The organism is Streptomyces sp. NPDC101227 (assembly GCF_044767545.1).
Taxonomy (GTDB): Bacteria; Actinomycetota; Actinomycetes; order Streptomycetales; family Streptomycetaceae; genus Streptomyces.
Window position 1 is genome coordinate 444,916 of the sequence record NZ_JBIWOD010000007.1, and the last position, 57,671, is coordinate 502,586.

Sequence of the window (57,671 nt, forward strand, 5' to 3'; positions counted from 1 at the left end):
GGGCCCGTCGGAGTGCACTGGTTGGCTGCTCATGCGGAAGTCGTCTCCTCGCTCTGCCGGGCACACCAGCCTACCCGCGCGCCTTCCGCAAGTGCCGAGAAGCTTGACGGCTCCCGTGGCGCTCTGTGTGTCAGGCGGCACACCGGACCTCCGCCGAGTCGGCCCGGCACTCCCGGCAGCGTCCGGCGCGTCCGGCGCGGAAGGCGCGGTCGCAGCCGTCGCAGTTCTGGAGGGGGACGACGGCCGGGCGGTCGGGGCCCGGGCCCGTACGGTCCGGGACCGGTGGGCGCAGGGCCCGCAGGGGGTAGGCCAGGAGGCGGGCCGGGCGGCGGGCGAGACGGTCGGGGAGGCGGTCGGTCAGTACGGCGGTGATCTCCTGTGGGGAGACGGCGCGGTCGAGCCACTCCGTGACGGCCGGGGCCAGCGCGGCGATCTCCCGCTCGGAGAGGCGCAGGCGGCGGTCGCGGTGGTGGAGGCGGGCGAGGAGGCCGATGGCCTCGGGGACGGGCTCCGGGGCCGGGTGCGAGGCCGGGTTCGGGGCCGGGTTCGGCTCCTGCTCCGGCCGCGAGGGCTCGGCGGGCTCGGTCTCCGTCTCCGTTCCTGTCACCGCTCCCGTCTTCGCCTCGTGGACGTCGGCCTCGGCCCTCGCCTCCGGTTCCGCCCCCGGCAGGTCGTACGCAAAGGTCCGCGTGATGATCCGGCCGCGCGGCCCGCGCTCGACACGGCGCTCCAGCCGGCCCTCGTCCTCCAGCTCCCGTAACGCCGCGGAGATCACGGTCTTGCCCTCGGCGAAGTGCGTACAGAGCGCCTGAACGGTGATCGGTGCGCCATCGGGGAGGGAGAGGATGTACGCGGCGACGCCGACCGTGCCCGCGCTACCGGCGCGCTGCGTAAGGCGGTTGGCGAGGACGGTGAAATGAGAAGTCTGGCGGGTGCGGATGTGTGTGACGCCGCTGGAGACGCGCGAGGGCGCGTTAGACTGCGCTGAAGTCATCGGGAAGCGTTCTCTTCCTTGTGATCAGGCCCTCGGGTTGGGATGCCAGTCCCGCCGGGGGCCGTTTGCGTGTTCGCTTGTGGTGGTGCGCTGTTGGGGCGAGCGTAACCGCATTCCGGACGCATACCTGCCCAAGTCACCCGATGGGGTGAGGAGTTGGGACGGCGGTGGGTGGGTGGGAGTTCTCTGCCCGGTTCCTTTGGGTGGTCGTCCGACGCACCGCCGGTCGGTGGGGCGGAACCTGGTGCCGCGTCACCGGTATCCGCTCGGGCGGCATCCGGTGTGACCTGCGGGGATGTGGATGCGCGGCGCCGGATCTGACAAATGTCACTGATAAATCGGGACGGGTGCGACTGTTGCCGGTCGGGGCCGGTGGACGAAGCTGAAGGCGTCAGAGAGAAGACGCACAGCCGGCAGTCCGTTCACTGCCCAACTCGGGGGAGCCCACGATGAGTCAGAGTCCTGTTCAGAGCCGCGGTCGGAGTCGCAGCAGCAGCCGTGGCGAGCGCCGGGGCGAGGGGCAGGGAGAAGGCAACACGATCCTGAAGAGCTTTGTGCCGCTGATCGTGGACGCCGGAATTCCGGTGGGCTCGTACTACCTCCTCAGCGACGGCTTCGGCCTGAGCACGATGGCCGCACTGGCCTGGAGCAGCGTGGTGCCGGCGCTGCGTACGGTGTGGGGCCTGGTCAGCAGCCGGAGCGTCAACGGCCTCGCACTGCTCATGCTGATCGTGAACGTCGTGGGGCTGGCGATGAGCGCGGTGGCCGGGGATCCGCGGCTGATGCTGGCGAAGGACAGCGCTGTGAGCAGCGTCATCGGGATAGCGATCCTGCTCTCCGTCCGGACGAAGCGGCCGCTGATGACCGCGGGCCTCAAGCCCTGGGTGACGAAGGGGACCGCCGCCGGCGACGCCGCGTGGGAGCGGCTGGTGACGGGCTCCGAACCATTCCGGCGTGCCGAGCGGAGGTTCTCCGCGATATGGGGGAGTGCCCTGCTGACCGAATGCGTGCTCAAGGTCATCGGCGCGTACACGCTGCCGGTGCACACGATGGTCTGGCTGGGGACGGTGCTGACCGTCGTGGCCATCCTGGTGGCGATGCTCGCCGCAGGGGGAAGCTCCGCCGACCCGATGGAGAAGATGGTCAAGGCCGAGATCGAGCGCACCGCTGACACGGGTACGGGTCAGGGCGTTGCGGTGGCGGAGCCCGTTGCCGAGGCGGTCGCGGCCGAAGGCTGAACCGCGGCCGACCCCCTCGCCGCCGACGAGGGCCGGGCCCTCGTCGGCGCGGAGGCGACCGGCCTGTGGGCTACCGGTCCCCGGGTCCTTCGGTGGGGTGGGGGTGGGGGTGGGGGTGATCGGGGGCTGGGGAAGCGGGCTCGACGGGCTCGACTGGCGCCGTACCGCGTCGCCATAGCCCCCGGGCCACGCCCGCGGTGGCGAGTGCGGCCGCCACCAGGAGCGCGCTGACCCAGAGGGGGGAGCGGTAGCCGAGACCGGCGGTGAGGGGGAGGCCGCCCAGCCAGGGGCCGATCGCGCCGCCCACGTTGAAGGCGGCGGTGGCGAATCCCCCGGCCAGGGTCGGCGCCTCGGCGGCCAGGTACAGGACCTGGGAGATCAGCGTGGAGCCCACGGCGAAGGAGAGGGTGCCCTGCGCGAGGACGAGCACGGCGGTCGCCGCCGGCATCGAGGCCGTCAGCGCGAAGGCGACCCAGCCGATGAGCAGGGCCGGCCCGCCCGCGATGAGGAGCGGGAGGGGCCGGGCGTCGGCGAAGCGGCCGCCGACGGTGACGCCGAGGAACGACCCCAGGCCGAAGAGCGCCAGCACGCCGGGCACCCAGGCCACGGTGAGTCCGGTGACGTGGGTGATGAGGGGGGCGAGGTAGGTGTAGGCGCAGAAGGTGGCGCCGTTGACCAGGGCGCCGAGGAGCAGGGTGACGATCAGGCGCGGGTTGCGCAGGGAGCGCAATTCCGCGCGGGCGCCCGCGGCGGCGGAGGAGCCGCGGGACCCTTCGTCCGCCGGTACGGACCGGAGGATGGCGACGACGGCCGGTACGGAAACGAGGGCCACCGCCCAGAACGCCGAGCGCCAGCCCCACAGTTGACCGAGCCAGGCGCCGGCCGGGACGCCCGCGACGCAGGCGATGGTGACGCCGCCGAGCAGCACGGAGGTGGCCCGACCCTTGGCGTCCGGTGCGGCCAGGCCACTCGCCGTCGCCACGGCCACCGCCAGGAAGCCCGCATTGGCCAGCGCCGCGACGACCCGTGTGGCCAGCAGCACGGCGAAGCTGGTGGTGACCGCGCCGAGTACATGGACGAGCAGGAACGCGATCAGGAATGTCAGCAGCGCGCGACGGCGTGACCAGCGCAGGCTCAGGACGGCCATCAGCGGCGCGCCAATGATCATTCCGACGGCGAACGCGGAGGTCAGCGCGCCCGCAGCGGGGAGGGAAACGCCCAGGTCGTGGGCGATGTCCGAGACGAGTCCGGACAGCATGAATTCGGAGGTGCCCTGGGCGAAAACCGCCAGGGCGAGCAGATGGACGGTGAGGGGAACGGCCCGGGCGAGGGGCACAGTACGAGCGAATGGCACAGCGAGACTCCAGGACTCCGCAACGCAACCACGGGAGAGACCGCGCGACCGGTGGACCCCACGGCCGGGCGGCCGGGTGATCGATGACGCGGTCGACGAGGCGATCAGTGAGGCGATCGGTGATCGGATCGGTGATCGGATCAGTGAGGCGATCGGCGATCCGGTGGCAGCGGGCGCGGCCGAGAGCGCTCAGGGCCTCATGAGGGAAGGGCTCAGAGCTCGGGGCTTCGGCACGACGCGCAAGAAGAGCAGGCCACCGCACGACCGGTGGCTAGCGTCTTGATGCCTCGGGGCTGGACATGGGCGCACGGTAACGAGGACCGGGGCGCAGCGTCCACGCATTTATGGGCGACGGATCGAGCGGCGCAGCCGGACGGCCGATCGACCTGGCGTTGCTGTTCCGCACGCAACCGCATGCAACCGCACGCTCCCGTGCGGGGTTCCACCTAACACAGAGTTGCCGGCGAGCGGCGAAAAATTAGCGAAACGACGGAATGACGGGATGGCCAGGGCGGACATCGCTGGGGCGGGGCACGGTGAGGGCGGCAGGCATCCGCCGGACGCGGGCGGAGCGCATCACCTGGGGTGGTGTTGTCGATCGGCAAGAGGTCGGCAAGTAAGGTCGGCGAAGCGACGGGACGTCTGTGGTCGCTGCGCCAAGGATTCCTAGCGATCCGGACCGCAAGCGGCTTTTCGTTCGGCCACGAAGGGAACGCAAGTCATGTCGAGTGTTCAAAATGAGGTCAAGACCGGCGCTCATACGGCCGGGCCGGCCTCTCTGCACGCGGGGCTGGTGCGGCGGAATCCCGGGGAGCCGGAATTCCACCAGGCCGCCCTGGAGGTGCTGGAGACGCTGGCCCCCGTGCTGGCGGCCCGCCCGGAGTTCGTCGAGGCCAGAGTGCTGGAGCGGCTCTGTGAGCCGGAGCGGCAGATCATGTTCCGGGTGCCCTGGCAGGACGATTCCGGGGCGATTCACGTCAACCGGGGCTTCCGGGTGGAATTCAACAGCGCGCTCGGCCCGTACAAGGGCGGCCTGCGATTCCATTCGTCCGTGAATCTGGGGATCGTGAAGTTCCTCGGCTTCGAGCAGATCTTCAAGAATTCCCTCACCGGCCTGAACATCGGCGGCGGCAAGGGCGGCAGCGACTTCGATCCGCACGGCAAGTCGGATGCCGAGGTGATGCGGTTCTGTCAGTCGTTCATGACCGAGCTGCACCGCCACCTCGGTGAGCACACGGACGTCCCGGCGGGTGACATCGGCGTCGGCGGCCGCGAGATCGGCTATCTCTTCGGCCAGTACCGGCGGATCACCAACCGCTGGGAGGCCGGCGTGCTGACCGGCAAGGGCCTGGAGTGGGGCGGTTCCAAGGCCCGTACGGAGGCCACCGGTTACGGCAACGTCCTGTTCACCGAGGAGATGCTCAAGCGGCGCGGCGAGGAGCTCGACGGGCAGCAGGTCGTGGTCTCCGGTTCCGGCAATGTCGCGATCTACACGATCGAGAAGGCGCAGGCGCTCGGCGCGAACGTGCTGACCTGCTCGGACTCGGGCGGCTATGTCGTCGATGAGAAGGGCATCGACCTGGCGCTGCTCCAGCAGATCAAGGAGGTCGAGCGCGGGCGGATCAGCGAGTACGCCGAGCGGCGCGGGGTGTCGGCCACCTACGTGCCCGGCGGACGGGTGTGGGACGTCGCCTGCGATGTGGCGCTGCCGTCGGCCACCCAGAACGAGCTGGACGCGGACGCCGCCCGGATCCTGATCCGTAATGGCGTCAAGGCGGTTTCCGAGGGCGCGAACATGCCGACGACCCCGGAGGCGGTGACGCTCCTGAAGGAGGCCGGCGTGGCCTTCGGCCCGGGGAAGGCCGCCAACGCGGGAGGCGTGGCGACCAGCGCGCTGGAGATGCGGCAGAACTCCACGCGTGAGGCGTGGACGTTCGAGCGGACGGAGGGCGAGCTCGCGGCCATCATGCGCGGGATCCACGACACGTGCTACGAGACGGCCGAGCGGTTCGGGCTGCCGGGCGACTACGTCGCGGGCGCGAACATCGCCGGGTTCGAGCGGGTCGCGGACGCGATGCTGGACCAGGGCCTGATCTAGCCGGCCCGAGCCGGGGCGGGCGCACACCCGCCCCGGCTGCCCTGCCCCGCCCGGTGACCGATGACGTGTACCCCTGCCCGGGGCCCGGTGCCGCCGCCCGGTCCGTATCGTGACCGTATGAACATCTGCGTCTTCTGCTCCGCCGCCGACCTCGACGACCGTTATGTCACCCCCGCCCGCCAGTTCGCCGAGCTGATCGGCAAGGGCGGCCATGCGCTGGTCTGGGGCGGCTCGGACACCGGACTGATGAAGGTCATGGCCGATGGGGTGCGCGGCGCGGGCGGCAAGCTGATAGGGATCTCGGTGGAGTTCCTGGCGCACAAGGCGTACGAGGGCGCGAATGAGATGGTCGTCACCAAGGACCTCGCCGAGCGCAAGGCGCTGCTGCTGGCGCGCGCCGACGCGATCGTCATCATGGTCGGCGGCACGGGCACCCTGGACGAGGCCACCGAGATCCTGGAGCTGCGGAAGCACGGCCTGCACACCAAGCCGGTCGTGCTGCTGAACACCGCCGGTTTCTATGACGGGTTGAAGGAGCAGTTCCTGCGGATGGAGTCGGAGGGCTTCCTGCCGCTTCCGCTCACCGAGCTGGTGTTCTTCGCGGAGGACGGCGTGGGTGCGCTGGCCTACCTGGAGGAGAAGGCCGGCATCCAGGGCTGAACCCGCCGGCCCCGCCCCGTCGCACGGCGCTCGTTAGGATCGGCCCCATGGGTACGCACTTGATCACGGGCGCAGGGTCGGGCATCGGAGCGGCGGTCGCACGGCGGCTCGCGGAGCGCGGGGAGGACCTGTGGCTGCTGGCGCGGGACGCCGTACGTGCCAAGGAGCTGGCCGGGCAGTTCCCCGGAGCCCGCACGCTGGTGGGTGACCTCGCCAACCCCGAGAAGCTCTCCTGGGCCTTCGGCAAGCAGCCGCTGCCGACCCATCTCGACTCCCTCCAGCACATCGCGGGCGTCGTGGAGCTGGGCGCGGTCGGCGATCTGCCGGCCAAGGCCTGGCAGCGCCAGCTCGCCGTCAACCTCGTCGCGCCCGCCGAGATCACCCGGCTGCTGCTGCCGCTGGTACGGGTCGCCCAGGGCCAGGTCGTCTTCGTCAACTCCGGTGCGGGGCTCCATGCGCACGCCCAGTGGGGCGGGTACGCCGCGAGCAAGCACGGCCTCAAGGCGCTGGCCGATTCGCTGCGGGCGGAGGAGCACGGCAACGGCGTACGCGTGACCTCGGTCTATCCGGGGCGCACGGCGACGCCGATGCAGGGGAGCGTCCACCAGCAGGAGGGCAAGGAGTACGACCCGTCCCGGTGGATCGACCCGGAGTCGGTGGCGACGACCATCCTCGCGGCCATCGATCTGCCGCGGGACGCGGAGATCAACGATGTGACGGTGCGGCCGGGGCACTGAGCGCCGGATGACGGGCGCCCCGGACCCGCCGCATTCCGCCGGGGGCGACGTACGCTGCATGGGTGACCAAAGAAGCGAAGGCGACCGCGGCGGCGGGGTGCGGGTTCCGTGAGATCCGGGGGTTGGTCGCCGAACTGAGCCGCACGCTGGACGCCCATCAGCGCAGCCGGGTCGCCGAGCTCGAGCTGACGCCGACGCAGGCGAAGGCGCTGGAGGAGCTCGGCGAGCCGAAGACCGCGCGGGAGCTGGCAGGCGTGTTGTGCTGCGAGCCGCCGAACGTCACCTATGTCATCTCCAAGCTGGAGAAGCAGGGCATGGTGGAGCGCCGGCCGCACCCTCTGGACGGGCGGGCCAAGCAGCTCGTACTGACCGAGGCGGGGCGGGAGTTGCGGCTGGATCTGCTGCGGCGGATGGGCACGGAGTCGCCGCTCGACCATCTCTCGCACGAGGAGCGGGCCGCGTTGCGCGATGACCTGCTGAAGGCGCTGGGGCGGGGCGTCTAACCGTTCGCCGCTAACCGTTCGCCGAGCCGGCCGAGGCCCTGGGGTGTCCCAGGGCCTCGTTCGTATGCGTTCAGTAAAGTTATAGCTGTAATCATTGCCTCGCTAGATGGCTATAGCTTTAACTAAATCCATGATCACTCAGACAGCGGCGCCGCGCCGGACGGCACGCGCGGCGAGCCCCTCCGCGCGGCCCGGCAGCGGAACCCGTGGCGGACTCCAACTCCTCGTACTGGCCCTCGGGTTCGTGATGGCGAGCCTGGACACCGGCATCATGAATGTCGCCGCCAACGACCTGCGGGCCCACCTCGGGCTGACCATGTCGGGCCTGACCTGGGTCGTCGACGGCTATGTCCTGGCCTTCGCGTCGCTGCTGCTGCTCGCCGGGTCACTGGCCAAACGGTTCGGGGCCCGCCGGATCTATCTCATCGGCCTCGCCGCGTTCACCGCCGCGTCCCTCTTGGGTGCCGCGGCCCCCAACGGCGCCGCCCTGGTGGCGGCCCGCTTCGCCCAAGGGGTGGGTGCGGCGCTCTTCATGCCCAGCTCGCTCTCGCTGCTGATGAACGCCTTCCCCGAGCCGGCCCGCCGGGCGAAGATCCTCGGTATCTGGTCGGCGATCGTCTCGACGTCCATCGGGCTCGCCCCGTCCATCGGCGGCCTCCTGGTCGGCACCCTGGGCTGGCGCAGCATCTTCCTCGTCAATCTCCCCATCGGCATCGTCGCGCTGGTGCTCACCCCCCGGGTCATCGCGGCCGTACCGGCGCGCGGCTCCGCGCTCGGCGGAAGCGGGCACGTCCTGGGGCTGCTCGCGCTCGGCTCGCTCAGCTACGGGCTCATCGAGGGGCCCGACAAGGGCTGGTCCTCGCCGTGGGTGCTCGGGGCGTTCGCGGTGACGGCGCTGGCCGGGGCCGGGTTCGCGGTACGCGAACGCGTCGCGCGCACCCCGATCCTGCCGGTCTCGCTCTTCGCGGACGGCCGTTTCGCCGCCGCCAACGTCATCGGCTTCCTCTTCAACTTCGCCTTCTACGGGGCGCTGTTCGTCCTCGGCCTGTTCCTCCAGACCGCGCGCGGCGCCGGCCCCGTCACCGCCGGTCTCCAGATGCTGCCCGCCGTCCTGATCATCCCGCTGGGCAACATGCTCTACGCGCGGTTCGGGCTGCGGATCGGCAACCGGACGGCCCTCACCGCCTCTCTGGCGGTCTCCGCCGCGGGCTATGCCGTCCTCTTCCTGATCCTGACGCCCGGACTGCCGTACTGGGTGATCGCGGTGCTGCTCGCCGTCAGCAACGTCGGCAGCGGGATCGCCTCCCCGGCGATGACCGGCGTCCTGATGGCGGCCGCGGGCAGCGAGCACGCCGACATCGGCAGCGCCACCATGAACGCCAACCGCCAGATCGGCTCGCTGGTCGGCATCGCCGGGATGGGTGCGGTGCTCACCGCGGCGGGCGGCGGCTACCCGGGCGCGACCCTCGCCTTCGCCCTGACGGCGGGCGCGCTGGCGGCCGCCGCGGTCGTGGGGTGGCTGGGCGTACGGGCCAGGGCCTGATCGGGCTCGGGCCCGAGCAGCCGGCGGCGGACGAGGCCGTCGGCGGACGAGGCCCGGCGGGGGAGCGCCCTCCTCACCCACCGCACCCCGCCGCATACCCTCTCTGGGTGAGCACGAACAGCACGCACAAGTGGGCCGCGGGCGCGGCGACCGGCGTCGGATCGATGCCGGGCGGTGATGCGCGGGAAGCGGCGAAGACCGTCACCGGGTCGCTGGAGGCCTTCCCGTATCTGCCGGAGCTGCCGGCCCGGGGGCCCGGCGCCGACATGATCGGCCGGACCATCGGGATGCTCGTCGAGGTCTATGCCCATGTGGAGCCCAGCGGCTGGCGGATCAGCGACCGCCCGGGGCGTGACACCCGCCGCGCCCGCGCCTGGCTCGGCGAAGACCTCGACGCCCTGGAGGAGTTCACCCAGGGGTACCAGGGCCCGCTGAAGGTCTCCGTGGTCGGCCCGTGGACGCTGGCCACCGCCCTGGAACTGCGGGGCGGCGAGGCCGCCCTGAGCGATGCCGGGGCCTGCCGGGACCTCGCGGCGTCGCTGGCGGAGGGACTGCGCGGGCATCTCGCGGACGTACGGCGGCGGGTGCCCGGCGCCGAGGTCGTGCTGCAGCTGGACGAGCCGTCGCTGACGGCGGTGCTCCAGGGGCGGGTGAAGACCGCCAGCGGCTACCGCACCCACCGGGCCGTGGACCGGGCGGTGGTCGAGGGCGCGCTGCGTGATCTTGTCGCGGTGGCCGGGGACGGGCCCGTCGTCGTCCACTCGTGTGCGCCCGGCGTGCCGTTCGGCCTGCTGCGGAGGGCCGGGGCGGCGGGCATCTCGTTCGATTTCTCGCTGCTCACCGAGCGTGAGGAGGAGGCGATCGGGGAGGCCGTCGAAGGCGGTACGGCCCTGTTCGCGGGCGTGGTGCCGGGCGTGGACGGCCGATTGTCAGACCCTGCCGGTAGCGTCATGGGTGTCAGGACGCTGTGGCGCAGGCTGGGGCTGACACCGGGGACTCTCGCCGAGTCCGTGGTCGTCACTCCCTCGTGCGGGCTGGCGGGCGCTTCGCCCGCATATGCCCGTTCGGTGCTCGCTCACTGCGTCCGGGCGGCGAGATCGCTCGCAGACAACCCTGAGTGACGGCACTCAAGGACCACGGGAGGACAAGACGGTGGCTGGCGAACAGCACGCAGCGGTATCCGATGTGCCCGCAGCGGCGCGGGAGAAGCACGCGCAGCTCGCTGAGCAGATCGAGGAGCACCGCTTCCGGTACTACGTGAAGGACGCCCCGGTCGTCAGCGACGCGGAGTTCGACAAGCTGCTGCGCTCCCTGGAGGCGCTGGAGGACGACTACCCGGCGCTGCGTACCCCGGATTCGCCGACGCAGAAGGTGGCCGGGGCGTATGCCACGGAATTCACCGAGGTCGAGCACCGCGAGCGGATGCTCTCCCTCGACAACGCCTTCGACGACGAGGAGTTGGCGGCCTGGGCCGAGCGGCTCGCGGGCGAGCTGGGCGGCGATCCCAAGAGCGCCGGCTACCACTTCCTGTGCGAGCTGAAGGTGGACGGCCTCGCGGTCAACCTCACCTACGAGCACGGCCGGCTCACCCGCGCCGCGACCCGCGGCGACGGCCGCACGGGCGAGGACATCACCCCCAACGTCCGCACGATCGCCGAGATCCCGCACCGCCTCAAGGGCGAGCGGATCCCGGAGCTGGTCGAGGTCCGCGGGGAGGTCTACTTCCCGATGGAGAAGTTCCTCGAGCTCAACGAGCGCCTGGTGGCCGACGGCAAGCCGCCGTTCGCCAACCCCCGTAACGCCGCGGCCGGTTCGCTGCGCCAGAAGGACCCCAAGGTCACCGCGAGCCGCCCGCTGCACATGGTCGTGCACGGCGTCGGCGCCCGGCAGGGCTTCGCCATCGACCGTCAGTCGCAGGCCTACGACCTGTTGCGGGAATGGGGCCTGCCGACGGCCGCGCACAACACCGTCGTCGACTCCCTGGAGGCGGTGCGCGCGTTCATCGCCCACTACGGCAACCCCGTCACCCGCCGTACGGCCGTCGAGCACGAGATCGACGGCGTGGTCGTCAAGCTGGACGAGATCCCGCTCCAGGGCCGGCTGGGCTCCACCTCGCGGGCGCCGCGCTGGGCGATCGCCTGGAAGTACCCGCCGGAGGAGGTCAACACCAAGCTGGTGGACATCCGCGTCAGCGTCGGCCGCACGGGACGGGTCACGCCGTTCGCCGTCGTCGAGCCGGTCACGGTCGCCGGCTCCGAGGTGGAGTTCGCCACCCTGCACAACCAGGACGTGGTCAAGGCCAAGGGCGTCCTCATCGGGGACACCGTCGTGCTGCGCAAGGCGGGCGATGTCATCCCCGAGATCCTGGGCCCGGTCGTCGACCTGCGGGACGGCAGCGAGCGGGAGTTCGTGATGCCGGCCGAATGCCCCGAGTGCGGGACGGCGCTGCAGCCCGCCAAGGAAGGCGATATCGACCTGCGGTGTCCCAACGCCCGCGCCTGCCGCGGCCAGATCCGCGAGCGGCTGTTCTATCTGGCCGGCCGCAAATGCCTGGACATCGAGAATTTCGGCTATGTCGCGGCCACCGCGCTCAGCCAGCCCCTGGAGCCCGCCGAACCACCGCTGAGGGACGAGGGCGGTCTGTTCGACCTCTCCATCGAGCAGCTGCTGCCCATCAGGTCGTATGTCCTCGACCCCGACTCCGGTCTGCCCAAGCGCGACCCGAAGACCGGAGAGGAAAAGATCGTCACCTTCTTCGCCAACCAGAAGGGCGAGCCGAAGAAGAACGCCCTGGCCATGCTGGAGAACATCCAGGCCGCCAAGCAGCGTCCGCTGGCCCGGATCCTGACCGGCCTGTCGATCCGGCATGTCGGCCCGGTGGCGGCCGTGGCGCTGGCGCGGGAGTTCCGCTCCCTCGACCGCATCCGGGACGCCGGCGAGGAGGAGCTGGCCGCCGTCGACGGCGTCGGCGCGACGATCGCCGCCTCGGTCAAGCAGTGGTTCGCGGAGGACTGGCACCAGCAGATCATCGAGAGATGGCGGGCGGCCGGCGTCCGTATGGAGGAGGAACAAACCGGCGAGGAAGGCCCACGTCCGCTGGAAAGCGTCACCGTCGTGGTAACGGGCACACTCCAGTCACACACCAGAGATGGCGCGAAAGAGGCCCTCCAAGCTCTCGGAGCGAAGGTGACCGGTTCCGTTTCGAAGAAGACCGGTTTCGTAGTGGTAGGCGATAACCCGGGTTCGAAGTACGACAAGGCCATGCAGCTGAAGGTGCCTGTACTGGACGATGAAGGCTTCGCGGTGCTGCTGGAACAGGGTCCGGAGGCGGCACGGGCGGTAGCGGTCACTCCGCCTGAGGAGGGGTGAGAATTCACCCCACTGGCGCATACCAGATCGGCCAATGACGCCAGGTCGCATTCGGGCAACCGTTGCGGATCGCTGCCCGTAGTGGCCCTGGGCGGCCTACTGTTGGGGTGTGCGCCTGCCGTGGCGCGGGCACAGCCGGCTGTGAGAGGGATCGGAATGAAACCGACCGACAGCGCCGCTCCGGCGTCGCGGCTCCAGCGCCTCGTCGTGCCCGCGCTGCCCGCGACCATCCTCATCGTGGCGTGCCTCGCGCTCGCCACGGGCGTCATCTACACCCTCGGCAACGGCGATGCGCTGTTCCCGGGAGGGCCCGTCGGCTGGTCGCTGGCGATCCTCACCGGCATCATCGTCGGCCACCTGGTTGCCCTGGGACGGGACCGCTGGTGGGGCGGCACGGGCTCCGGTGCCGCCCTCGCCCTCGCCGTACTGCTCCTGTACGGCTGGGTGCCCGCCACCCTCGTCAGCCTCGCGGTCGTCGCCCTGGTCGGCGCCGCCCGCAGGCACCGCTGGCGACAGGCCGCCCTGCACGGCGCCGTGGACATCCTCGGCATCGGCGCCGCCGCGCTCGGCCTGGCCGCGTTCGGCGTCGATGCCACCGTCCGCCGCCCCTGGAGCCCGGAGGCCTGGGACCTGACCGTCCTGCCCGAAGTCCTCACGGCGGCCGGCGGCTATCTCCTCGTCAGCCGCGCCCTGCTCTGGTTCACCCTGGCACCGCGCACCGGCGGTCTGCCCACCATCGCCCGAACGGCCGTAGTGCGGCAGATTCTCGTCGGCATCGCGCTGCTCGGCATCTCCCCGCTGATCGCCGTCTGCGCCGTCCACGCGCCGCTGCTGCTGCCGCTGTTCGCCGTACCGCTCATCGCCCTGGACTCCACCCTGTGGATCGCCCGCGCCCGCGCCGAGGAGCAGCTGCGCGACCCGCTCACCGGACTGCCCAACCGCCAGTGGCTGCTCGAGCGCACCTGGACCGCGCTGGACGACGCGGAACGGGTCGGTGCCCGCTCCGCCCTCGTCCTGATCGACCTCGACCGCTTCCGTTCCGTCAACGACACCCTCGGCCACCTCGCCGGTGACCGCCTGCTCCTCCAGATCGCCGACCGGCTGCGGCACGCCCTGCCGCGCGGCGCCGAGGCGGCCCGGCTCGGCGGCGACGAGTTCGCCGTCCTGCTGCCCACCACCGACTCCCTCACCAGCTCCCAGCGGGTGGCGCGCAACCTCGTCGCCGCACTGGGATCCCCGTTGGACCTCGACGGTCTGACCCTCGTACTGGAAGCCAGTGCGGGGGTCGCCGTCTTCCCCGACCACGCCCTCGACGCCGAAGGGCTGCTGCGCCGCGCGGATGTGGCGATGTACCAGGCCAAGCGGGACCGCAGCGGCGTGGAGCTCTACGAGGCCAAGCGGGACGGCAACACCCCCGACCGCCTCGGCCTGCTCGGCGACCTGCGCCGCGCCCTGGACGCCGGCGACGTCGAGCTGCACTACCAGCCCAAGGTCGGTTTCGACGGGCATGTCGCCGGGCTGGAGGCACTGGTCCGCTGGGTACACCCGGACCGCGGCAGAGTGCCACCGGACGAATTCATCGCCATCGCCGAGTCCTCCGGACTGATGCCACGGCTGACGGAGTACGTCCTGGAGACCGCCCTCGCCCAGGTGGCGCGCTGGCGCGCGATGGGACTGGAGGTGCCCGTCGCGGTGAACGTCTCCCCGCGCGATGTGCACTCCCCGGGCTTCGCCGGGGCCGTCGCCGCCCGGCTGGCCCGACATCGGGTCCCACCGGGCGCCCTCCAGCTGGAGATAACCGAACACGTCCTCCTGGAGGATCCACAGCGCGCCGCGGACACCCTCGCCGGGCTCACCGCCCACGGCGTGAAGATGTCCCTCGACGATTTCGGCACCGGCTACTCCTCGCTGGTCCATCTGCGGCGCCTCCCGGTCAGCGAGCTCAAGATCGACCGGTCCTTCGTGGCCCGGCTGGCCGTCGACAACGAAGACGCCGAGATCGTCCGCTGCACCCTCGACCTCGCCCACTCCCTAGGCCTGCTGGTCGTCGCCGAGGGCGTCGAGGACGACGAGACCTGGGAGCGGCTGCGGGACCTGGGCTGTGACGCCGTACAGGGCTGGCTGGTGGCCGCCGCGATGCCGCCGGACGAGACCACGGCCTGGCTGAGGGCCCGCGGCGAGCACGGCTGGCACCGCGAATCGGAGACGGCCGCCCTGGCGGCGGAGAAGGCAGCCAAGAGCCCTTCGGGACAGGTCCTGAACTGACCCGGCCACCGGCCGTCCCGTGTCCCCGCTCCGAAGAACCCTCGCAGGACCAGCCACCACACGACCAGCCACCACACGACCGGCCTTCGCAGGTCCCGCCACCGCAGGACCCGCCCGACGATTCCACCGGGGCCGACGCGTCCCTGGCTCCTGGCGGCTCCGACGGCTCCGACGCCTCCGCCGGACCCACAGAGCCCCCCGAGCCCGCCGCCACGGCCCCGCAGCCCGAGGAGCCAGGGCCCGACGCCCACCCCGGCCCCCCGGCGCCCGACGGTCCCTAGCGGGTGCCGTCGAAGTCCCTACCGCCGCGAGGTGCCCCGGGCACGGCACTCGCGGCGGCCTGGTCGGCACCCCGCAGTCGCGGGCGTACCTCCGCGAGGCAAGGCACCGGGACGCCGTGCACCCACCCGCCACCAGGCAAACGACGGGACTTTGCGGACACCCCCCGGCGGGCCCGCGAAGGCCCCGCACCGGCCCGGCCCCGCACATTCCGCGCCGTTCCGTGGAATGCATTTCGGACCGCTCTCCCGTACGCCATAGGATTGGGCCGGAAAAACGTTCCCAGGAGTACCGGAGCACGGGAGCAATCGCCCGGCCGCTCCACCTGGAACACTCCGCCCAGAAGACTCCGCCCAGAACACCAGAGGATCGCTGCATGCCTGGCATCACGCGCGAGGAGGTCGCTCACCTCGCCCGGCTGGCACGTCTGGAGCTGAAGGACGAAGAGCTCGACCACTTCGCCGGACAGCTCGACGACATCATCGGCGCGGTCGCCCGCGTCTCCGAGGTCGCCGACCAAGACGTACCGCCGACCTCCCACCCGCTGCCCCTGACCAACGTCATGCGGTCGGACGAGGTCCGTCCGTCGCTGAATCCCGAGCAGGCGCTCTCCGGCGCCCCGGCCCAGGAGCAGCAGCGTTTCAAGGTGCCGCAGATCCTGGGGGAGGAGTGACCGACATGGCAGACCTGATCAAGCTCACCGCCGCCGAGATCGCGGCGAAGATCGCCTCCGGCGAGCTCACCGCCGTCGAGGTGACCGAGGCCCACCTGGCCCGCATCGAAGCCGTCGACGAGAAGGTGCACGCCTTCCTGCACATCGACCGCGAGGGCGCGCTCGCCCAGGCCCGCGCCGTGGACGAGAAGAAGGCCCGCGGCGAGAAGCTCGGCCCGCTGGCCGGCGTCCCGCTCGCCCTGAAGGACATCTTCACCACCGAGGGCGTCCCCACCACCGTCGGCTCCAAGATCCTCGAGGGCTGGCTGCCGCCGTACGACGCGACCCTGACCAAGAAGCTCAAGGCCGCCGACGTCGTCATCCTCGGCAAGACCAACATGGACGAGTTCGCCATGGGGTCCTCCACCGAGAACAGCGCCTACGGGCCGACCGGCAACCCGTGGGACCTGACCAAGATCCCCGGTGGTTCGGGTGGCGGTTCGAGCGCCGCCCTGGCCTCCTTCCAGGCCCCGCTCGCCATCGGCACGGACACCGGCGGCTCCATCCGCCAGCCGGCCGCCGTCACCGGCACGGTCGGCGTCAAGCCCACCTACGGCGGCGTCTCCCGCTACGGCATGGTCGCCTTCTCGTCCTCCCTGGACCAGGGCGGGCCCTGCGCCCGTACGGTCCTGGACGCGGCGCTGCTCCACGAGGTGATCGCCGGCCACGACCCGCTGGACTCCACCTCCATCGACGCCCCCGTGCCGCCCGTCGTCGAGGCGGCCCGGAACGGCAGCGTCGCGGGGATGCGCGTCGGCGTCGTCAAGCAGTTCCGCGGCGAGGGCTACCAGGCCGGTGTCCTCCAGCGGTTCGACGAGTCCGTCGAGCTGCTCAAGGAGCTGGGCGCCGAGATCGTCGAGCTGGACTGCCCGTCCTTCGACCTGGCGCTGGCGGCGTACTACCTGATCGCGCCGTCCGAGTGCTCCTCGAACCTCGCCCGCTTCGACGCCATGCGCTACGGCCTGCGGGTCGGCGACGACGGTACGAAGTCCGCCGAGGAGGTCACCGCCCTCACCCGTGAGGCCGGCTTCGGCCCCGAGGTCAAGCGCCGCATCATGCTCGGCACGTACGCGCTCAGCTCCGGCTACTACGACGCGTACTACGGCAGCGCCCAGAAGGTCCGCACCCTGATCACCCGCGACTTCGAGAAGGCCTTCGAGCGGGCGGATGTGATCATCTCGCCGACCACGCCGACCACCGCCTTCCCGATCGGCGAGCGCTCCGACGACCCGATGGCGATGTACCTCGCCGACGTGTGCACGATCCCCGCCAACCTGGCAGGCAACGCAGCCATGTCGCTGCCCTGTGGACTGGCCCCCGAGGACGGGCTGCCGGTGGGTCTGCAGATCATCGCCCCTGCCATGGCCGACGACCGGCTCTACAAGGTCGGTGCCGCGGTCGAGGCCGCGTTCACCGCCAAGTGGGGGCATCCGCTGATCGAGGAGGCACCAGCACTGTGAGTGGAAAGCTTGCGAAGGCCAAGGGCTTCAAGAAGTCCAAGCCCGGTACGTATCTGTCCATCGGCACCACGCTGTTCGGCGCGGTGAGCGTCGTCAAGCAGGCGAAGAAGGCCAAGGCGGAGCAGGACACGCTCCAGCTGGTCGACGCCGTTGTCTCCGCCGCCGCCATCGTCACCGGCGTCGCCCTGCTCATCCGCGAACTGCGCCGTCTGGGCGACGACGACGTCCTCGCGGGCTGACCGGCGCCGGACCTGAGAGGTTAGTTTCACCGTGACTGTCACCGACCTGGTGTCGTACGAGGACGCGCTGGCCACCTACGACCCCGTCATGGGGCTCGAGGTGCATGTCGAACTCGGCACCAAGACCAAGATGTTCTGCGGCTGCTCCACCGAGCTCAAGCAGGACGCCAACTCGCAGACCTGCCCCACCTGCCTGGGCCTGCCCGGCTCGCTGCCGGTCGTCAACGCGACCGGCGTCGAGTCCGCCATCAAGATCGGCCTGGCCCTGAACTGCTCCATCGCCGAGTGGTGCCGCTTCGCCCGGAAGAACTACTTCTATCCGGACATGCCGAAGAACTTCCAGACCTCCCAGTACGACGAGCCGATCGCCTTCGACGGCTACCTCGACGTACAGCTGGAGGACGGCGAGGTCTTCCGCGTGGAGATCGAGCGCGCCCACATGGAGGAGGACACCGGCAAATCGACGCACGTCGGCGGCGCGACGGGCCGTATCCAGGGTGCCTCGCACTCCCTCCTGGACTACAACCGCGCCGGCATCCCGCTCATCGAGATCGTCACCAAGCCCATCGAGGGCGCGGGCGAGCGGGCCCCCGAGGTCGCCAAGGCGTACGTCGCCGAGCTGCGCGAGCTCATCAAGGCGCTGGGCGTCTCCGAGGCCCGGATGGAGCAGGGCCAGATGCGCTGCGACGTGAACCTCTCGCTGCGCCCCAACGGCACCGAGAAGTTCGGCACGCGCTCGGAGACCAAGAACGTCAACTCCCTGCGCTCCGTGGAGCGCGCGGCCCGGTTCGAGATCCAGCGCCACGCCGCGGTGCTGTCCTCGGGTGGCACGGTCATCCAGGAGACCCGGCACTTCCACGAGGAGGACGGCTCCACCACCTCCGGCCGCATCAAGGACAACGCCGAGGACTACCGCTACTTCCCCGAGCCGGACCTGGTGCCGGTGGCCCCCGCGCGCGAGTGGGTCGAGGAACTGCGGGCCGCGCTGCCCGAGCTGCCGCGGGTACGCCGCAACCGGCTGCGCGAGGAGTGGGGCATCTCCGCGCACGACATGCAGTCGATCCTCAACGCCGGCGCGGTCGACCTGATCACCGCCACCGTCGACGCCGGCGCGGACTCCGCCTCGGCCCGCAAGTGGTGGATGGGCGAGCTGGCCCGCCGCGCCAACGAGGACGGCGTGGAGCTGGCCGCCCTGCCGATCACTCCCGAGCAGGTCGCCCGGGTCGCGGCCCTGGTGGCCGACGGCTCCCTCAACGACAAGCTGGCCCGCCAGACCATCGAGGGCGTGCTCGCCGGCGAGGGCGACCCGGACACCGTCGTGGAGAAGCGCGGCCTGAAGGTCGTCTCCGACGAGGGCGCCCTGGGCACCGCCGTCGACGAGGCCATCGCCGCCAACGCCGCCATCGCCGACAAGATCCGCGGCGGCAAGGTGGCCGCGGCCGGCGCCCTGGTCGGCGCGGTCATGAAGGCCACGCGCGGGCAGGCGGATGCGGCCCGGGTGCGCGAGCTGATCCTGGAGAAGCTGGGCGTCGAGGGCTGACGAAGGCTCTGACACGCCGCACAGCAGGGAGCGGCCGCCTCCCCAGGGATGTGAAGTCCCGGGGAGGCGGCCGCTTTCGGCTACGGACGATGAGTGACGCGCCCGCGCCGGACCTCAGCGAAGAAGAAGGGTGACGCAGCCGCAAAAAACCACGTATCCGATGCCTGCCACGTACGTCATTCCGGCTTTGTCCTTACGCCATCCCAGGACTGCGGCAACGGTGAAGCCCACGAGGACTGGTGTGATCAGCACGAAGCGAACGGCACCGGGGGAGCCTTTGACGATGCCGCTGACAGTCCCGATAAGAGCCATAGCCGTGACATAAATCAGCAGTACGGCGACACCCCGCACAGTGCGTTTACGGTAGAAGTCCCAGTTCATTGCTTCGCCTATGCTTCTCTCTTTGGTGCGCGTCGACCGTGCCGTGTGTCATACGGCCTGGTTGTCATAGCCCTTGCCCGGACGCGGGAAAGCCTTGACCTCGTCGAAGAGGCGGGCTGAGAGCCCGAACACCGCGCCCATCAGCGCATTGGCTCCTTCGTCAACTTTTGCAAGAGCCTCAAGTATTTCGGCAGAGGTCTTGAGAGCAGCGATTACCCTTTGCATGGGGAAGTGCTTCCAGGGCGGGCGCCAGAGCGGATTCATAGACCGATGCCAGCGCCGCGATTGCCGCAAGGTTGAAGAAAATGGCTTCCACCGCTTGATCGCAAAGACCCGCGAGGTAGCCTTTTACGGCCTCGGCGGCCGCGAAAACCATACGACCGATCTGGACGTACTGGTCTTTCAGTGATTTGAAGGACTCCGCTGCTTTTCTGAGCTTCTGAGCCAGCTCATGAAAATACCTCCACGCGACCTCGGCGGAAACTCCGTGCCATGATCCTTCCAGAGTGCGATTGCCATTCTGAATGTTCTCGGCAACGCCCGCGCAGAAGCTTCCCAGATTACCGAAGGCCTCGGCTGCCTGCGGCGCTGTGCCGTGCCGATGAGCCTTTCCGTGAGCCGTCTCGGAGCGCGGCCGCACGCTCCTCGTCGATTTCTTTCTGCTGCTCTTCGAGGTACTTGTCCCCCGCGATGGCCATTGCTTCGCGTTCTCGCTCCGACAGGCCGTCGCTCCGACAGGCCGTCCCATCGTTCGCGCGTCGCGTGTGCCCCCTCGACCATCGGGTCCGTGTACGCGGAGACATTCAACGCTTCGCGCAATCCGGTACGTCCGGTGAGCACCTCTTGCGCCATCTCTTTGGCCGCGTCGCCGGCGCCGCCGCCGGCGAGTACTTCCAAGGTCTTTCGCATGGCGCGGGCCCTGGCCGGGCTTCCGGTCATTTCCTCGAACTCGGTTCGTCGACGTGCTTTTCCGGTTGTTAATTTTGCATGGAAAGCCCCCCGTATATGTCATGTACGCGCAGTCTCCTTCATCCTGCACTCTTGATCGATTGGCGGTCCAAGGAGGAGCGTTGATTGGCCGTGGATATGGCGAAATCTTGTTCGGGCGTCGATTCTCGGCCCCAGACGAAGCCGCGTCCGCGGCCGAGGCGGGGAACGGCAAGCGGGTGGCGGGTGCGCATGCGTACTTCGTGACGCCCGAACTGCACCGCGCGCACCCGGGAGACCCTTGGGGCCGACCCGCTGGTCGCCCCCGAACAGGCCGCACTCCCGGTGAGCATCCGGCGGAGCGATCGTGGTGTGAGCGGATGTGGAGGCGATCCGCAGACGGGTGCGGGAGCCCCACGAGGCGGGCGCCGACCACGTGGCGATCCAGCCGCCGGCGGCGAACCAGGGACTGGGGTTCGATCAACTCCGGGAACTGTCACCGGCGTTGACGGCGGCCTGTACCGGCAGGGCGGGACCGGCCGGCCGGTCCGGGCGGGGTGCGGGCCGGCGGCCGACGGCGGTGCGGCCCCAGGTCGTACCGATCAGGACGAGCGCCCCGCCCAACAGGCCGAGCGGACCGGGCCGGTCGCCGCCCGCGGCGATGCCGATGACGGCCGCCCAGAGCGGCTCGGTGCCCAGCAGCAGGCTGACCCGGGAGGGCGAGGTGCGGCGCACCGCCCACAGCTGAACGAAGAACGCGAAGAGGGTGCAGGCCAGGGCCAGGTACAGGAGGCCGGCCCACTGGGCGGAGGTATAGCCCGCCGCGACGGACAGCGGAGACGTGCGGGTGACCGCCGACACGGCCGCGAAGACGGCCGTGGCACCGGCGAACTGCACGGCGGTCAGGGCCCCGGAGGGGGCGGAGCGGATCGCCTTCAACCGGCTCGTCGCCATCACGTACGCCGTGCGGACGAGGGCCGCGAGCAGCATCAGCAGGTCCCCGGCAGAGGGGGCGGTGAATCCGGCGCCCTGGGTCAGCAGGGCCACCCCCGCCACCGACAGGGCCGCGGCGCCCACGAAGGCGCCGGTGGGGCGGGTGCGGGTGACCGCGCTCTCGGCCAGCGGGGTGAAGATCATGGTCAGGCTGATGATGAGGCCCGCATTGGTCGCGGAGGTGTGCACCACCCCGTAGGTCTCCAGGAGGAGGACGAGGGCCAGGATCCCGCCGAGCCCCGCACCCGCCCGCAGCTCCCGTCCGCCGAGGCGGGCGATGTCGCGGCCGGCGAAGGTGGCCGTGCCCACCCCCGCCACCGCGAACCGGAGGACGAGCAGGGCGGCCACGGTGGCTCCGGTAGCCAGCTCCTTGGCCGCCAGATAGCTCGACCCCCAGACGACGGCCACCAGGACGACGGGCACATCGATGAGCCAAAGGGGTGTGCGGGCGGGCGGCGGTGGCATCGTGGGGGTCTCCGTCGGGCGCGATGTCGGGCAGGTGATCATCCGTTGCCGACGGTGTCATTCCGGTGTCCCCGGCCGCCACGCCTGGCCGCGGGTCCTTGATCACATTTCCCCCGGCCGCTCGTCTGCGACCCTGTGTGGGGAAGTCCACAAACGGGCCTATGGATCTTTTCGGGCTGTCAGGCTGCTCGCTCGAGAGCGTCCGCCGGAACGTGCGTGGGCGCCCGTACCCGTACATTCGCGCTCGGCACCACCCGTCACCCGGGAGTTATCGACGCTCAACCCGGGAAGCAGACGACGAAGTCCGTGACCTCTCTGGCTCGGTGGTGCTTCAGGCGCCGCATCGTGGTGATCGTTCTCTGGCTCGCCGCCTTCGCGGGAGTTGCCGTCGCCGCCGGGGCGACGGGATCCGCGTACTCGACCGACTACGAGGTCCCCGGGACCGAGTCCGGGCAGGCCGGCGCCCTGCTGGCGAAGGCGTTTCCCGGGCAGTCCGGGGACAGCGACACCATCGTCTGGCATACGGACACGGGATCGGTGCGGGCCGGCGCGGTCAAGAAGCGGATGACGCAAACCCTTCGGGACGTCGCCGGGCTGCCCGGGGTGTCCCAGGTGCACGGCCCCTACGGCCGGGCGGGCGACGGCCCCCACCCGCAGCGGCAGATCAGCAGGGACCGGCACACCGCCTACGCCACCGTCCTCTTCGACCGGCCGACCGATGAACTGCGCGCGGGCCAGGTCAAGAAGGTCGTCGACACCGCACGCGCCGCCGCCGGCCATGGCCTCCAGGTGGAGCTGGGCGGCGCCGGGATCGCGCTGACCGAGGCGCCGCGCGCCCAGCTGCCCGAAGTCATCGGGCTGTGCGTGGCGGCCGTGGTGCTGTTTCTCGCCTTCGGTTCACTCGCCGCGACCTTCCTGCCGATCATCACCGCGCTGGCCGCCGTCGGCACCGCCTCGGCCGCCATCACCCTGCTCGGCCACGCCATGACCGTCGCCGACTTCGCGCCCATGCTGGGCATGCTGATCGGTCTCGGCGTCGGCATCGACTATGCGCTGTTCATCGTCACCCGGCACCGCAAGGGGCTGCGGGCGGGGCTGTCCGTCCAAGAGGCCGCCGAACGGGCCGTATCGGTGTCCGGCCGCGCGGTCGTCTTCGCGGGCGCCACCGTCTGCATCGCGCTGCTGGGCATGCTGATCCTGCGGCTGAGCTTCCTCAACGGCGTCGCCCTCGCCGCCTCGCTCACCGTCGTCCTGACCGTCGCCGCCTCCGTCACCCTGCTGCCCGCGCTGCTCGGGCTGATCGGCATGCGGGCGCTCGGCCGCCGCGAGCGCCGGCGGCTGGCCGACCGCGGCCCGCGGCCCGAACAGCCCACCGGGATCGCCGCCCGCTGGGCCTCCTTCGTCGAGCGGCACCCCAAACTGCTGGGCGTGACCGCCGCCGTCGTCATGATCGTCCTCGCGCTCCCCACCTTCGGGCTCCATCTGGGCACCTCCGACCAGGGCAACAATCCGGCCACCTCGACGACCCGTAAGGCGTACGACCTGCTGGCGGGCGGCGCCAACGGGGGCGAGACCGGGGGCGATTCGCGGAGCGGCTTCGGGCCCGGGTTCAACGGCCCGCTGACGCTGGTCGGCAGCCTGGACGGCCCCAAGGACCGGCTCGCCTTCAACAAGCTGCCGCAGCGGCTGCGGGAGGTGCCCGGGGTCGCCCAGGTCGGCGGGCCGGAATTCGACGGCAGCCGCGGCACCGGCGTGATCACCGTCGTCCCGACCAGTTCCCCCCAGTCCCAGCAGACCTCCGCCCTGGTGCAACGACTGCGCACCGACGTCCTCCCCGGCGCCGCGGAGGGGACGACGATGCGGGTGCACGTCGGGGGAATCACCGCGAGCTACGACGACTTCGCCTCCGTCATCGTCGGCAAGCTGCCGCTCTTCGTCGGCGTCGTCATCGCGCTGGGATCGGTCCTGCTGCTGCTCGCCTTCCGGAGCATCGGCATCCCGGTGAAGGCCGCGCTGATGAACGTCGCCGCGGTCGCCTCGTCCTTCGGGATCGTCGTCGCGATCTTCCAGTGGGGGTGGGGGAGCGAGTCGCTGGGGCTGGGCACCGCCGGGCCGGTCGAGCCGTTCCTGCCGGTCATCATGGTGTCCGTGCTCTTCGGGCTGTCCATGGATTACCAGGTGTTCCTGGTGTCCCGGATGTACGAGGAGTGGCAGCTGACGCACGACAACCGCCGGGCGGTACGGGTCGGCCTCGCCGAGACCAGCCGGGTGATCAACTCCGCGGCGGTCATCATGATCGCGGTGTTCGGGGCGTTCGTCCTCAGCGGCGACCGGATCATCGCGATGTTCGGGATCGGGCTGGCCGCGGCCGTCGCCCTGGACGCCTTCGTGCTCCGTACGCTGCTGGTCCCCGCCCTGATGCACATGCTCGGCGGCGCCAACTGGTGGCTGCCCGCCTGGCTGGACCGCCGGCTCCCCCGGATCAGCATCGAACCGCCACCGCAGACCGACGAGCAGACCCCCTCGCCCGGTCCGCGGGACGGGGAGAATCCGCTGGTGGGGGTCTAGAACACGGACCCGCCCCGAGGCGTTCCGCGGTGCCCCGCCGGCCCCGTGCCGCGGCTCTCATCAGACTCTCATCCGACTCTCATACGCGGCACCTACGGTCGCGCCCATGGGAACGACGACTACGGAAAAGCGCACCGACGACGAGATCGCCTCCGAGGCGGACGCGGCCGGGAAGACCGCCACCGATAACGCCACCGAGGACGCCCGCGAGAACGCCACCGAGACCGTCGAAGAGACCGCCGCCGACAAGAGCGGCGAGCCGGGGGACGCGGTCGCCGCCGAGGCCGACGCCCAGAGCGAGGACGCCGCCCGGACCGCCCCCGGGATCGCCGCCGGCGCCGGTGCCGTGGTGGCCGCGGGGCTCGGCCTCGCCTCCGTCACCGGCACCTGGCTCGGCACCCTGATGGCCGAGCGGCAGACCGTGGTGGGCCAGATCAACCTTCAGGCGCACCGGACCACCGACCAGATCGCCGCCGTCTACGGAACCCCCTGGCACACCACCGCCCTGGTCAACGGCGTCTTCGCACTGCTCGCCGTGATCGTCGCCGCGGTGGTGCTGACCCGGCCGCGCGCCACCTGGGTACGCGCCGTCGCCTGGGGCGGCCTGGCGCTCGGCGTGCTCGGCCTCTTCATCGCGGCGGGCATGTACCTCGACCTCTTCGCGAGCATGCCCAGCATTCCCACGGGCGCCGCACCGGGTGCCTGAGTCCCCCCGCCCGGAGGACGCCGGACTTCCTAAGTCCCCTCCGGGCCAACCCGCCGGTATCTAAGTTCCGTACGCAGGCGCCCCATCGGTTTCTAAGGACCGTACGGGGCGCCCCGCGGCTTTCCCACTCCCGTACGGGCACGAAGATCGGGCACTCTCCCGATGTGGTGGACCCCCCTTGGCGACGAAGCTTGAGCACATCGACAAGCAGGCGGCGCCGCAACGGCACCGCCGGTCACCACCACCTCGGGAGAGACACCGTGTATACCTCCGAACTGGCCCAGCGCGTCCGTTACGAAGAGCTGCGCCGCGAGGCCGACCAGCAGCGTCTGGTGCGGGAAGCGACCGAGGGACGGCGCGCCGCGGCCCGTTCCGGACAGAACGAACCGGAAGGGCGGGTGAGTCGGGGGCGGGGCCGGTGGGCGCGGCTGCGCCGCGCCACCGTCTGACCGCGGACATGCCGGGCGGGGCGGGCCGAGCGAGGAAACACACTGCCGGATTGTCAGACCTCTGTGCGATGCTCAGCAGCGTGCAGACCAGGTCCGTCAGTCCCGTGTTCGTCGGCCGCGCGGCCGAACTCGCCGCGCTGCGCGAGGCGCTCGCCCGTATCGCGGCCTCCGGCGCGCCGCAGGCGATACTCATCGGCGGTGAGGCCGGGGTCGGCAAGACCCGGCTGATCGAGGAGTTCACCGAATCCGCCCGCGGCCAGGGCGCGCTGGTCGCGCTCGGCGGCTGCATCGAAATCGGCTCCGAGGGCCTGCCCTACGCACCGTTCTCCGCGATCCTGCACACCCTCAACTGGCATCTGCGCGACGAGCTCGCCGCCGCCGTCGCCGGCCAGGAGGGCGAGCTCTCCCGCATCCTGCCCGAATTGGGCGAGACGCCGGGAGAGGCGCACGACGAGGAGATCGGCCGGGCCCGCCTCTTCGAGCTGACCGCCCGCCTCCTGGAGCGGCTCGCCGCCCACCGCACTCTCGTCATCGTCATCGAGGACCTCCACTGGGCCGACCGCTCCACCCGCGAACTCCTCGCCTACCTCCTGCGCGCCCTGCACGACGCCAACGTCCTCCTGGTCGCGACCTACCGCTCCGACGACATCCACCGCCGTCACCCGCTGCGCCCCTTCCTCGCCGAGATCGACCGGATGCGCACGGTCCGGCGCGTCGAGCTGGCCCGCTTCAACCGCGAGGAGGTCCGCTCCCAGATCGCCGGGATCCATGGCAGCGAGCCCGAAGAGGACACCGTCGACCGGGTCTTCAAGCGCTCCGAGGGCAACGCCTTCTTCGTCGAGGAGCTGGCCCGCAGCCTCGCCGACGGCTGTCTGCACGGCCTCAGCGACCCGCTGCGCGACCTGCTGCTGGTGCGCGTCGAGGCGCTCCCCGAGAACGCCCAGCGCGTGGTGCGGATCGCCTCCGAGGGCGGCTCCACGGTCGAGTACGAACTCCTCGCCGCCGTCAGCGAGATGTCCGAGGACGGCCTCATCGAGGCGCTGCGGTCCGCCGTCGGCAGCAACACCCTGGTGCCCACCCAGGACGGCACGGGCTACCGCTTCCGGCACGCCCTGGTGCGCGAGGCCGTCGTCGACGACCTGCTGCCCGGCGAGCGCACCCGCCTCAACCGCCGCTACGCCCAGGCCCTGGAAGCCAATCGCTCCCTGGTCCGCGCCGACGCCTGCGCCACCCGCCTGGCCAGCTACTGGTACAAGGCCCATGACGCCGCCAAGGCGCTGCCCGCCGTCCTCGCCGCCTCCGTCCAGGCCCGTCGCCGCCATGCCTACGCCGAGCAGCTGCGGCTGCTGGACCGCGCCCTGGAGCTGTGGGACGACGCGCCCCTGGAGGTCCGCCAGAGCGTGCGCCCGGTCGACTCCTCCGAGGCGTATCCGGCCTGCGGCTGCGGCGACGACGCCCTGCACTTCCTCGATCTGCTCGCCGAGATCGCGGTGGCCGCCCGGCTGTGCGGCGACGTCGAGCGGGCCTTCACCATCACCAAGCGCGCCCTGCGCCTGCTGCGCGGGCAGCGGGACGCCTCCCCGGGCTCTCAGGACGGTTCGAGCGGGGGAGACCCCCATCGCGAGGCATGGTTCCTGCTGCAGCGCTCCCGGCTGGTCCAGAGCACCGGCCGCGGCGACGGCTGGGAGGACCTGGGCAAGGCGCAGGAGCTGATGCGCGGCCTGCCGCCGTCCTCGGTGCACGCCGCGGTGATGGCGAGCGTCGCCGGCTGGCAGATGCTGCACGAGCCGGGGCCGGGCACGTTCGCGTTCGCCGAACAGGCCGTGGAGCTGGCCCGGTCGGTAGGCGACGAAGAGGCCGAGCTCAACTCCCGGGTGACGCTGGCCACCCTGCGGATCGACGCGGGCGAGGTCGAGGACGGCCTCGTCGAATTCCGTACCGTCCTCGGTCTGGCCATGGACCGCAGCTACTTCGCCGTCATCGGCCGCGGCCACATCAACCTCCCCTCCGCGCTGGAGAGCGTCGGCCGCTCCCGTGAGGCGGTCGAGGTGGCCGCCCGGGGCGTCGAACTGACCATCCGCTACGGCCTCAAGGAGACCGCCAGCTGGGTGGCGGGAAATCTCGCCGAATCGCTGCACTCGCTGGGCCGCTGGGAGGAGGCGAGCCGGACCGCCGCCGACGCCGGCCGCTTCTCGCAGAACTCCCGTTCCATGGTGCTGGCCGTCAACCGCCGCATCGAACTCGCCCTGGACACCGGCGATCTCGCCGCCGCCGAACGCGAACTTGCCCTCGCCCAGGAGAGCTACGGCATCCACTACCGCCAGCCCCAGCAGATCATCCCGATGAACCGCCAGGCCCTGCGCATCGCCGCGGCCCAGGGGCGGCTCCTCGATGCCCGCGGCATCCTTCAGCAGGCCCTGGACGACGGTTTCCCGACCGGCACCGCGCGCTATGCCTGGCCGCTGCTGTGGTCGGCCACGGCAGCCGAGTCCGACGCCCGCGGGCTGCCCGCCGCCGAGGCCGGCCGGGCGGCCGTCCTCGCCCGCATCCGGGAGGCCGCCGAGCGGCTGCCCCGCCTCTCCCCGATATGGGAGGCGTACAGCCTGGCGGTCGACGCCGAGCTCCGCCGCGCCGAGGGCCGTGAGGCGCCCGACGCCTGGGCCGCGGCGGTCGGCGCCTTCGAGCCGCTGGAACACCCGCACCCGCTAGCCCGGGCCCGCTACCGCTGGGCCGAATCGCTGCTCAACGGCACCGAGCGGGCGAGCGCCGGCCTGGACGGCCGCACCCCGCGCGAGGTCGCCGTAGGCCTCCTCGCCAAGGCCCACGCCGCGGCCGCCACGATGGGCGCCCGCCCCCTGACCGACGAGGTCGAACTGCTCGCCCAGCGCGCCCGCATACCCCTCCCCGGCCAGACGATGGCCGCCGCGCCGTCCCCGGCAGCCGCCGAGCCCGGGGCGCCTGCCGCCGCCCCCGAATCTCTGGGCCTGACGCCCCGCGAAAGCGACGTCCTGCGCCTGGTCGCCGAAGGCCGCAGCAACCGCCAGATAGCCGACGCCCTGTTCATCTCGCCCAAGACCGCCAGCGTCCATGTCTCCAACATCCTCGCCAAACTGGGCGTCTCCGGCCGCGGCGAGGCGGGCGCGGTGGCCCATCGCCTCCGCCTGTTCGGGGAGCCGACGGCCCGGTGAGGCGGCCGGGTGAGGTCGTCCGATGCGGTCGGCCCGGTGAGACGGTCCGGGGCCGGCGGCGCCGCGCCGAAGCGGCGTAGAGGCTCTCGATGATCGTCAGGCCCGCACGGCAAGCGGACGTCCCGGGCATCCTCGCGCTGGCCGCCCAAGTGGAGCACTGGTTCGGCCCGTTGACCGAAGACCCCGGCTTCCGCGCCGCCATCGACCGGCACCTTTGCCGGTCCACCGCGCTCCTCGCCACGGCGCCGGGACGGCCGCACCCCCTCGGCGGGCTGCTGTTCAGCGCGAAGGAGGACGCGACATACCACGTCCGCTGGCTCGTCGTCGCGGAAGACGCACGCGGCCGGGGCGTCGGCCGCGCCCTGATGGCGGATGCCGTGCGCAGGTTCGTACGGGGCCCGGGGACGATCGAGGTGGTCACCTTCGGGGCCGACCATCCCGGCGCCGTCGTCGGCGGCGCCCGCGCCTTCTACGAGCGTCTCGGCTTCACCCCCGCCGAGCCCGCGGACCCCGGCCCGGAGGGCGGCTCCCGCCAGGTGTTCCGCAGGGCCGTCGCCTGACGCCGCGTATCCGCCGCCCGCCGGGCTGCGACCGCCGGGCCTACGGTGGCGGCCGGTTCAGCCCGCGTCGTCCGCGGGCACGGGCGCGGGCCGCGGACGGGGGACCCTGACGACGACGGCCCCGGACGCGAGGTCTATCGGGCCCTCCCAGGGATCGGCGTCCCCCACGTCATCGACGACGAGCGACATCTTCTGCCGCTCCTCATCGGTGTGCTTACGGCCGGGCGCGAACAGCTCCTCCACGACGTTGAACAACGTGCCCCCTTGTAGGTGTGACCTTCCCCCGCAAGCGGGAGGTGCCCCCGTCCCTGCCCGAGTGTAGGCAGGCGGCGGCAAAAGGGGACCAGTTCGCCCGGAAAAGGGATCAGCTCACCTTCAGGCGGAGAATCCGGTCATCGCCCTTGCGCGGCTTGCCCCGCCCGTCGGTGTTGCTGGTGACCAGCCACAACGAGCCGTCGCCGGCCGAGACGACGGTCCGCAGCCGCCCGTACGTGCCCTTGAGGAAGGCCTGCGGGGCGGCCACCGGCTTCGTACCGTTCAGCGCGATCCGCCACAGCCGCTCGCCGCGCAGCGAGGCCATCCAGATCGAGCCCTTGGCGTACGCGATGCCGCTGGGCGAGGCGTCCTTGGTCTTCCACTCCTCGACCGGGTCGACGAACCCGGAGCCCGCCTTACCGCCCTTGGCCTTGCCCTCCTCCTGAGGCCAGCCGTAGTTCTTGCCCGGCTCGATGAGATTGAGCTCGTCCCAGGTGTCCTGCCCGAACTCCGATGCCCACAGCCGCTTGTCGTCGTCCCAGGCCAGGCCCTGCACATTGCGGTGGCCGTAGTCGTAGACCACCGAATCGGCGCTCGGATTGCCGTGCGCCGGCTGGCCGTCCGGCGTCATCCGCAGGACCTTGCCGCCCAGCGAGGTCTTGTCCTGCGCGAGCCCGGTGTCGCCGGTCTCGCCCGTCCCGGCGTACAGCATCTTGTCCGGCCCGAACGCGATCCGCCCGCCGTTGTGGATCTGGCCCTTGGGGATGCCCCGCAGGATCGTGTCGGGGGCGCCCAGCTGGTCGCCGGGGCGGCGCTTCTCGTCGTAGATCATGCGCGCGATGCGGTTGTCGGACGCGGTGGTGAAGTACGCGTACACCTGGCGATCCACCCCGAACGACGGGGACACCGCGATCCCCAGCAGCCCGCCCTCGCCCCCCGGATCCACACCCGGCACCGAACCCAGCTCCGTGGTCTTCCCGTCGTCCGCCGACACCCGGACGATCTTCCCGGTGTCCCGGGAGGCGACCAGCAGATCCCCGCCCGGCAGCACCGCGACCCCCCAGGGCGACTTCAGCCCGGTGGTCAGCGTGCCGGTCACCTTGACCGAGCCCTTGGCGGGCGGCGCGGTGCTCGACGGAGCGGCGCTCGGAGTGGCCGGCGCGCCGGAGCTCTTGCCCTTGGGGGCGGCGGACTTGCCCCCGGTGGCGGTCGGCGCGCCGCCGCCGGAAGAACACCCCGCCGCCAGAAGCAGCGAAGCGGCGGCCAACACGGCGGTCTGGGAACGGCGTTGCACGGCGGGGATCCTCTCGTCTGCGGGCGGGACAAGGAGACCACATCGTGGCGGGCGGGGCGGGAGGTGGCACGCCCCTCGGCACGCCCTCAGTACCAGGACCCCCGGGCGGGCGGCAGCCGCGCGATCTCCGCCAGATCGTCCCCGCTCAGCACCAGTTCCGCCGCCTTGGCGTTCTGCGCCGCCCAGCGTTCCTTCTTCGTGCCCGGTACGGGAACCACATGGCGGCCCTGAGCCAGCACCCACGCCAGAGCCACCTGGCCGGGCGTCGCGCCGTAGCGGGCGCCGACCCTTCGCAGCCCCGCGACCACCGGCTGGTTCGCCGCCATCATCTCGGCGGTGAAACGGGGGTGGCGGGCCCGGATGTCCTCCGGCTCGAAGCCCTGGCCCGGGGTGAGCGTGCCGGTCAGATAGCCGTTGCCCAGCGGCATCGCCGCCAGGAAGCCGACGCCCCGGGACTCACACCACGGCAGCAGCGCCTCCAGTGCCTCCGGCGACCACACCGACAGTTCGGCCTGGACGCTGCTGACCGGGAACACCTGCTGGATGCGCTCCAGTTGGCGCAGCGTGCCGTCGTGCATCCGCGACGGCGGCCGGCGCCCGGCGCCCGCCCGGCGGTCGCCGCGGGGTGCGCGGGGCGTCCGTACCGCCCGCGCGCCCACCGCGCACAGCCCCAGGGACCGCACCTTCCCCGCCGCCACCAGCTCCGCCATCGCACCCCAGGTCTCCTCGATGGGTACCTCGGGGTCGGCGCGGTGCAGCTGGTAGAGGTCGATGCGGTCGGTCCCCAGGCGGCGCAGCGAGGCGTCACAGGCGCGTTTGACATAGCCGGGGCGCCCGTTGGCGACGATGTGCTGTTCGCCTACCAGCAGCCCGCACTTGGTCGAGACGAAGGCGTCCTCGCGCCGCTCCTTGAGCGCCCGCCCGACGACCAGTTCGTTGGTGAAGGGGCCGTACATATCGGCGGTGTCCAGCAGGCTGCAGCCCCGGTCGAGCGCCGTGTGCACGGCCCGCAGTGAGCCCTCCCCGCTGCGCTGCGAAGCGGTGTACCCCCAGCTCATCGGCATACAGCCCAGTCCGACAGCGCCCACCTCGAGGGCCGCCGCACCGATTGTCCTGCGCTCCACCTGGCCGTGCCTCCGTCCCCTCGCCCCCGATCAAGGGCCGTCACCAAACTAACGTCTGAACCAAACGCCTTTTCGCATAGCCTGCGGGCATGGCAACAGGACACCGCCCCACCGGCGCCCGGGACGTCTGGCTCCCCATCCCGCCCGACGAGATCGACGGCCTTCCCGAGGGGTTCCGCTACCTCCACTGGGACGCCGGCCCCGAGTACCCGGCCGACCCCGCCGAGTGCGTCTTCTACACCGTCCCCTACATGAAGGGCGCGGAGATCTGCCTGCGGCCGCTGCCGCTGATGGGCCGGCTCCGGGCGGTACAGACGCTGACCGCGGGGATCGAGCACATGCTGCCGGGCCTGCCCTCCATGCCGTCCGGCACCGAGCTGTGCAACGCCCGCGGGCTCCACGACGCCAGTACGGCCGAGCTCGCGCTCACGCTGACGCTGGCGGCGCTGCGCGGAATTCCCGGATACGTACGGGCCCAGGACGCGGAGGAATGGGGGGCGGGCTTCACGCCGGCGCTCGCCGACAAGTCCGTCCTCATTGTGGGGTACGGTTCGATCGGCAGTGCCATCGAAGACCGGCTCACGCCTTTTGAGTGCGCGCGGGTCTCGCGCATCGCGCGCACCGCCCGTGAAACTGTGCGCGGTCCCGTGCATCCACTCTCCGCCCTGTCCGCCCTCTTGCCCGACGCGGACGTCGTCATCCTGGCCACTCCGCTCACCGACGAGACCCGTGGCCTGGTCGGACGCGATTTTCTGGCCCGGATGAAGGGCGGCGCACTTTTGGTGAACGTCGCCCGCGGGGCGATCGTCCAGACCGCCGCGCTGCTCCCCGAATTGGCGTCCGGACGGCTGCGCGCCGCACTCGATGTGACCGATCCGGAACCCCTGCCCGCCGGACATCCGCTGTGGCACGCTCCCGGCGTGCTCATCACTCCACACATCGGTGGCCCCAGTTCTGCCTTTCTGCCTCGCGCGAAGCGGCTTCTGCGGGACCAGCTGACGCTTTTCGCCGCCGGGAAGCCGCTGCGGAACGTGGTAGCTACAGCCGGCAGAAACGCTTGCGGGTAGCTCTACGAGGCCGTACGACTGCAAGGGGTGCTCGCCGCCCCGTTGTCAGTCACGCTCCGTAGAGTGACTATGTCCCTGAGTGACGGAACTGGTGTATCGTCCGGATTGGGGACGGCGCCGGGATCTGTGCGGCGCGGTGCGAAGGATCCGGAACTCGAGGGGGGCGACGGGCGATGTACGGCCAATGGGCGAATCGCGAGACGCGCGATCCACGAGCGCCCGAGGGGATAGCGCTGGACCTCAAGGTGCGCCGATCGCGACGTCGTCGCGCACGGGCGAGCGGGAGAGCGCGGTGAGCGCCCCGGGGGCGGTGCTCTCCCGGCCGCCGGCCCCCGCCGGCAGCCCGCCGAGCGTGGTACCGCAAGTCACCCTGGCCGTGGTCTGCGGCGGCTATGCCATCGGTGCGGCCCTGGGCTGGGGTTCGCATGAAGTCGCGCTGTTCATGGGGGACTTCGGGCTCAGTGTCGCCGCCCTGCTGGCGGCCGTCTCCTGCGGACTGTACGCCCACCGGCACCGCGGCAGCCGCTTCCGGCCGGCCTGGATGCTGTTCGCCGCCTCCTCCGGGATGGCCGGCGTCGGCAACGGCGTATGGGGCTGGTACGAAGTCGTCCTGCGGGCCCCGGTGCCCAGCCCCTCCCTCGCCGACTTCTGCTTCCTGCTGTTCGCGCCGCCGGCCATCGTCGGCCTGCTGGTGCTCGCCAAGCGGCCGGTCACCAGGGCCGGTTGGGTCTGCCTCGGCCTGGACGCCTGGCTGATCGCCGGCTCCCTGCTCACCCTCTCCTGGAGCCTCGCGCTCGCCCACACCGCGCATTTCCAGGGCACCAGCGTCGCGCAGAGCGCCCTCTCGCTCGCCTATCCGCTGCTGGACATCGTGCTGGTGAGCATGGTGCTCGCGCTGCACTTCCGGCGCTCCTCGGTGCACCGCTCCGCGGTCAACACCGCCATCGCGGCGCTGGCGCTGACGGTGCTGTGCGACGCCCTGTTCAGCTCGCCGCTGCTGCGCGACCACTACCGGTCCGGCCAGATCCTGGACGCCGGCTGGTTCGCCGGTTCGATACTGCTCGCCTATGCGCCATGGGTCGCGCGCCGTACGGCCGGGGCCGCCGCCGACGACCCCCAGTGCGCCGCCGACGACTTCCAGCGCGCCGCGCGCCGCGCCCAGCCGCCCGGCAGCCGGCCCATCGCCGGCTCCCTCGCCGCCCTGACCCCGTACCTCGCCGCCGCCGTGTGCACCCTGGGCATCCTCACCAACGTCCTGGACGGGCGGCGGATCGACCGTGTGGTGCTCTTCACCGGCTGCACGGTCGTCCTGGCGCTGGTCGTCCGCCAGGGCATCATGCTGCTCGACAACATCACCCTCACCCAGGAGCTGGCCCAGAAGGAGAACCACTTCCGCTCCCTGGTCCAGGGCTCCAGTGACGTCATCATGATCGCCGCCCCGACCGGCGTGCTGCGCTATGTGAGCCCCGCCGCGGCGGGCGTGTACGGCCGCGACGCGGAGGAGCTGGTCGGCTCCGAGCTGGCCTCGCTGATCCACCCCGAGGATCTGGGGCGGGTGGTGCACGAGGTGCGCAGGTTCCTCGCCGCCGCCCCGGAGAAGGAGCCGACCACCCGCATCGAATGCCGCTTCCGGGCCGGCGCGCAGCGCTCCGGCGGCGACGGCTGGCTGAACGTGGAATCCACGGTCAACCGCCATCACGGCGGCCTGATCTTCAACTCCCGCGATGTCACCGAACGCGTCCGGCTGCAGGCCCAGCTCCAGCACAACGCCTCGCACGACGCGCTCACGGACCTGCCCAACCGCGCGCTGTTCACCGAACGCGTCAGCAAGGCCGTCACCGGCCGCCGCGCCAGCGACCACGACACCGCCGTGCTCTACATCGACCTGGACGGCTTCAAACAGGTCAACGACACCATCGGCCATCAGGCGGGCGACGAACTGCTGGTACAGGCCGCCCGCAGGCTCGGCGAATCGGTGCGCTCGGGCGACATAGCGGCGCGGCTGGGCGGCGACGAGTTCGCCGCGCTGATCACGGGCGAGGGCACCCGCGACCGCGCGAAGCGCGAATTCCGCGTCCATGAAATCGCCGACCGGCTGCGCATCAAGCTCTCCGAGCCGTACCGCATCGACGGCCGCGACGTCCGCGTCGCGGCCAGCATCGGCGTCGCCTTCGCCGACCCGGGCATCACCCCGGCCGCCCTGCTGCGCAACGCCGACATGGCGATGTACCGCGCCAAGCAGGCGGGCAAGGGCCGCGTCGAGATGTACGCCCCGCAGATGCAGGCCGAGGTCGTGCAGCGGGCCGAGCTCGCCGGCAAGCTCCGTACGGCGCTGCACGACGGCGAGTTCACGCTGCTGCACCAGCCCGTGGTGGAACTGACCAGCGGCAAGGTCACCGCGATCGCCGCGCACGCCCGCTGGCGCTCCGCCGAGGGCATCTTGTTCACCCCCGCCGAGTTCCTCCGGGTCGGCGACCGCGGCCGGCGCACGGAGGACGGCGAGCGCGCCGCGGAGCTGAGCCGCTGGCAGCTGGCCGCGGCCCTGGAGCAGGCCGCGGCGCGGCACCGCGCGGGCCACACCGCCCCCGTCGCCATCCGGCTCTCGGCCCGCCGACTGCTCGGCGGTGAACGCAACGGGACGCCCCCCAAGACCATCGAGGCGCTGCTCGACCGGCACGGCCTGCCCCCGGGCTCGATCGTCCTGGAATTGGCCGAAAACGACCCCCGTATCCCCTTGGACGAGCTGGAGCGCCGCCTGGTGGCGCTGCGCCGGCTGGGCGTGCGGATCGCGCTGGACGGCTTCGGCAGCGGTTACGCCGCCATGAGCGCGCTGCGCCGGCTGCCCATCGACGTCGTGCGGCTGGACCGCGGACTGGTCGACGGCGTGGTGGAGTCCCCTCGGCTGCACAAGATCACCTCCGGGCTGCTGCGGATCGCCGCCGATCTCGGGATGCAGTCCGTCGCGGACGGCGTCGATCTGCCCGAGCAGGTCCTGGCGCTGCGCTCCATGGGCTGCACCCACGGCATGGGGCTGGCCTTCGCCGGGCCGGTGGACGAACTGCGGCTGCGGCGCGCCCTGAGTCGCGGCAGTTACCCGGTGCCCGAACCCGCGGGAGAGGGCCGCGCGGTGGTGCTCACCGGCAGCGGAGTGCCCGCCCGGCGGGGCGCCGCGACGGGTCCGGATTCGCTCGGGCATCCGCCATTGCGCTCAAATAGTGAGACCTCTGTCCCACCCACTTGACACTCGGTGCACGGCGGGGGGAGGGTCAGTGTCATGCGCACCCGAATTCTCGTACTTGGAAAGCGCGTCGGCTGAAGCCAGGGCCCGATGATGCCCAGCGAACCGCTCCGACGCGCTCCCCTCGCTTGCCACTAGGCACGGGGGGTTTTTTGTTGCACAGCTACCTCACAAATCCCGTCAAAACCCTCAGCTTCGAGAAGAGACGCAGATGACCGAGCAGGCCTCCGGGGCCCACCATCCGCAGCCGCGGGCCCGTAACGCCGGCGGACCGCAGAAGCCCGCCACCGTCGAGCACGTCACGGGCGCGCAGTCCCTCATCCGTTCGCTCGAGGAGGTCGGGGCCGACACCGTGTTCGGCATTCCCGGCGGTGCGATCCTGCCTGCGTACGACCCGATGATGGACTCCTCGAAGGTCCGGCACATCCTGGTGCGCCACGAGCAGGGCGCCGGACACGCTGCCACGGGATACGCCCAGGCCACCGGCAAGGTCGGCGTGTGCATGGCGACCTCGGGGCCGGGTGCCACCAACCTCGTCACCCCGATCGCCGACGCCCACATGGACTCCGTCCCGCTGGTCGCGATCACCGGTCAGGTCGCGTCCAAGGCGATCGGTACGGACGCCTTCCAGGAAGCGGACATCTGCGGCATCACGATGCCGATCACCAAGCACAACTTCCTGGTCACCGACCCGGCCGAGATCCCCCGGACGATCGCCGAGGCGTTCCACATCGCCTCCACCGGCCGCCCCGGCCCGGTCCTCGTCGACATCGCCAAGGACGCCCTCCAGGCGCGGACCACCTTCGTCTGGCCGCCGCACACCGAGCTGCCCGGCTACCGCCCGGTGACCAAGCCGCACGCCAAGCAGATCCGCGAGGCCGCCCGGCTGATCGCCGAGTCCAAGCGCCCGGTGCTCTACGTCGGCGGCGGCGTGCTCAAGGCCGGCGCCACCGCCGAGCTGAAGGTCCTCGCCGAGCTGACCGGCGCGCCCGTCACCACCACCCTGATGGCGCTGGGCGCCTTCCCCGACAGCCACCCCCAGCACGTCGGCATGCCCGGCATGCACGGCGCGGTCACCGCCGTCACCGCGCTGCAGAAGTCGGACCTGCTGATCACCCTCGGCGCCCGCTTCGACGACCGCGTCACCGGCAAGCTCGACTCCTTCGCGCCGTACGCCAAGGTCGTGCACGCGGACATCGACCCGGCCGAGATCGGCAAGAACCGCGCCGCGGACGTGCCGATCGTCGGCGACGCCCGCGAGGTCATCGCCGATCTGATCGTCGCCGTCCAGGCCGAGTACGAGGCCGGCCACAAGGGCGACTACACCGCCTGGTGGAAGGACCTCAACCGCTGGCGCGACACCTACCCGCTGGGCTACGACCAGCCGGAGGACGGCAGCCTCTCCCCGCAGCAGGTCATCGAGCGGATCGGGCAGCTCGCCCCGGCCGACACCATCTACGCCGCGGGCGTCGGCCAGCACCAGATGTGGGCCGCCCACTTCATCAACTACGAGCAGCCCGCCACCTGGCTGAACTCCGGCGGCGCCGGGACCATGGGCTACGCCGTGCCCGCCGCGATGGGCGCCAAGGCCGGCGAGCCGGGCCGTACGGTCTGGGCGATCGACGGCGACGGCTGCTTCCAGATGACCAATCAGGAACTGGTCACCTGCGCGCTGAACAACATCCCGATCAAGGTCGCGATCATCAACAACGGCGCGCTGGGCATGGTCCGCCAGTGGCAGACCCTGTTCTACAACCAGCGCTACTCCAACACCGTGCTGCACAGCGGCCCCGAGTCCGACGGCGTCGCGGCCGAGGGCAAGGCCAGCGGCGGCACCCGCGTCCCGGACTTCGTGAAGCTGTCCGAGGCGATGGGCTGTGTCGCGATGCGCTGCGAGGACCCGGCCGAGCTGGACGCGGTCATCGCCAAGGCCAACGCGATCAACGACCGCCCGGTCGTCGTGGACTTCATCGTCCACGAGGATGCCCAGGTGTGGCCGATGGTCGCCGCCGGCACCTCCAACGACGAGGTCATGGCCGCCCGGGGCGTGCGTCCCGACTTCGGCGACAACGAAGACGACTGAGCCCAGGACGTCACGGACGCACGGAAGAAGAGAGAAGACGAATGTCCAAGCACACGCTCTCCGTCCTGGTGGAGAACACCCCCGGCATCCTGGCCCGGATCGCCGCGCTGTTCTCCCGCCGCGGCTTCAACATCGACTCCCTCGCGGTCGGTGTCACCGAGCACCCCGACATCTCCCGCATCACCATCGTGGTCAGCGTCGAGTCGCTGCCGCTGGAGCAGGTCACCAAGCAGCTCAACAAGCTCGTCAACGTCCTGAAGATCGTCGAGCTGGAGCCGGGCACCGCGGTCCAGCGCGAGCTGGTCCTGGTCAAGGTCCGCGCGGACAACGAGACCCGCTCGCAGATCACCGAGATCGTCCAGCTCTTCCGCGCCAAGACCGTGGACGTCTCCCCGGAGGCCGTCACGATCGAGGCCACCGGGTCCAGTGACAAGCTGGAGGCGATGCTCAAGATGCTGGAGCCGTTCGGCATCAAGGAGCTGGTGCAGTCCGGCACGATCGCCATAGGCCGTGGCGCCCGCTCCATCACGGACCGCTCGCTGCGCGCCCTGGACCGTACGGCCTGACCTCGCTGCGGTTCACCCGGACCGCATGGCGAGACCCCCCAACCTTCCCCACCCCGCCCGACATACTGTGTGGGCAACCAGCTACATCCAAGGAGATACCCCAAGTGGCCGAGCTGTTCTACGACGACGATGCCGACCTGTCCATCATCCAGAACCGCAAGGTCGCGGTCATCGGCTACGGAAGCCAGGGCCACGCCCACGCGCTGTCCCTGCGTGACTCCGGCGTCGACGTGCGGGTCGGTCTGCACGAGGGCTCCAAGTCCAAGGCCAAGGCCGAGGAGCAGGGCCTGCGCGTGGTGACGCCCGCCGAGGCGGCCACCGAGGCCGACGTCATCATGATCCTGGTGCCGGACCCGATCCAGGCCAAGGTCTACGAGGAGTCCATCAAGGACAACCTCAACGACGGCGACGCGCTGTTCTTCGGTCACGGCCTGAACATCCGCTACGGCTTCATCAAGCCCCCGGCCGGCGTCGACGTCGCCCTGGTGGCCCCCAAGGGCCCCGGCCACCTCGTGCGCCGCCAGTACGAGGAAGGCCGCGGCGTGCCGTGCATCGCCGGCGTCGAGCAGGACGCGTCCGGCAACGCCTTCGCGCTGGCCCTCTCCTACGCCAAGGGCATCGGCGGCACCCGCGCCGGCGTCATCAAGACCACCTTCACCGAGGAGACCGAGACCGACCTGTTCGGCGAGCAGGCCGTGCTGTGCGGTGGCGCCTCCGCGCTGGTCAAGGCCGGCTTCGAGACCCTGGTCGAGGCGGGCTACCAGCCCGAGATCGCGTACTTCGAGTGCCTCCACGAGCTCAAGCTGATCGTGGACCTGATGTACGAGGGCGGCCTGGAGAAGATGCGCTGGTCGGTCTCCGAGACCGCCGAGTGGGGCGACTACGTCACCGGTCCCCGCATCATCACCGACGCCACCAAGGCCGAGATGAAGAAGGTCCTCGCCGAGATCCAGGACGGCACCTTCGCCAACACCTGGATCGCGGAGTACAACGCCGGTCTGCCGAAGTACAACGAGTACAAGAAGGCCGACGAGGACCACCTCCTGGAGACCACCGGCAAGAAGCTGCGCAAGCTGATGAGCTGGGTCGACGACAACGAGGCGTAAGCCCATGGGACAGGGGGTCGCGGCGCAGGCCGCGGCCCCCTCGTCCATACCGGTGCGGCCCGTGCGTCCAGGCGGCGGCGCCGCATTGTCCACCGCGTAGAACCCCGCACGGGTGATCCTTCCGTAGTGGCGCAGGCCGCGTGCCCCCGCGCCACTACACTCAAACCCAACAAGCGCGTCAGGCTCACAACGTCGTGCGTCTTCCACGCGGCTTTCCCCCTTCACCGCCTTCGGCCGTCGGGACGGCCGTCCGCGAAGGACTAGTGAGGACTGAAGACCACGTGAGCTCGAAACCCGTCGTACTCATCGCCGAAGAGCTGTCGCCCGCCACCGTCGACGCCCTCGGGCCCGACTTCGAGATCCGGCACTGCAACGGCGCGGACCGCGCCGAGCTGCTGCCCGCCATCGCCGATGTCGACGCCATCCTCGTGCGCAGCGCGACGAAGGTTGACGCCGAGGCCATCGCCGCCGCCAGGAAGCTGAAGGTCGTCGCCCGCGCGGGCGTGGGCCTGGACAACGTCGATGTCTCCGCCGCCACCAAGGCCGGCGTGATGGTCGTCAACGCCCCGACCTCCAACATCGTCACCGCCGCCGAGCTGGCCTGCGGTCTGCTGGTCGCCACCGCGCGCAACATCCCGCAGGCCAACACCGCCCTGAAGAACGGCGAGTGGAAGCGCAGCAAGTACACCGGCGTCGAGCTCAGCGAGAAGACCCTCGGCGTGGTCGGCCTCGGCCGGATCGGCGTCCTGGTCGCCCAGCGGATGTCGGCCTTCGGCATGAAGGTCGTCGCCTACGACCCCTACGTCCAGCCGGCCCGCGCCGCGCAGATGGGCGTCAAGCTCCTCACCCTCGACGAGCTGCTGGAGGTCGCGGACTTCATCACCGTCCACCTCCCCAAGACGCCCGAGACGGTCGGTCTGATCGGCGACGACGCGCTGCACAAGGTCAAGCCGTCGGTCCGGATCGTCAACGCCGCGCGCGGCGGGATCGTGGACGAGGCCGCGCTGGCCACCGCGCTCAAGGAGGGCCGGGTCGCCGGCGCGGGCCTGGACGTGTACGCGACGGAGCCCTGCACCGACTCGCCGCTCTTCGAGTTCGACCAGGTCGTCGCCACTCCGCACCTCGGTGCGTCGACGGGCGAGGCGCAGGAGAAGGCCGGTATCTCGGTCGCCAAGTCGGTGCGCCTGGCGCTCGCCGGTGAGCTGGTGCCGGACGCGGTCAACGTCCAGGGCGGCGTGATCGCCGAGGACGTCAAGCCGGGGCTGCCGCTGGCCGAGCGCCTGGGCCGGATCTTCACCGCGCTGGCCGGCGAGGTCGCCCTCCGCCTCGACGTCGAGGTCTACGGCGAGATCACCCAGCACGATGTCAAGGTGCTCGAACTCTCCGCGCTCAAGGGCGTGTTCGAGGACGTCGTGGATGAGACGGTGTCGTACGTCAACGCCCCGCTGTTCGCGCAGGAGCGCGGCGTCGAGGTGCGGCTGACGACCAGCAGCGAGTCGCCCGAGCACCGCAATGTGGTGACGGTGCGCGGCACGCTCGCGGGCGGCGACGAGGTGTCGATCTCCGGCACGCTCGCCGGCAACAAGAACATCCAGAAGATCGTCGCGGTCGGGGAGCACTCCGTCGACCTGGCGCTCGCCGACCACATGGCGTTCCTGCGCTACAGCGACCGCCCCGGCGTCGTCGGCACCGTCGGCAAGATCCTCGGCGAGGCGGGCATCAACATCGGCAACATGCAGGTTGCGCGGGAGACCGTCGGCGGCGAGGCGCTGGTCGCGCTGACCGTCGACGACACGATTCCGGCCACCGTGCTCGCCGAGATCGAGCAGGAGATCGGCGCCACCTCCGTGCGCGCGGTCAACCTCGGCTGATTCCTCGGTCTTCGCAGCTCACCGGGCCCGGCCCTCGCTTCGGCGGGGGCCGGGCCCGGTTGCGTGAAAGGGCGGCGCCGGGGCCGGGGCGCGCCGTCCGCGCTGTCCGGATGCTTACGCCCTTCACTCGAACGGCGTAGCCAGGGCGTGCCCGGCCCTGCGCGCGGGCGGGGCGTCAGCGGCGTCCCGGCGGCTCCGGGCCCGGTGATTGCCGCTCCTCCCGAGTCGCTGCGCGGGTCCTCGCGGCGCGCAATGGGAAGTGCGCGGGCCCATGGCGGCGCGTGCTGGGAAGGAGAGGAGACGCCATGAACGCACCGCAGGGCGACACCCCTCAGGATCTGACCGGCCTGACCGTGGTCGATACGGAGGGCTCCAAGGTGGGCACCGTCCAGCAGGTCTACCGGGACGACGCCACCAATGCCCCCGAGTGGATCACCGTGCGCACCGGGCTGTTCGGGATGCGGGAGACCTTCGTGCCGCTTGCCGGGGCGCGGCGGGCGGGCGGCGAGCTGCATGTTCCGTACGCCAAGGAGGCGATCAAGAAGGCGCCGCGGATCGACACCGACGGCCATCTCGACCCCTCCGAGGAGGCGGAGCTCTACCGCCACTACGGGACCGGCCGGCCGGGCGACCCCGCTCCCGCACCCGGCCCGGACCCGTCCCGGACGGAGCCCACCGACCGGCCCTGAGCCGCACGGCACGCCCGCCCGACCGGCGGCATACGTCCGTATAAGACGCTCGTCTGGTACGGGCGTATGGCGCGGCGGTAGGCTGCCCGCATGGGACACCGCGAAGATCTTCTGGAAGGCGCCAAACGGTGCCTGCTGGAGAAGGGGTACGCGCGCACCACGGCACGCGACATCGTGGCCGCATCCGGCGCCAACCTCGCCTCCATCGGATACCACTACGGCTCCAAGGACGCGCTGATGCGCCAGGCCGTCATCGCCTCCAGCGAGGAGTGGGGCGCGGGGGTGGGGGAGGTGCCCGGCGACGTCGACAGGACGGCGGAGCCGCTGGAACGGTTCGCCGCCGTCTGGGAGAAGGTCCTGCAACGCATCGGTACGGAGCCGGAGTTCATCGCCTCGCAGGTCGAGGTGCTGGGGCTGCTGCCGCGGGACGAGGGGCTGCGCGAGGCGATCGGCCAGGTGCTTCCGGAGGGCGGCGAGGGGCTCGTCGCGATCTTCGAAGGGGTGCCGGACACCGAGGTCGACGCGGAGTCGGCCCGGGTGGTCGGCTCGTTCTACCAGGCGCTGCTCACCGGCCTCATGGTGCAGTCGCTGGTCCGGCCGGACGCGATGCCGTCCGGCCGCGATCTGGCGGAGGCGCTGCGCAGGGTGACGTCGGGCGAGGTGCTGGGGCCTGGGGGCGAGGGGTAGCGCCGGCGCCGTCAGTCCTTGCGGCCGGTCGCGGCGACGGTGACGCCGAGGCCGATCATCGCGAGCCCACCGGCGCCACCGACCAGGGACAGCCGCCGGGGCGAGCGGGCGAACCAGTTCCGTGCGGTGGCCGCGGCCAGTCCCCACACGGTGTCGGAGACCACCGCGATGACGTTGAAGACCAGCCCGAGCACCAGCATCTGCGCCGCGCTGTCGCCCTGGCCGCGGTCGACGAACTGCGGCAGCACGGCGGCGAAGAACACGATGGTCTTGGGGTTGGCCACGCCGACCGCGAACCCCTCCCACAGCGTGCGCAGGCCGCCCTGCGCCGCCTTGCCGGTGGTGAACGCCGCCTGGAACGAGCGGCGTTGCCGCCATGCCTTGACGCCGAGGTATACGAGGTAGGCGGCGCCGGCCAGTTTCAGCGCCGTGAAGACGACGACGGAGCGTTCCACGACGGCCCCGACCCCCAGGGCCACGGCGACGACGAGCACATAGGCGCCCATGGTGTTGCCCGCGACGGTGGTCAGCGCGGCGCGGCGCCCCTGCGCCAGCGCCCGGCCGACGACGAAGAGCACGCTGGGCCCGGGGATGACGATCAGCAGGAACGACATGGCCGCGAAGGCGAGCAAACGGTCGGCAGACACCATGGCAGCCATGGAAGCACGTGCGGGGCATGCTCCTCAGCCCCTTTTTCCCGCAGGGACCGGGCCGCAGGGGACCCGGCCGTCGGGGGCTCAGAGCCGCGCCGCCTTGAGCGCCATGTGCAGCAGCAGCCGGTCCTGGCCCTCGTCCAGGTCGAGGCCGGTCAGCTTCTTCACCCGGCCCAGGCGGTAGTAGAGCGTCTGACGGTGGATGCCCAGGACCTGGGCGGTGCGGCCGGCCTGGCCCGCGCAGTCCAGGAACGCCTCGGCGGTGCGGGCGAGTTCGGTGTGCGCGGGGGCCAGCAGCGTGTCGACGGACGGGTCCGGGCCGACGGTGGGCAGCGCGGTCAGCAGGCGGTACGCGCCGATCGTGTCCCACTGGGTGACGGGACCCAGTCGCGGCTCGGCGCGGGCCGCGCGGGCCGCGTCCAGAGCCTGCTGCCAGGCGGCCGGGAGATCGGCCAACTCCGTTGTCCCGGTGCCGATTCCGGCGGCCCGCGGCCGGGGCGCCGCGGTGCGGCCGGCGGCCCCGCTGCCCTTGCCGGCCGGTGCGGCGCCCGCGCGCGGCGAGCGCAGCAGCTGCTCGGCCACCGTATGGGCCGGGGCGAGCGAGCCGGGCGAGCGCAGGCGTACCAGGGCGGCCAGTGCGGGGACGGGGGATACGGGGTGCGGGCGGGTGGGGGATACAGGGTGCGGGCGGGTGGGGGATACGGGGTGCGGGCGGGTGGGGGACAGGGGGTGGTGAGGGCGGCCGGTGCCGCCGTTCTTGCCGGCGGGGTCGGGGGCGTGGCCGGCCGGGGCCTGGCCGGTCCTCGGTGTCTCGGCGGTGGCCGGCAGACCGGTGCCCGCGGGCAGTGCGCAGGCCGCGAGTAGCCCCGGCAGGCTGGGCATCGGCGCGGCGCCGGCGTCCGTGGTGTCCCAGGGCAGCACCGCCACCAGGGTGAGCGGCGACCCCGGCGGGAAGCGGAGGGTGTCCCGCAGCGCCTCGCGCAGCGCCGCCTCGGCGGCCCCTGGCGCGCCGGGCCCGGAGGTCAGCAACTCCCTCAGCAGGTCGGACAGTTCGGACCCGGCGCGGGCCTCGTCCGCCAGCAGGGCGCCGATCCGGGCAGCGGTCTCCATCGCCTGCGCGATCCGCGGGTCCGGGGGCGCGCCGCGGCCGCCGAGCTCCAGATCGGTCAGATGCCCGTCGTCCAGCAGCCAGACATAGCCGTGCACGATGCCGCCATGGCGTACCGGCAGACAGATCCGGCCGCGGAAGACCCCGGCCGCCGGGTCCGGCGGAATGCGCAGCGCGGTGGTCGCCCGCGCGATGCCGAACGCCTCGAACCAGGCCCGTACGGCCGCCGACGACCGGCGCTGGAGGATCGAACGGGTCCGTACCGGGTCCATGACCTCATCGTCGTCCCCCTCGTGCGCCCCGAACGCGATCAGCCCGAAATCCCGGTCCTCCAGCGTCGCCGGCGCGCCGAGCGCCGCCGAGATCTCGTCCACGAGCTGCTGGTAGTCGCCCCGCATCCGCCGTCTGGCCCCTTTCCCGTCCGTGCCCCGTGCCGTCTTCGTGCGCCCCGTGTCAGCACCATTCTCATACATCTGTCTGAGATCCTGACCACGAAGGCGTGACAGCTGTCGATGGCCGGAAGATGGCGAGATCCTTAAGTTTCAGGTGGCTCGTCTTGCCGCTGCGCCGCCGATACGGCGGACGCGTGGAGGCGGCGCAGCAGTTGTCATCCTGAACCGTGGAGGTGCCCCATGCTGGGTCCCGTGCTTCTCGCCGCAGCGCGCAGCGACAGCATCCGCCGCATCGTCGCGGCCGCTCCGGTCACCCGCCCTGTGGTGGACCGCTTCATCGCAGGCGAGCGGCTGGCCGAGTCCATGACGGTCGTACGGTCGCTGGCCGCGCGCGGTCTGGAGGTCACCCTGGACTTCCTGGGCGAGGACATCACCGATCCGGCCGAGGCGCTGCGCACCCGCGACGCCTACCTCCAGCTGGCCGGGGCGCTCAAGGAGCAGGGGCTCGGCACCAAGGCCGAGATGTCCGTCAAGCTCTCCGCTTTCGGCCAGGCGCTGCCCGGTGGCCACGAGCTGGCGCTGAAGAACGTCACGCCGGTGGTCGAGGCCGCCGCCGAGGCCGGGACGACGGTGACCCTCGACATGGAGGACCACACCACCGTCGACTCCACCCTCGCCATCCTCGCCGAGCTGCGCGAGCGCTTCCCCCAGACGGGTGCGGTGGTGCAGTCGTACCTCTTCCGTACCGAGGACGACTGCCACGCCCTGGCCGGGGAAGGCTCCCGGGTGCGGCTGGTCAAGGGCGCGTACAAGGAGCCCGCGACCGTCGCCTTCCAGGACAAACGAGAGGTCGACAAGGCGTATGTCCGCTGTCTGAAGATCCTGATGGCCGGGCAGGGCTACCCCATGATCGGGTCGCACGACCCGCGGATGGTCGCCATCGGCCAGGAGCTGGCGCACCGCAACGGCCGTAAGCCCGGTGACTTCGAATTCCAGATGCTCTACGGCATCCGCGAGGCCGAGCAGCAGCGGCTGGTCGCCGAGGGCCACCGGATGCGGGTCTACATCCCCTACGGCACCGACTGGTACGGCTACTTCATGCGCCGTCTGGCCGAGCGCCCCGCGAACCTCGGGTTCTTCCTGCGGTCGCTCGCCACGCGGGGCTGACCGCCCCGTAACGGCGGATTCGGGTGGATGCTGGAATCCCGGGCCGCACCGCCGGCCCGCGCACCCACCGTTACGCCACGCAGGGCCCGCACCTCACGCAGGTCCCGCACCTCACGCAAGACCCCGACGTCACGCAAGACCTCGTACGTCGCGCAAGACCCCGTACACCCGCAGGACCCCGTACACCCTGTACTCACCGTACGCATACCGACGATCGCTACCGCGAACGACAGCGAAGGAGACACGGCCGCCATGGACGCTGTGACCCAGGTCCCCGTGCCGGTTAACGAGCCGGTTCACACCTACGCCCCCGGCAGCGCGGAGCGCAGCCGCCTGGAAGCCAAGCTCAAGGAGCTGGCCGACAACCCGATCGAACTGCCGATGTCCATCGGCGGCGAGCGGCGGATGGGTGGCGGCGAGCGCTTCGACGTCGTACAGCCCCACAACCACGCCGCCCGGCTCGGTACCTACGCCAACGCCACGGTCCAGGACGCCCAGGACGCGGTGGACGCCGCGCTGGCCGCCGCCCCCGCCTGGCGCGCGATGTCCTTCGACGACCGCGCCGCGATCATCCTCCGGGCCGCCGAGCTGCTCTCCGGCCCCTGGCGCGAGACGCTGGCCGCCGCCACCATGCTCGGCCAGTCCAAGACCGCCCAGCAGGCCGAGATCGACACCCCCTGCGAGCTGATCGACTTCTGGCGCTTCAACGTGCACTTCGCGCGCCAGATCCTCGCCGAGCAGCCCCCCGCGAACTCCCCCGGCGTCTGGAACCGCTCCGACCACCGCCCCCTCGAGGGCTTCGTCTACGCGATCACGCCCTTCAACTTCACCGCGATCGCCGGCAACCTCCCGACCGCCCCCGCCCTCATGGGCAACGTCGTCGTCTGGAAGCCGTCCCCGACCCAGACCTACGCCGCCGTGCTGCTGATGCAGCTGCTGGAGGAGGCCGGGCTGCCCAAGGGCGTCATCAACCTCGTCACCGGTGACGGCAAGGACCTCTCCGAGGTGGCCCTGACCCACCCCGACCTGGCGGGCATCCACTTCACCGGTTCGACCAAGACCTTCCAGTACCTGTGGAAGACGGTCGGCACCAACATCGAGAACTACAAGACCTACCCGCGCCTCGTCGGCGAGACCGGCGGCAAGGACTTCATCGTCGCCCACCCGACCGCCGACCGCGCGGTCCTCAAGACCGCCATGACCCGCGGCGCCTTCGAGTTCCAGGGCCAGAAGTGTTCCGCCGCCTCCCGCGCCTACGTCCCGGCCTCCCTGTGGAACGCCGGTCTCAAGGAGGAGTTCGCCGCCGAGGTCGAGTCCCTCACCATGGGTGACGTCCGCGACCTGGCCAACTTCATGGGCGCCGTCATCGACGACCGCTCCTTCGCCAAGAACAAGGCCGCCATCGACCGCGCCAAGGCCGACCCGACCATCGAGGTCGTGGCCGGCGGTTCGTACGACGACAGCGAGGGCTACTTCGTCCGCCCGACGGTCCTGGTCTCCACCGACCCGGAGAACGAGATCTTCAAGGACGAGTACTTCGGCCCGATCCTGGGTGTGTACGTCTACGACGACGCCGACTACGACGCGATGCTCGAGCAGATGGAGTCCGCCTCGGCCTACGGCCTGACCGGCTGCGTCATCGCCCAGGACCGCGCCGCGGCCGCCGCCACCTGCGAAAAGCTCCGCTTCGCGGCCGGCAACTTCTACATCAACGACAAGCCCACCGGCGCCGTCGTCGGCCAGCAGCCCTTCGGCGGCGGCCGCGCCTCCGGCACCAACGACAAGGCGGGCGCCAAGCAGAACCTGATGCGGTGGACGTCCACCCGCTCCATCAAGGAGACGCTGGTACCGCCGACGGACTACCGGTACCCGCACATGGGCTGATGCCCGTCCGTTCGTGACGGTGGCCCGGCACCCGTGGGGGGTGCCGGGCCACCGGCGTCCGGGTCAGCGCGCGGTGCGGGGCGGGCCGGTGATGGACCCGCCGATGGTGAAGCCCTTGGCGGGGCCTTCGGGAACTGTCACATCGCTACCGAAGCGCACGCGGTTCTCGACGGCGTAGATCGCTTCGTCGGGGCAGGGGGCGGTCAGCACGCTGACGGTGCCCTGGTGGTCGTAGTCGTCGATGAGCACGTAGACAGGGATGCCGGCACGCGCATAGGCGCGACGCTTGCGGACGCGGTCGCGTTCCATGTTCTCGCGGCCGGGGGAGACCACCTCGGCGATCAGCTCCACGGCGGCGGCCTTGATGCCGAGGCCGTCGTCGGTCACCCCCGCCGGGCCGTCCTCCAGGGCGATGACGCCATCGGGAAACCAGACCCTGCGGCCGTGGATGACGTTCATGCAGCCGTAGGCGGCATAGCCGCCGCCGTCCAGGAAAGCGTCCATGGCGTTGCGCATACGGTTGGCGGCCTTCGCGTGCACATAGTGACCCACACGCCAGACGTCGATGCGGCCGGATCCCTCACCGGTCTCAATGATCTCGGCGCGGCATCCCTCGGGGAGTTCCATGGCTGTCCACGCTTGCCACAGGGCCTCGTTCAGACGACGGTCGAGCATGGCCTCGGCGATGGTGGTCATGTCGTCACGTTAGGGCCGTGCCGCACGGGCCTGCCTGCGCTGCGGTGGCGCTCCACCGGTTCGTACGACCATCAGCTCCACCCGTTGACGATCACCCCCAGCCCCACCGCGAACCCGCTCCCCAGCAGCCCGAGGTACACCGGATACCTGCGCCGCCACGGACGGGCCGCCGCGCCCAGGGCGGCGAACGCGAGGCCGATCGTCAGGGTGCGGCTGCCGCGGGCCTCGGCGGAGGCCAGGAGCCAGTCGGGGGCGGGGATGTGGGCGCGGCCCGCTCCGGCGGCGTAGACCTTGTACGGGATGCCGTCCCATGGCTGGTGGCGGACGGCCGAGGCGCCCTCGTCCGCGAGCTGGCGGGTGACCTCGGCGCGCATCCGGTCCGTCGTGAGCGGGGCGGGCAAGTGGGCGCCGGAGGCGGCGAGTTGGAGGGCGAGCAGGCCGCCCGCGAGGCTGCCGGCCAGGGCGGCGAGGGACAGGCGCAGCCCGGCGCGGGGCGCGGCCACGCAGGCGAGGGCCAGGAAGAGTTCCGGCATCAGCGGCCAGCTCAGCGCCTCGGCGAAGGCCCAGGCGAAGGCGAGCGGCAGGCCCCACCGGGAGGCGACGAGGGAGGCGGTGCGGCGGCGGATCCGGGAATCGGGGAGGGCGGAGGCCGCCGCGCCGGCCGTCAGGGAACGGACGGCGTCGCGGGCCGTGGCGGGGGCGACCGGGCCGTACAGGGGCGCGCCGATGTGGACGCGGACGAGGGTGCGGCGGAGCCTGCCGTGCTTGGGGAGCAGGCGGTCGGTGCCCGCGAGGCCCACCGGGACGACGGGGACGCCGGCCCGCTCGGCCAGGAGCAGGGCGCCGCGGCGGAAGTCACCGACCTCGCCGTCGCGGCCGCGGGTGCCCTCGGGGAAGAGGACCACGGCGCGGCCGGCCCGCAGCGCGTCGGCCATGCCCAGCAGGTCGTCGAGGCCGCCTCCGGTGCGCCGTACGGGGAAGCCCGCGGCGAGGCGGCGGCAGACGCGGCGGCGCCAGGCGGTGGCGAACCAGTAGTCGGCGGCCGCACCGATCAGCGGGGCGTGCCGGGCGTCGAGGGCGGCGAGCAGGGCCGCGGTGTCGGCGTGGGAGGAGTGGTTGGCGACGACCACGCAGCCGCCGCGGGGGAGTTGGCCCCGGCGGGCGATGCCGCCGGTGAGGGTGAGGACGAGGCACCAGAGCGCGCGGCGCAGCCAGGCGGCCGTGGTGGACGGGAGCTGCACCCGGGGCAGTTGCGGGACGGGAGCGAGCCGGAGGGGGGCGGGTCGGCCGCCTCCCAGGAGGTGGCGGCGCAGCGGCCGGCGGGGGCGGAGGGGGCGCCGGATGCGGCGGGCGCGCAGCGGATGGCGGCGGGCGTGCGGGGCCGACGGGCGTCGGCGGCCGACGCGGCGCCGCCGGCCCGCAACGGAGTCCGCGGGGCGCAGCCGGGCGCCGCCACGGGCGGCGGCCCGCGCCGCGGTGCGGCAGGCGCGGCCGGTCTTCGGCTCACGGTCGGTTCTCACAGCGTCACCACCATCGCCAGCGGCACCGCCACCAGCAGCGAGTCGATACGGTCCAGCAGCCCGCCGAAGCCCGGCAGCCAGCTCCCGGCGTCCTTCACCCCGGCCTCCCGCTTGACCATGGATTCGAGCAGGTCGCCCAGGACGCAGCCGGTCAGCACCGCGGCCCACAGCCAGGGCGTGAACGCCCCGACGGCCGCCAGCGCACCGGCCGTCGCCACCGCCGCGCCGAGCACCCCGGCCCAGGTCTTGTGGGGGGAGAGCGGCGACAGCGGGCGGGCCAGCGCGCCGCGCCGCCCCAGGGCCGTACCGCCGCACCAGGCGCCCACATCGCCGAGCGCGACCGCGACGCCCACCGCGACGGCGGTGCCGCCGAGCAGCACGAGGCCGGTGAGGGCGACCGGGATCCAGAGCAGACCGAAGAGGGCGCGCGCGGCGCGGGCCGCGCCCGCAGTGTGATCGCCGGTCAGCAGCGCGGGCAGCGTGGCGGCGAGCAGCAGCACCGTCATCAGCCGGGCATCGAGCCACTGCGGGCGCAGCCAGGCGAGCAGCGGCAGCGCGACGGCCGCGGCGGCGAGCACATGGCGCTCGGCGCCGGCCGTGCCGCCGGGAGCCATCCGTACGTACTCGCCGGCGGCTATCAGGCCGAGGCCCGCCGCCAGGACCGCCGCGCCCGCCTCGCCGAAGAACAGCGAGCCCAGGAAGACCGGGGCGGCCAGCGCCCAGGTGCGCCAGCGGCGGCGCAGCTCGCGGCGCATCCGTACCCGGGCGGGCAGCGCTGCGACGGCCACGCCGCCCAGTCCCAGGACCCCGCCGACCACCGGCGCGACCCGCCCGACGGCCTCGCCGCCGGTCAGCAGGAGGCCCCCGGCGCCGCCGGGTCCCACGAGCGCGCTCACCGGGCCACCTCGGCCCGGGTGTCGTCCAACTCCCGCCACAGCCACGCCAGTCGGAGCAGCGCCGTCAGGGCCGAGCCGGCCGCCAGGACGACCAGGACCGGCACCGCCCAGCCCGTCGCGGCGGCCACCGCCGCGAGCAGACAGCGCTCCGTTTTGCCGACCGGGCCGCCGTTACGGCGTGGCGCCCCGGCCGCGGCGCCCGCCAGCGCCACCCAGGAGGGCAGCGTCGCGGCCAGCGCGGCGACGGCCACCAGCCACAGCGGGGCGAGCGCCAGGAAGCCGGCGATGACCAGGAGGTCGGCGGCGCGGTCACCGAGTTCGTTGAGGACGGAGCCGCGCCGGGTGCAGCGGCCGGTGTCGCGGGCCAGCGCGCCGTCGAGGTTGGCGAAGGCCAGCCGGGCGGCCAGCAGGGCCGTGACGGGGAGGGCGGCGAGCGGGGCCGGCAGCCAGGCGAGGGCCGCGCCGGCGCCCGCCGCGGCGAGGACGCCGGCGGCGGTGAGCGCGTCGGGCGAGACCTCCCGGCGGGCCAGCGCGCCGCGGATGCCGCCGAGCCGGGCCGCGTACCAGGGCTTGAGTGCGTACAGGCCGTTCATGGGGCCACTCTCGCCGTGCAACCGTCGGCCGCGGGACGGTGTTCGTACTCATGTGCGGTACTCAAACGGCGTAAACGGCGGGTGAGTACCCCTCACCGCAAGGCCACGCAGTGGCATCCGTCTCAGATAGTAGGAAGCCAAAGTAATTGTGCAGACATCACGGCCGAGCTGTCCTAGCTTTGTAGAAGCCGAACGTATCGCTCCATCGAGCGAGGCGGATGCGGCCCGGCGCGCCGGTGCAGGTGACCCCTGCCGCGCCGCGGCCCCCGCCCCTTCCGGCCGTGTCTGCATCGACGCACCCCTCAAGCTCTCGGGGCTTTGGCATTGGAGACGTGAATCATGGCCGAGACCGCCGTCCGCAGGACCCGTCACTCCGCCCGTACGACCAACGAAGCCGACCGCCGGGCCGCCGCGGCCGCCCTCCAGCGGGCGCTCGACCGCCGCGACAACGGCGGCGCCACGGGGCACTGATGCCCCACGGGGCAGCGATGCCCCGAGCGCGCCCCCCACGGCGCGCCCAGGGCACGGTCGCTGCCCGCGGCGCTGCCTAGCGCGTCACCTCGAAGTGGTCCACGCGCTCGCCCGACTCGGCGAGCGCGGTGACCTTCATCCGGGGGCGGTGCCCCGGCTCGACCTCGACCGCGAGGAACGAGAAGCCGGTGTAGCGCACCCGCGACCACTCCACGGTGTCCACGGCCTTGGCGCGGTCCTTGGTCCAGTGGTACGTCTTCACCTCGTCGAGGTCCTTGACGTGGCCCTCGTAGCTGTCCGGCACGGGGAAGTCGTACAGCGCCTTGCCCGCGCCGCCCGCGGTGACGTAGACGATGCCCTCGCGCGAGGAGTCCACCCGCTCGCCGATCGGCAGCTTCTTGCTGACCCGGCCGCCCTTGATGGCGTCGGTGCGCTCATAGACGTGGTTGTGGCCGTTGACGACCAGATCCACCTGGTGCTTCTCGAAGAGCGGCAGCCAGGCGTCGCGCACCCCGCCGTCCGAAGCGTGCGAGTTGGTGGTGGAGAAGGCGCAGTGGTGGAAGAAGACGACGATGAAGTCGATCCCGTCCATGGCGCGCAGCTCGCCCAGGCGACGGTCCAGCCAGCGGGTCTGCTTGCCGCCGGTGTAGCCCTGGTTGGCCGGGATCTCGTACGAGACGTCATTGGCGTCGAGGGCGACGACGCCGACGTTGGAATAGGTGAAGGAGTAGACGCCGGGCGCGTTCTCGGCGTCCGGGCCGGTGCCGGGCAGCGTCCAGCGGGCGTTCTGGCCGCCGTAGCCATTGGGGGAGTACCAGGCCTCCATGTCGTGGTTGCCGGTCGTCACCATCCACGGCACGCTCTTGGCCACGGACTCGGTCTGGGCCAGGAACTGGTCCCAGACGCGCGCGTCATAGGTGTCGTGCTCGGAGCCCTGGCCGTCCGGGTCGGCGTAGCAGATGTCGCCGGCGTGCAGGTGGAAGGACGGGTCCTGCCCCAGGATCAGCTGGTCGTTGGCGAGCGCGTGGTAGCTGACGCCCTGGTCGCCGAAGGCGGTGAAGACGAACTTCTGGGCGCGGGCCGGAGCGGTGCGGAAGGTGCCGACGGTGCCGAAGTGCCGCGGGTCGGCCGGGTCGAAGCCGTCGTGGCCGACACCGTAGTAGTACGTCGTGCCCGGCCGCAGCCCGTCGAGCGCCGCGTGCAGGTAGTACTGGTCGACGGCCGGCAGCTTCGAGGAGAGCGAGGGGGTGTGCAGATCGCGCACCTCGGCCTCGATCTTGCGCCCCAGGTCCCACGGCTTGAGTCCCACCCGCAGATACGGCCGCTTGACCGCGAACGGCACCTGCCAGGCCACCCGCATCTGGGTCTTGGGGTCGGCGCCGAAAGCCAGGTGGCGGCCGAAGGGGGCGACCAGCGAACCGTCGACGACGGCGGTGGCGCCCGATGTCAGCAGGCTGGGGGAGACGGCCTGGGCCGAACCGGACAGCAGACCGGAGGCCGCGATCGCGCCCGCGCCGGCGGCCGAGGTCCGCAGCAGACCGCGCCGGGTCAGCTTCGTACGGAGGTATTCATGCTGCTCGGGCATGCTCATCCGGGCCGCGAGCCGCTCCGGTATACCGACGCGGGGGAGGTGCGAGGGCTGGGGGCCGGCCCCCGGGGAAGGTGCAGTCATGCCGTTGAATTTCGCAGCGCCCGTCGACCAGAGTGGGGCGTGGGGATGAACGGCAGCTGACCGGCTTCCCATGTGTCCGTATGACGGACGTTACGTGTCAAACAATGGGACGGAGAGTAGGGTCCAGGCATGTCTCGCAGCATTCGCCTCGCAGTGATCCCCGGTGACGGTATCGGCCAGGAAGTTGTGGCCCAGGGCCTGAAGGTCCTGACCTCGGTACTCCCGCAGGACGTCAAGCTGGAAACCAAGGAGTACGACCTCGGGGCCAAGCGCTGGCACGAGACCGGCGACACGCTCCCGGACGCGGAGCTGGAGTCGCTCAAGCAGCACGACGCGATCCTGCTCGGCGCGATCGGCGACCCGTCGGTGCCCTCCGGCGTGCTCGAGCGCGGTCTGCTGCTCAAGCTCCGCTTCGCCTTCGACCACTACGTCAACCTGCGTCCCTCGAAGCTGTTCCCGAACACCGCGACGCCGCTCGCCGGACGCCCCGAGATCGACTTCGTCGTGGTCCGCGAGGGCACCGAGGGCCCGTACACCGGCAACGGCGGCTCCCTGCGCACCGGCACCCCCGCCGAGGTCGCCACCGAGGTCAGCCTCAACACCGCCTACGGCGTGGAGCGCGTGGTCCGGGACGCCTACGAGCGCGCCAACGCCCGCCCCCGCAAGAAGCTGACGCTCGTTCACAAGAACAACGTCCTGGTCTACGCCGGCCACATGTGGAAGAACATCTTCGACCGCGTCGGCAAGGAATACCCCGAGGTCACCACCGACTATCTGCACGTCGACGCGGCGACGATCTTCTTCGTCACCCAGCCCGAGCGGTTCGACGTGATCGTCACCGACAACCTCTTCGGCGACATCCTCACCGACCTCGCCGCGGCCGTCACCGGCGGCATCGGCCTGGCCGCCTCCGGGAACATCAACCCGACCGGCGAGTTCCCCTCGATGTTCGAGCCGGTGCACGGCTCCGCGCCGGACATCGCGGGCACGGGCAAGGCCGACCCGACGGCGACGATCCTCTCCGTCTCCCTGCTGCTGCGCCACCTCGGCTACGAGAGCGAGGCCGCCCGCATCGAGGAGACCGTCGCGGCCGACCTGGAGGCCCGGGACGGCACCGCCCGCAGCACGGACGAGATCGGCGACGCCCTCGCCGCGCGAGTAGCGGGCTGAGGCCCTCAGCAGCGCAATCAGGCAGTACGGACAGCGCCGGGCCCCACGGGGTTCCGGCGCTGTCCGCATTCCGGTCGCCGTCCCGCCCTGTGCTACCGCCGGGTTGGATGCGACCATCGGACCCGGAGACCGCGCACACGTGCACGGCGGCGGACACCCCCGAGCGATAATCGGACGCGGGGCCGCCGTCCGCGAGGAAACTCGGACGTCCCAGTAACGACCGGTACGTCAAGAGAACCGCCGTACGCAGCCGCCACCAACCGCACCGGTGCGGAACACGCAGTGAAGGACACGCATTCATGACGACGCCCACGATCGAGCTCAAGCCCTCCGCGCACCCGCTGCCCCAGGCGGAGCGGGAGAAGATCCTGGCCGCCCCCGGCTTCGGCCGCCACTTCACCGACCACATGGTGACGATCAAGTGGACCGAGGGCCGCGGCTGGCACGACGGCCAGCTCGTGCCGTACGGCCCGCTCGCCCTCGACCCGGCGACCAACGTCCTGCACTACGCGCAGGAGATCTTCGAGGGCCTCAAGGCCTACCGCCAGCCCGACGGCTCCGTCGCCACCTTCCGCCCCGACGCCAACGCCCGGCGCTTCCAGGCCTCCGCCCGTCGGCTGGCCATGCCGGAGCTGCCCGTCGAGACCTTCATCGAGGCCTGCGACCTGCTCGTCCAGCAGGACAAGGACTGGGTGCCCGCGCACGGCGGCGAGGAGTCGCTCTACCTCCGCCCGTTCATGATCGCGACCGAGGTCGGCCTGGGTGTGAAGCCCGCCAACGAGTACCTCTTCGTCGTCATCGCCTCGCCCGCCGGCGCGTACTTCGCCGGTGGCGTCAAGCCGGTCTCCATCTGGCTGTCCGAGGACCGGGTGCGCGCCGTCCCCGGCGGCATGGGCGACGCCAAGACCGGCGGCAACTACGCCGCGTCGCTGCTCGCCCAGGCCGAGGCCGCGGCGCACGGCTGCGACCAGGTCGCCTACCTCGACGCCGTGGAGCACAAGTGGGTCGAGGAGCTCGGCGGCATGAACCTCTACTTCGTCTACGAAGATGCCGCCGACGGCGTCAAGATCGTCACCCCGACGCTCACCGGCTCCCTCCTCGCCGGAGTCACCCGTGACTCCCTGCTGTCCGTCGCCCGCGACCTGGGCTACGCGTCACAGGAGGCGCGGGTCTCCATCGACCAGTGGCGGGCCGACACGGAGAACGGCACGCTCACCGAGGTCTTCGCCTGCGGCACCGCCGCCGTGATCACCCCGGTCGGCACGGTCAAGAGCGCGGGCGGCGAGTGGACCCAGTCCGGCGGCGAGCCCGGCAAGGTCACCCTGAAGCTGCGCGAGACGCTCCTGGACATCCAGCGGGGCATCGCCGGGGACGAGCACGGCTGGATGCACCCCCTCGGCTGAGCCGCGCCCGCCCGCACGACTGAGGCCGCCCCCGACGCGATGTCGGGGGCGGCCTCAGTCGTGCGGGCGTCGGCTCAGCCGGCCGCGGGTGCCTTCACGGGTGCCTCGGCGGCGGCCGCCGCGGCCGCGGCGGCGGGGCGGAGCGCCGGGACCGGGCGCGGCTGCCGGGCGACGAGAGCCAGGTAGGCCACGGCGGCCACGGCCGCGGCGAGCAGGAAGCTGCAGTCGATACCGCCCGTGTAGGCCAGGATCGGGCCGTTGTAGAAGGGCACGTCCACGGCCATCAGACCGACCGCGGAGCCGATCGCCCAGGCGATGGTGGCCTGGACGTTCCAGCCCGCCCGGAACCAGTACACGCCGCCGACCGTGCCGCGGTTGTAGACCTGGAGCGAATCCGGGTCGTAGGTGCCGCGGCAGCGCACGAAGCCGATCACGGTGATGACCGCCCACGGGGTGCCGATGGCGGTCATCAGGAGGACGAAGGACGTCATCGCGTCCTGCGCCTCCCACAGGAAGTGACCGGCGAAGACCAGCAGCGTCGAGACCGCGGCGACGACGGAGGTGGCCTGGGTGCGGGAGGCGCGCGGCAGGATGGCGTCCAGGTCCAGACCCATGCTGTAGAGCATCAGACCGGAGTTGCCGACCGACCCGGCCGAGGCGTTGACCAGCAGCAGCGCGAGGTACCAGAACGGCGCTCCGGCCACCAGCGGGCCCGCGTAGTCGTCGCCCGCGCCGACCGCGAGGGCGCTGAACGTACCGAAGAGCTGCGGCACCAGCAGGCCGAGCACCAGGCCGAGGTAGGTGGCCCCGAAGACCTTCTTCGAGCTGTGGCGGCGCG

General features: G+C 71.6%; 49 protein-coding genes (2 of these 49 only partly in view). 32 read left to right on the forward strand and 17 right to left on the reverse strand.

Annotation, left to right across the window (positions count from 1 at the left end):
- Together ACIRPT_RS19685 and ACIRPT_RS19690 are read right to left on the reverse strand one after the other, a co-directional pair.
- A protein-coding gene (locus ACIRPT_RS19685) for a hypothetical protein (protein WP_403501920.1) crosses the window boundary here: on the reverse strand, positions 1-33 show its 5' end (the start). Its footprint begins 333 nt before the window's first position; the window shows 33 of its 366 coding nt (coding positions 1-33); its start codon is at positions 31-33; its stop codon lies off the left edge, out of view.
- 97 nt (positions 34-130) lie between these two features.
- Complete coding sequence (locus tag ACIRPT_RS19690; protein ID WP_403828545.1) at positions 131-994, reverse strand: hypothetical protein; 864 nt, start codon at positions 992-994, stop codon at positions 131-133.
- Between the two features lie 449 nt (positions 995-1,443).
- On the opposite strand from ACIRPT_RS19690, the gene ACIRPT_RS19695 reads away from it, so the two are divergent.
- On the forward strand, positions 1,444-2,232 hold the full coding sequence (locus tag ACIRPT_RS19695) for a VC0807 family protein (protein ID WP_403828547.1): 789 nt from the start codon (positions 1,444-1,446) through the stop codon (positions 2,230-2,232).
- A 70-nt stretch (positions 2,233-2,302) separates the two neighbouring features.
- Here ACIRPT_RS19695 and ACIRPT_RS19700 read toward each other — a convergent pair whose 3' ends face one another.
- Positions 2,303-3,490: a Cmx/CmrA family chloramphenicol efflux MFS transporter gene (locus ACIRPT_RS19700; protein ID WP_403828653.1), complete on the reverse strand. Its 1,188-nt coding sequence runs from the start codon at positions 3,488-3,490 to the stop codon at positions 2,303-2,305.
- A 172-nt stretch (positions 3,491-3,662) separates the two neighbouring features.
- On the opposite strand from ACIRPT_RS19700, the gene ACIRPT_RS19705 reads away from it, so the two are divergent.
- The 13 genes from ACIRPT_RS19705 (at position 3,663) to gatB (ending at position 18,991) form a co-directional block, all read left to right on the forward strand.
- Positions 3,663-3,869 (forward strand): hypothetical protein, encoded by a 207-nt coding sequence (locus tag ACIRPT_RS19705; protein ID WP_403828549.1) that lies wholly within the window; start codon positions 3,663-3,665, stop codon positions 3,867-3,869.
- A gap of 438 nt (positions 3,870-4,307) precedes the next feature.
- Positions 4,308-5,684: an NADP-specific glutamate dehydrogenase gene (gene gdhA, locus ACIRPT_RS19710; protein ID WP_403501926.1), complete on the forward strand. Its 1,377-nt coding sequence runs from the start codon at positions 4,308-4,310 to the stop codon at positions 5,682-5,684.
- A 117-nt stretch (positions 5,685-5,801) separates the two neighbouring features.
- On the forward strand, positions 5,802-6,344 hold the full coding sequence (locus ACIRPT_RS19715) for a TIGR00730 family Rossman fold protein (protein WP_403828551.1): 543 nt from the start codon (positions 5,802-5,804) through the stop codon (positions 6,342-6,344).
- A 47-nt stretch (positions 6,345-6,391) separates the two neighbouring features.
- On the forward strand, positions 6,392-7,081 hold the full coding sequence (locus ACIRPT_RS19720) for an SDR family oxidoreductase (protein WP_403828553.1): 690 nt from the start codon (positions 6,392-6,394) through the stop codon (positions 7,079-7,081).
- A gap of 62 nt (positions 7,082-7,143) precedes the next feature.
- Positions 7,144-7,584 carry a MarR family winged helix-turn-helix transcriptional regulator gene (locus ACIRPT_RS19725; RefSeq protein WP_403501935.1) on the forward strand — a complete coding sequence of 147 codons (441 nt, stop codon included), beginning with the start codon at positions 7,144-7,146 and terminating at the stop codon, positions 7,582-7,584.
- Positions 7,585-7,714: 130 nt separating this feature from the next.
- Positions 7,715-9,127, forward strand: coding sequence for an MFS transporter (locus tag ACIRPT_RS19730; protein ID WP_403828555.1), 1,413 nt, complete (start codon positions 7,715-7,717; stop codon positions 9,125-9,127).
- A gap of 107 nt (positions 9,128-9,234) precedes the next feature.
- Positions 9,235-10,248 (forward strand): methionine synthase, encoded by a 1,014-nt coding sequence (locus tag ACIRPT_RS19735; RefSeq protein ID WP_403828557.1) that lies wholly within the window; start codon positions 9,235-9,237, stop codon positions 10,246-10,248.
- 31 nt (positions 10,249-10,279) lie between these two features.
- Positions 10,280-12,496, forward strand: a complete 2,217-nt coding sequence (gene ligA / locus ACIRPT_RS19740; RefSeq protein ID WP_403828559.1) for an NAD-dependent DNA ligase LigA — start codon at positions 10,280-10,282, stop codon at positions 12,494-12,496.
- A gap of 156 nt (positions 12,497-12,652) precedes the next feature.
- Positions 12,653-14,761, forward strand: coding sequence for a putative bifunctional diguanylate cyclase/phosphodiesterase (locus tag ACIRPT_RS19745; RefSeq protein ID WP_403828561.1), 2,109 nt, complete (start codon positions 12,653-12,655; stop codon positions 14,759-14,761).
- Positions 14,762-15,416: 655 nt separating this feature from the next.
- A complete protein-coding gene (gene gatC, locus ACIRPT_RS19750) occupies positions 15,417-15,713 on the forward strand; it encodes an Asp-tRNA(Asn)/Glu-tRNA(Gln) amidotransferase subunit GatC (RefSeq protein ID WP_403828563.1) in 297 nt (98 codons plus the stop codon).
- Between the two features lie 5 nt (positions 15,714-15,718).
- Positions 15,719-17,212 (forward strand): Asp-tRNA(Asn)/Glu-tRNA(Gln) amidotransferase subunit GatA, encoded by a 1,494-nt coding sequence (gatA, locus tag ACIRPT_RS19755; protein ID WP_403828565.1) that lies wholly within the window; start codon positions 15,719-15,721, stop codon positions 17,210-17,212.
- A complete protein-coding gene (locus tag ACIRPT_RS19760) occupies positions 17,209-17,451 on the forward strand; it encodes a hypothetical protein (protein ID WP_403828567.1) in 243 nt (80 codons plus the stop codon). Before gatA ends, ACIRPT_RS19760 begins: the two co-directional genes overlap by 4 nt.
- 31 nt (positions 17,452-17,482) lie before the next feature.
- Positions 17,483-18,991 (forward strand): Asp-tRNA(Asn)/Glu-tRNA(Gln) amidotransferase subunit GatB, encoded by a 1,509-nt coding sequence (gene gatB / locus ACIRPT_RS19765; RefSeq protein ID WP_403828568.1) that lies wholly within the window; start codon positions 17,483-17,485, stop codon positions 18,989-18,991.
- Between the two features lie 114 nt (positions 18,992-19,105).
- Here gatB and ACIRPT_RS19770 read toward each other — a convergent pair whose 3' ends face one another.
- The 3 genes from ACIRPT_RS19770 to ACIRPT_RS19780 all read right to left on the reverse strand — a co-directional run bounded on the left by ACIRPT_RS19770 (position 19,106) and on the right by ACIRPT_RS19780 (position 21,757).
- Positions 19,106-19,372: a hypothetical protein gene (locus ACIRPT_RS19770; RefSeq protein WP_403828570.1), complete on the reverse strand. Its 267-nt coding sequence runs from the start codon at positions 19,370-19,372 to the stop codon at positions 19,106-19,108.
- A gap of 178 nt (positions 19,373-19,550) precedes the next feature.
- Complete coding sequence (locus tag ACIRPT_RS19775) at positions 19,551-20,012, reverse strand: hypothetical protein (RefSeq protein ID WP_403828572.1); 462 nt, start codon at positions 20,010-20,012, stop codon at positions 19,551-19,553.
- Between the two features lie 767 nt (positions 20,013-20,779).
- A complete protein-coding gene (locus tag ACIRPT_RS19780) occupies positions 20,780-21,757 on the reverse strand; it encodes a DMT family transporter (RefSeq protein WP_403828574.1) in 978 nt (325 codons plus the stop codon).
- A 306-nt stretch (positions 21,758-22,063) separates the two neighbouring features.
- Between ACIRPT_RS19780 and ACIRPT_RS19785 the strand changes: the two genes are divergently transcribed.
- The 5 genes from ACIRPT_RS19785 (at position 22,064) to ACIRPT_RS19805 (ending at position 29,228) form a co-directional block, all read left to right on the forward strand.
- Positions 22,064-24,325, forward strand: a complete 2,262-nt coding sequence (locus ACIRPT_RS19785; protein WP_403828576.1) for an MMPL family transporter — start codon at positions 22,064-22,066, stop codon at positions 24,323-24,325.
- A gap of 106 nt (positions 24,326-24,431) precedes the next feature.
- Positions 24,432-25,031 carry a hypothetical protein gene (locus tag ACIRPT_RS19790; protein ID WP_403828578.1) on the forward strand — a complete coding sequence of 200 codons (600 nt, stop codon included), beginning with the start codon at positions 24,432-24,434 and terminating at the stop codon, positions 25,029-25,031.
- 260 nt (positions 25,032-25,291) lie between these two features.
- Complete coding sequence (locus ACIRPT_RS19795; protein ID WP_403828580.1) at positions 25,292-25,480, forward strand: hypothetical protein; 189 nt, start codon at positions 25,292-25,294, stop codon at positions 25,478-25,480.
- Between the two features lie 68 nt (positions 25,481-25,548).
- Positions 25,549-28,668 (forward strand): AAA family ATPase, encoded by a 3,120-nt coding sequence (locus ACIRPT_RS19800; RefSeq protein WP_403828655.1) that lies wholly within the window; start codon positions 25,549-25,551, stop codon positions 28,666-28,668.
- Positions 28,669-28,757: 89 nt separating this feature from the next.
- Positions 28,758-29,228 (forward strand): GNAT family N-acetyltransferase, encoded by a 471-nt coding sequence (locus ACIRPT_RS19805; RefSeq protein WP_403828582.1) that lies wholly within the window; start codon positions 28,758-28,760, stop codon positions 29,226-29,228.
- A gap of 57 nt (positions 29,229-29,285) precedes the next feature.
- Here ACIRPT_RS19805 and ACIRPT_RS19810 read toward each other — a convergent pair whose 3' ends face one another.
- The 3 genes from ACIRPT_RS19810 to ACIRPT_RS19820 all read right to left on the reverse strand — a co-directional run bounded on the left by ACIRPT_RS19810 (position 29,286) and on the right by ACIRPT_RS19820 (position 31,901).
- Positions 29,286-29,483 carry a DUF6191 domain-containing protein gene (locus ACIRPT_RS19810; protein ID WP_403828584.1) on the reverse strand — a complete coding sequence of 66 codons (198 nt, stop codon included), beginning with the start codon at positions 29,481-29,483 and terminating at the stop codon, positions 29,286-29,288.
- A gap of 109 nt (positions 29,484-29,592) precedes the next feature.
- Positions 29,593-30,777 carry a PQQ-dependent sugar dehydrogenase gene (locus ACIRPT_RS19815; protein ID WP_403828586.1) on the reverse strand — a complete coding sequence of 395 codons (1,185 nt, stop codon included), beginning with the start codon at positions 30,775-30,777 and terminating at the stop codon, positions 29,593-29,595.
- 86 nt (positions 30,778-30,863) lie between these two features.
- The gene (locus ACIRPT_RS19820) at positions 30,864-31,901 is read right to left on the reverse strand and encodes an aldo/keto reductase (protein WP_403828588.1); all 1,038 of its coding nucleotides are present in this window, start codon (positions 31,899-31,901) and stop codon (positions 30,864-30,866) included.
- Between the two features lie 89 nt (positions 31,902-31,990).
- Here ACIRPT_RS19820 and ACIRPT_RS19825 point away from each other — a divergent pair, with 89 nt between their 5' ends.
- The 8 genes from ACIRPT_RS19825 (at position 31,991) to ACIRPT_RS19860 (ending at position 43,208) form a co-directional block, all read left to right on the forward strand.
- Complete coding sequence (locus tag ACIRPT_RS19825) at positions 31,991-32,968, forward strand: 2-hydroxyacid dehydrogenase (RefSeq protein ID WP_403828590.1); 978 nt, start codon at positions 31,991-31,993, stop codon at positions 32,966-32,968.
- A gap of 292 nt (positions 32,969-33,260) precedes the next feature.
- Positions 33,261-36,209 (forward strand): EAL domain-containing protein, encoded by a 2,949-nt coding sequence (locus tag ACIRPT_RS19830; protein ID WP_403828592.1) that lies wholly within the window; start codon positions 33,261-33,263, stop codon positions 36,207-36,209.
- Positions 36,210-36,417: 208 nt separating this feature from the next.
- Positions 36,418-38,289, forward strand: a complete 1,872-nt coding sequence (locus ACIRPT_RS19835; protein ID WP_403828594.1) for an acetolactate synthase large subunit — start codon at positions 36,418-36,420, stop codon at positions 38,287-38,289.
- A gap of 41 nt (positions 38,290-38,330) precedes the next feature.
- Positions 38,331-38,855, forward strand: a complete 525-nt coding sequence (gene ilvN / locus ACIRPT_RS19840; RefSeq protein WP_400069946.1) for an acetolactate synthase small subunit — start codon at positions 38,331-38,333, stop codon at positions 38,853-38,855.
- Between the two features lie 104 nt (positions 38,856-38,959).
- A complete protein-coding gene (ilvC, locus tag ACIRPT_RS19845; RefSeq protein WP_403828597.1) occupies positions 38,960-39,961 on the forward strand; it encodes a ketol-acid reductoisomerase in 1,002 nt (333 codons plus the stop codon).
- A gap of 281 nt (positions 39,962-40,242) precedes the next feature.
- A complete protein-coding gene (gene serA, locus ACIRPT_RS19850; protein ID WP_403502000.1) occupies positions 40,243-41,832 on the forward strand; it encodes a phosphoglycerate dehydrogenase in 1,590 nt (529 codons plus the stop codon).
- Positions 41,833-42,137: 305 nt separating this feature from the next.
- A complete protein-coding gene (locus tag ACIRPT_RS19855; RefSeq protein ID WP_403828599.1) occupies positions 42,138-42,521 on the forward strand; it encodes a PRC-barrel domain-containing protein in 384 nt (127 codons plus the stop codon).
- Positions 42,522-42,611: 90 nt separating this feature from the next.
- Positions 42,612-43,208: a TetR/AcrR family transcriptional regulator gene (locus ACIRPT_RS19860; RefSeq protein ID WP_403828601.1), complete on the forward strand. Its 597-nt coding sequence runs from the start codon at positions 42,612-42,614 to the stop codon at positions 43,206-43,208.
- A gap of 11 nt (positions 43,209-43,219) precedes the next feature.
- Here ACIRPT_RS19860 and ACIRPT_RS19865 read toward each other — a convergent pair whose 3' ends face one another.
- Together ACIRPT_RS19865 and ACIRPT_RS19870 are read right to left on the reverse strand one after the other, a co-directional pair.
- Positions 43,220-43,858 (reverse strand): LysE family translocator, encoded by a 639-nt coding sequence (locus ACIRPT_RS19865; protein ID WP_403828603.1) that lies wholly within the window; start codon positions 43,856-43,858, stop codon positions 43,220-43,222.
- A gap of 87 nt (positions 43,859-43,945) precedes the next feature.
- A complete protein-coding gene (locus ACIRPT_RS19870) occupies positions 43,946-45,367 on the reverse strand; it encodes a helix-turn-helix domain-containing protein (protein ID WP_403828605.1) in 1,422 nt (473 codons plus the stop codon).
- 234 nt (positions 45,368-45,601) lie between these two features.
- On the opposite strand from ACIRPT_RS19870, the gene ACIRPT_RS19875 reads away from it, so the two are divergent.
- Together ACIRPT_RS19875 and pruA are read left to right on the forward strand one after the other, a co-directional pair.
- Positions 45,602-46,528 carry a proline dehydrogenase family protein gene (locus ACIRPT_RS19875; protein WP_403828607.1) on the forward strand — a complete coding sequence of 309 codons (927 nt, stop codon included), beginning with the start codon at positions 45,602-45,604 and terminating at the stop codon, positions 46,526-46,528.
- 252 nt (positions 46,529-46,780) lie between these two features.
- Positions 46,781-48,412, forward strand: a complete 1,632-nt coding sequence (pruA, locus tag ACIRPT_RS19880) for an L-glutamate gamma-semialdehyde dehydrogenase (protein WP_403828609.1) — start codon at positions 46,781-46,783, stop codon at positions 48,410-48,412.
- Between the two features lie 63 nt (positions 48,413-48,475).
- On the opposite strand, the gene ACIRPT_RS19885 is transcribed toward pruA, so the two are convergent.
- The 4 genes from ACIRPT_RS19885 to ACIRPT_RS19900 all read right to left on the reverse strand — a co-directional run bounded on the left by ACIRPT_RS19885 (position 48,476) and on the right by ACIRPT_RS19900 (position 52,117).
- Complete coding sequence (locus ACIRPT_RS19885) at positions 48,476-49,108, reverse strand: Uma2 family endonuclease (protein WP_403828611.1); 633 nt, start codon at positions 49,106-49,108, stop codon at positions 48,476-48,478.
- 71 nt (positions 49,109-49,179) lie between these two features.
- Complete coding sequence (locus ACIRPT_RS19890; protein WP_403828657.1) at positions 49,180-50,358, reverse strand: lysophospholipid acyltransferase family protein; 1,179 nt, start codon at positions 50,356-50,358, stop codon at positions 49,180-49,182.
- Between the two features lie 266 nt (positions 50,359-50,624).
- Positions 50,625-51,485 carry a phosphatidate cytidylyltransferase gene (locus ACIRPT_RS19895; RefSeq protein ID WP_403828659.1) on the reverse strand — a complete coding sequence of 287 codons (861 nt, stop codon included), beginning with the start codon at positions 51,483-51,485 and terminating at the stop codon, positions 50,625-50,627.
- Positions 51,486-51,520: 35 nt separating this feature from the next.
- Entirely contained in the window at positions 51,521-52,117 is a 597-nt protein-coding gene (locus ACIRPT_RS19900) for a phosphatidate cytidylyltransferase (protein WP_403502023.1), read from the reverse strand.
- Between the two features lie 339 nt (positions 52,118-52,456).
- Here ACIRPT_RS19900 and ACIRPT_RS19905 point away from each other — a divergent pair, with 339 nt between their 5' ends.
- A complete protein-coding gene (locus ACIRPT_RS19905) occupies positions 52,457-52,588 on the forward strand; it encodes a hypothetical protein (protein ID WP_403502025.1) in 132 nt (43 codons plus the stop codon).
- A 76-nt stretch (positions 52,589-52,664) separates the two neighbouring features.
- Here the strand turns inward: ACIRPT_RS19905 and ACIRPT_RS19910 are convergent, their stop codons facing one another.
- Positions 52,665-54,260, reverse strand: coding sequence for a purple acid phosphatase family protein (locus tag ACIRPT_RS19910; RefSeq protein WP_403828613.1), 1,596 nt, complete (start codon positions 54,258-54,260; stop codon positions 52,665-52,667).
- Between the two features lie 129 nt (positions 54,261-54,389).
- Here ACIRPT_RS19910 and ACIRPT_RS19915 point away from each other — a divergent pair, with 129 nt between their 5' ends.
- A complete protein-coding gene (locus ACIRPT_RS19915) occupies positions 54,390-55,430 on the forward strand; it encodes a 3-isopropylmalate dehydrogenase (RefSeq protein WP_403502031.1) in 1,041 nt (346 codons plus the stop codon).
- Positions 55,431-55,729: 299 nt separating this feature from the next.
- Entirely contained in the window at positions 55,730-56,833 is a 1,104-nt protein-coding gene (locus ACIRPT_RS19920; RefSeq protein WP_403828615.1) for a branched-chain amino acid aminotransferase, read from the forward strand.
- 74 nt (positions 56,834-56,907) lie between these two features.
- Here the strand turns inward: ACIRPT_RS19920 and ACIRPT_RS19925 are convergent, their stop codons facing one another.
- Positions 56,908-57,671: the 3' portion of a cytosine permease gene (locus ACIRPT_RS19925; RefSeq protein ID WP_403828617.1), read on the reverse strand. The gene runs 697 nt beyond the window's last position; the window shows 764 of its 1,461 coding nt (coding positions 698-1,461); its start codon lies off the right edge, out of view; its stop codon occupies positions 56,908-56,910.

Coding starts and splice junctions, on each gene's coding strand:
- ACIRPT_RS19875 (WP_403828607.1), top strand. CDS start 45,602: ATGCTGGGTCCCGTGCTTCTCGCCGCAGCGCGCAGCGACAGCATCCGC.
- ACIRPT_RS19900 (WP_403502023.1), bottom strand. CDS start 52,117: ATGAACGGCCTGTACGCACTCAAGCCCTGGTACGCGGCCCGGCTCGGC.
- ACIRPT_RS19860 (WP_403828601.1), top strand. CDS start 42,612: ATGGGACACCGCGAAGATCTTCTGGAAGGCGCCAAACGGTGCCTGCTG.
- pruA (WP_403828609.1), top strand. CDS start 46,781: ATGGACGCTGTGACCCAGGTCCCCGTGCCGGTTAACGAGCCGGTTCAC.
- ACIRPT_RS19720 (WP_403828553.1), top strand. CDS start 6,392: ATGGGTACGCACTTGATCACGGGCGCAGGGTCGGGCATCGGAGCGGCG.
- ACIRPT_RS19825 (WP_403828590.1), top strand. CDS start 31,991: ATGGCAACAGGACACCGCCCCACCGGCGCCCGGGACGTCTGGCTCCCC.
- ACIRPT_RS19805 (WP_403828582.1), top strand. CDS start 28,758: ATGATCGTCAGGCCCGCACGGCAAGCGGACGTCCCGGGCATCCTCGCG.
- ACIRPT_RS19800 (WP_403828655.1), top strand. CDS start 25,549: ATGCTCAGCAGCGTGCAGACCAGGTCCGTCAGTCCCGTGTTCGTCGGC.
- gdhA (WP_403501926.1), top strand. CDS start 4,308: ATGTCGAGTGTTCAAAATGAGGTCAAGACCGGCGCTCATACGGCCGGG.
- ACIRPT_RS19745 (WP_403828561.1), top strand. CDS start 12,653: ATGAAACCGACCGACAGCGCCGCTCCGGCGTCGCGGCTCCAGCGCCTC.
- gatA (WP_403828565.1), top strand. CDS start 15,719: ATGGCAGACCTGATCAAGCTCACCGCCGCCGAGATCGCGGCGAAGATC.
- ACIRPT_RS19715 (WP_403828551.1), top strand. CDS start 5,802: ATGAACATCTGCGTCTTCTGCTCCGCCGCCGACCTCGACGACCGTTAT.
- ACIRPT_RS19855 (WP_403828599.1), top strand. CDS start 42,138: ATGAACGCACCGCAGGGCGACACCCCTCAGGATCTGACCGGCCTGACC.
- ACIRPT_RS19920 (WP_403828615.1), top strand. CDS start 55,730: ATGACGACGCCCACGATCGAGCTCAAGCCCTCCGCGCACCCGCTGCCC.
- ACIRPT_RS19790 (WP_403828578.1), top strand. CDS start 24,432: ATGGGAACGACGACTACGGAAAAGCGCACCGACGACGAGATCGCCTCC.
- ACIRPT_RS19905 (WP_403502025.1), top strand. CDS start 52,457: ATGGCCGAGACCGCCGTCCGCAGGACCCGTCACTCCGCCCGTACGACC.
- ACIRPT_RS19870 (WP_403828605.1), bottom strand. CDS start 45,367: ATGCGGGGCGACTACCAGCAGCTCGTGGACGAGATCTCGGCGGCGCTC.
- ACIRPT_RS19910 (WP_403828613.1), bottom strand. CDS start 54,260: ATGACTGCACCTTCCCCGGGGGCCGGCCCCCAGCCCTCGCACCTCCCC.
- gatC (WP_403828563.1), top strand. CDS start 15,417: ATGCCTGGCATCACGCGCGAGGAGGTCGCTCACCTCGCCCGGCTGGCA.
- ACIRPT_RS19690 (WP_403828545.1), bottom strand. CDS start 994: ATGACTTCAGCGCAGTCTAACGCGCCCTCGCGCGTCTCCAGCGGCGTC.
- ACIRPT_RS19695 (WP_403828547.1), top strand. CDS start 1,444: ATGAGTCAGAGTCCTGTTCAGAGCCGCGGTCGGAGTCGCAGCAGCAGC.
- ACIRPT_RS19915 (WP_403502031.1), top strand. CDS start 54,390: ATGTCTCGCAGCATTCGCCTCGCAGTGATCCCCGGTGACGGTATCGGC.
- ACIRPT_RS19780 (WP_403828574.1), bottom strand. CDS start 21,757: ATGCCACCGCCGCCCGCCCGCACACCCCTTTGGCTCATCGATGTGCCC.
- ilvN (WP_400069946.1), top strand. CDS start 38,331: ATGTCCAAGCACACGCTCTCCGTCCTGGTGGAGAACACCCCCGGCATC.
- ACIRPT_RS19770 (WP_403828570.1), bottom strand. CDS start 19,372: ATGAACTGGGACTTCTACCGTAAACGCACTGTGCGGGGTGTCGCCGTA.
- ACIRPT_RS19835 (WP_403828594.1), top strand. CDS start 36,418: ATGACCGAGCAGGCCTCCGGGGCCCACCATCCGCAGCCGCGGGCCCGT.
- ACIRPT_RS19885 (WP_403828611.1), bottom strand. CDS start 49,108: ATGACCACCATCGCCGAGGCCATGCTCGACCGTCGTCTGAACGAGGCC.
- ACIRPT_RS19730 (WP_403828555.1), top strand. CDS start 7,715: ATGATCACTCAGACAGCGGCGCCGCGCCGGACGGCACGCGCGGCGAGC.
- ACIRPT_RS19865 (WP_403828603.1), bottom strand. CDS start 43,858: ATGGTGTCTGCCGACCGTTTGCTCGCCTTCGCGGCCATGTCGTTCCTG.
- ACIRPT_RS19700 (WP_403828653.1), bottom strand. CDS start 3,490: ATGCTGTCCGGACTCGTCTCGGACATCGCCCACGACCTGGGCGTTTCC.